Source organism: Ruegeria sp. YTSA075, assembly GCF_059610245.1.
Window position 1 is genome coordinate 446,661 of sequence record NZ_JBXWNG010000003.1, and the last position, 57,375, is coordinate 504,035.

Here is a 57,375-nt window from a genome sequence, read left to right on the forward strand (position 1 = left end):
AGGTGTCAGAGTGGACCAGGTTGGTGAAACGCTGGTTCGAACCGCAGAGATACGGCATGTTGATCAGGTCAACGGTCGACGCAAAAGGCGCGAAATTCGATAGTGAATGCTGCGCAGCCTGAATGGTGCCACCCTGCACCTTCTGCACAAGTGAGCCACCCGCGCCCAGCTGACCGCCCGGCGCCAGTTTGACATAAACCTTACCGTTTGTGGCATTCTGGATGTTTTCTTTCAGGTCCAGCTGCATGATCGGATAGCTGCGCGACGCGCCCAGCACATAGGCGGTTGCAACGGTCATCACATGATCGGCCGCCTTTTCACGCTCGCTCTCTTCCTTAGCGGTTTGTGCTGCTGCCTCGGATGACCAAAGCACGCCACCAGCGCCCGCGACTAGGGCGGCTGTGAACGCGCCACTAGCGCTCAGCTTCAAGAAATTGCGGCGCTCCGCGGACGCCAGTTCGTTTTTGTCGTTGTGCATTAAGTGCCCTCCCAAGCAGAAAATTCAGCCGCCGTTTTCAGTATCGCGGTCAGCCTCTTTTTTCAGAATTGCGACAACGAACAGGATCGACGCCGCGAACAGGACCAACATTTCTCCGACATCTCCGAAAACTGCAGCATTTGCGAAGGCCCCCAACGCAACGTTCGCAAAATAGATGGCGAACACGAGGATTGAGGCTGCAAGATACATTTCCGGGACTCCCTATAGAATCGGCCCATCTTCATTTGTAAGCGCTTACATCGCAAATGCAAGCGCTTACATTGATGCTTCCCCCTACCCCGCGAACAGGATAGAGTTCAAAGAAATCGAAGCTTGAGTTTGAAAATGCCAAAAAACCGATCAGCACCCACCTTGGATGACGTCGCCAAAAAGGCAGGCGTTTCCACGGCCACGGTATCTCGGTGTTTGAATGACCCAAAGCGCGTGGTTGAGGCGACGCGCACCCGGGTGATGACTGCGGTTTCGGAACTGGGCTATACCCCAAATTTCGCAGCACGGGTGATGGCCGCAAAACGATCTTTCACCATCGGCGCGATCATCCCAACGATGGAAAACGCAATATTCGCCAGAGGGTTACAGGCTTTTCAGGAAGAAATTCACAACCAGGGCTATACCCTTCTGGTGTCCAGTTCGGCCTATCAGCCCGAGGCTGAAGAAGAGCAAATTCGCACCCTCGTCGCGCGCGGGGCAGATGGGCTCTTGTTGATCGGCCATGATCGTGATCCGCGCATATTCGACTATCTGGATCGGCAGAAAATTCCGGTCGTTGTCGCCTGGTCTTTTGCCCCGAACCAAAGCGCCCCATCGGTTGGATTCGACAACCGTGAGGCAATGCAAACCCTCGCAGAACAGGTGATAAAACTTGGTCACACGCGCTTAGCGGCGATATCTGCGTTTACGCAAGGCAATGACCGCGCGCGGTTCCGGATCGATGGGATAAGGGACGCAATGCAGGCAAAGGGCCTGCCCGAGGCGTCGTTGTCCGTGATCGAAACCACCTATGAAATCGAAAATGGTGCTGCTGCTTTCGAACAGCTGATGTCCCTGCCCCAACGCCCGACCGCCGTTCTTTGCGGGAATGACGTTCTGGCCGTCGGTGCAGTACGTCAGGCAGAAAAGATGGGCATCTCTATACCGGGTGAAGTCTCGATCACCGGGTTCGACGACATCGAATTGGCGCGGATCATAAGCCCATCTTTGACCACCGTGCATGTCCCCCATCGTGAAATGGGTCGCAAAGCGGCAATCGAACTGATTGATATGATCGAAACAGGCTCAACTGGCCAGTCGCTGCGGTTGGAAACCAATGTGATCAACCGCGATTCATTGGGCCCGGCTGTCTGACTATTTGCCCATGATCGACTTGCGGCGTTCTTGCATACGCTCATTGGCCTCAACCGTGCCGTCATGGAACGATCCGAACCATTTATCCCAAGGTATCTCAAGCGAGCCGTAGTTACATTCGAAATACCGATGGTGCATTTGGTGGTGGAACGTGCCCAAGGCCAGCCTGTTTTTGTCTTTGATCACCAACCCCTGAAAGCCCGTATGCGTCGTCACCGCTGTCAGCGTGTAGTATTGCAGGTGGAAGATGATGTGCAGCGGATGCGCGCCAACCACAAAGTGAATCAGCACCGAGCCCAGATAGATCGCATGTTCCGCCGGATGCATAGACAGCCCGGACCATGGCCCCACATTGACGTTCCTGTGGTGGACCGCATGTATGTGTTTGTACAGAAACGGGATGTGGATCAGCCTGTGAATCCAATAGAAATAGAAGCTTTCCCAAAGCGGGATCAGCAGGAAGATCGCCACAAACCAGATCGGATTTGCCCCCCATGTCACCAGCGGGACATAGCCATTTGCCAGCGACCAATACATCAACACTTCGTAGGCAGACCAGAAAAACACTCCTGACCCTAACGTCCAGAACATGTTGTCGCGCACCTGCCCGCCCAGGGTAAATTGCTTACCCTTCAGCATCAAAGGCCGGGGATCATACTTTAGTTGGTCTCCCTGCGCCGAATATTTGTAGAACCACAGATGCAGCAACCCCGCGATGCAAAAGATCAGAACCAGATTTCGAACATAGATCTGCGCGATCCATCCAACCTGTAGCTGTGCCGCCTCGTCCAAGCTGGGGCTGAGCCACAGGTAGCAGGCGCAGGAGATTGCAAGGATGATGAGTTTTTCAGAAATCAGAAGCCAGGATTCCCAAACCCAGCGCAACATTGAAAGCGGTCTGAGCGGCCACCTGAAAAAGGGGGAAACCTGTATTGGAACCTCTGGAATGTGGTTCCAGCCTTTTAACTTCGATTCAGACATCCACACGATCCCACTGCTTATGCGTGTCAGTCTGGCACGATCCACGCATTGGACAAAGGGATTGTTCTGATCTGCGCCCGTGCTTGCTATGCGGATTCAAGCGGCAAAACGCGAAAGTCCTGTTCGATCCAGCGATATCTGGTGCAGATCGGGTCGCAATAGTTCTGCTTGATCAGCTTGCTCAGCACACGGTGGATCAGCATCGAAGTTGAGGACGGATAGACCTCGGTCGTGAACAAAGACACGGTGCGTGCAAAGTTTCTGCCGGGAAAGGGCTGCACGTTGATATTGTCGTGAAACCGGCGCGCGCGTCGAAAGCTGGCGGCGGTGGTCACGGCCCATCCACTGCCTTCGGCAACCAGACCGGCAATAGACTGGTTGCACTCAAGCTCGAACCGGTTGGGCAGATTGATTTTGCTGCGCGTCAGCTGAATTTCGATCTGCTTTCCGATCGTGTAGTCGCGGGAATACCGCAGGAACGGCAGATCAGCATCCGGTTTCAGAACGTCTTCGACAGTGCCGGAATAGGTCTTGGGCAAGATGACCAGGAACGGATCGCGCAGCAGCGGGTATTCGATCAGCCCCTCTGTGCGGCCCGGGGGGCGTGTGGCAACACCAGCGTCCAGCTTATGTTCCTGCAACTTAACAATGATTTCATGGCTCGGACGGGTGAAATGCCGAAAGTTACACCGGGGAAGCGTCTGCGCCAGATAGCGGAACAGTTCCGGCGCGACTTGGTTGTCAAAATCATCAACCAACGCCAATCGCAGTGATGTGGCGTGCAGCCAGTTCCCAGACCGGATTTCTGCCTCGCCCCGTTTCAGCACGGTCAACCCCTCGCGCACATATCGCGCGAACACTTCGCCTGCAGGGGTAAGACCCATCGGGCGGCGCCCGTGATCAACCAGATCGATCCCCAGCGCGGTTTCCAGACTGCGCAGATGGTTCGAAACGGTACTGATCGACAGACCCGTTTCAGACGCCGTTTGCTGGATGGATCCGGACTTGGCGATCAACTGGAACACCTCCAGCCAGCGCAAACTTAGCGATTTCGACATCCGCGTGTCTCCTCCCGCTTCACTGTTTCGGAAAAACCGAAACAGAGAATCGCAGAGACAGCAATGCGGAAATTAGATTTGGGGCCGAGAAGGCGGCTTAAATAGCCAAATTGCGCGATTTAGCGCCTAGCTCCGCATTCGCTCAAACTGTGAATCATAGGGTGATGGCGCGATGATTATTGCTTCAACCCGCGTTCCACACATGTCGATCTCATGTTTGGTGCCGATGTCGGCGCAGTCAGGCTCGACAAAGGCATAGGCCAGGTTCAACCTTGTCCGATGCCCCCATTCGCCCGACGTCACCGTCCCGACCACACGCCCCTCATGCATCACGGAGGCCCCGCCATGTGCTGGCGCTTGGTTGGTTTGCACGGCAAGCGTCACAAGGCATTTGGACGGCCCCTTATCGCACCGTTCCACCAAGGCCTCTCGCCCGATAAAATCACCTTTCAGGGGTTTCACAAAACGGGCCAAACCCGTCTCATAAGGATCGAATTCGGTGATCAGATCGGCTTTCCAATGCAGAAAGCCTTTCTCCATTCGCATCGACTCAACCGCGCGCGCGCCGAACAAGCGCATATCAAACGCGGCCCCTGCCTGGCGCAAGGCTAAGTATGCGGCATAGAGCGATGAATTGGGTATATGGATTTCATAGGCAAGCTCGCCCGAAAAGCTCAAGTTCATCACTGTCGCGGGTGCAATGCCGACAAAACACTCACGCACGCTGAGCCAAGGAAACGCGTCTGCCGACCAATCGCCACGGGCACAACCGGATAAAACCGCGCGGGCGTTGGGGCCTGCCAAAACAAGGATCGTCTGATCATTGGTCAGGCTTTTGAGCTGCACATCCTCGTCCGCGCGCAAATGCTGGTTGAGCCAATCCATGTCATGATATTCGCTGGCCGCTGCCGAGCCGTACCAGACCCGCGCAGGGCCGCGATCACTGGCGGACAGGTTCGCAACCGTCGCCTCAGCTTTGATCATGCCCTGATGGTTCAGAAGATACCCCAGCCCCACCCTGCTTTCGCGTTTCATCACAGCGCCGCAGAACATGCGGTCCAGAAAGGCATGGCGATCTGCGCCGGTGATCTCGATCCGGTTGAACCCGTTGACTTCGGCCAATCCAACATTTGTATGAACGTTCTGGACCTCGGATGCGACGATGTCGAAGCTTTCGTCAAAGTCGAAACCAGGGGTCGGTTCGAACTCTGGATGGGGTTTGATGTAGTCGACGCGTTCCCACCCGTTCACCACAGTGAATTCCGCCCCTTCCGCCGCTAAAACCGGGGTTAAGGGCGTGGTTTTGGCCGGGCGTCCAGCCGGGCGATGTTCGTGCGGAAAGTGAAACCGGAATTCGTTCTGATAATCCTCGATCGCTTTCAGGGCCGTAAGCTCGACATTGGCATGACCGGTGAAGCGCCGCGGGTCGAGACACCAGGTGTCATAGCAGGCCTCGCCATGCACGATCTGTTGAGCCAACAGCCAGCCGTGCCCGCCACCCTCACCCAGACCGGCGCGCAGACCGATAATGCAAAATGCATTGCGCTTGCCGGGTATCGGCCCAACCAAAGGCGCACCGTCTATCGTGTAGGTGATCGGGCCGTTAACGACAGTATGAATCCCAACCTCCATCAGGGCGGGCATCCGGGCGAAGGCCCCTTCCAGTACGTCCGTTACGCGGTCCAGATCATCTGGGCACAAGGCGTTGACGAAATTTGGATCAATCCCGTCCATTCCCCAGGTTTTGCAATCTTGTTCGTAAAACCCAACCAGCAAGCCGTTCTTTTCCTGACGGCAATAGTAGTCGCTGATCGGGCATCTGAGCAGCGGCATCCGGTGGCCTGCATCGCGAATGGCCGCGATCTCTTCTGTCAGAAAGTACTGATGCTCCATCGATGCGACGGGGTGATGCACCCCCATCATCGCGCCGACTTCATTCACGCGATAGCCGCAGGCATTCACGACGATGTCGCAGTCGATATCGCCATGTTCCGTCTGAACGGTCCAGGTGTCATCACTGTGCTGGACCAGCCCTGTCACCGGTGTATTGCGATAGATCTCAGCCCCTGCCTTGCGGGCACGCCGCGCCAGAGCCTGACACAGTTGCGCCGGATCAATATCACCATCCAGCGGATCCCACAGCCCTCCGACCAGATTGACGGTCGAAATCAAAGGATGCCTGCGGGCGCATTCCTCAGCGTCGATCACCTCGAAATGCACATCCATACCTCGTGCCATCGACGTGAAATGGCGATAGCCCTGCATCTGCGCTTCGGTATTGGCCAGCCGAATGCCCCCATCGGCGTGGTGGTAGTTGATCGGATAATCCGGATCGTCGGCCAATTCCTTGTACAAACGGATCGAATGGGATTTCAGCCCGACCATCGTCTGGTTCATGCCGAAATTCGTCACCTGCGCGGCAGAATGCCAGGTGGTGCCCGATGTCAGCTCATCCCGTTCGACCAGAACCACATCGCTCCAGCCTTCCTGCGTCAGGTGGTACAGGGTGGAACATCCGGCGATCCCCCCTCCGATCACTACGACTTTTGTGCGTGATTTCATCGCGCGCTCCCTCCTGCGTCTTTCAGATGGTGGCGACAAACCCGACCTGTCAGCAACGCAGGTTTTTCTGGTTTGAGAAAATCGAAACTATGGTTTTAGATTTCAAAAGGCTGATTTCTGGTTTTGCGGGAAACAATATGTGAGTTTTACGGTGGGTCCAGATAGGACAAAGGAACGCCCCCGCATGGCATCGGATGGGAACAGAAGAAGCGGCCGCAAGGCGCGCCATGCGCAACGGGCAGCCAAGCCCGAGGTTGATCCCTGCGCTCCCGGTCAGGTTGGGGGGTATTACAAACCACTGACCGAGGGCGAGATTTTCCGGATTTATGACACCGCGCTTTGCCTGTTGGAAACACTCGGAATGGGCGAAGTTCCGGATCGGCTGCGCAGGGATCTATTGGCGGCGGGCGCATTGGAGGCTGAACAAGACCGCGTTTTATTCCCGCGCAGCATGGTTGAAAACGCAATCGGCACAGCCGCCAAAACCTTCACCCTGCATGGGCGGGACGAGGCCCGCTCTATCGAAGTCGGTGGTGATCGGGTGTTTTTTGGAACCGGAGGCGCTGCGGTTCAGACACTGGACCTTGAGAGCGGTGTTTATCGCCCGTCAACTCTTGCCGACCTGCATGATTTCACCCGGCTACAGGACACACTGGCCAATGTCAGTTGGTTCACCCGATGCTGCGTGGCTACGGATGTACCCGATGTTTTGGATCTGGACGTCAACACGGCGTATGCGCTGGTCAAAAACACCACGAAACCCGTCGCGACCTCGTTCACTCTGGCCGAGCATGTGGCCCCGATTGTCTCGCTATTGGATATCGCAGCAGGAGGCCCCGGTGCGTTTTCCAAACGACCGTTCCTGAAGGCACATATCAGCCCCGTGATCTCTCCGCTGCGATATGGTGAAGATGCGGTAGACGTTGTCTATGAATGCGTCCGTCACAACATCCCGATGTCCTGCATCACTGCCGCACAGGCCGGGGCAACTGCACCCGCTACGCTGGCCGGGTTTCTGGCACAATCACTGGCGGAAACCCTGGCCAGTTTGGTGATGGTCAACACAATCCAGCCCGGCTTTCCCATGGTGTTTTCAAACTGGCCCTTCATCGTCGACCTACGCACAGGGGCCTTTGCGGGCGGCAGCGGCGAGACCGCCATTCTAAACGCCGCCTCGGCCCAGATCATCAATTGGCTGGCCCTGCCCTCGGGCGTTGCAGCCTCGATGACCGATGCGAAGGCGATTGACGCGCAATATGGGGTTGAGAAGGGCATGACCTCATTGGCGGCGGCTTTGGCGGGCGGCAATCTGATCTATGAAAGCTCAGGCATGACCGCATCGCTGCTGGGCGCGAGTTTTGAAGCCTTTGTGCTGGACAACGAAATGCACTCTCACACCTATCGCGCGCTGCGGGGGATCGAGGTCACCGAAGAAAACCTTGGCTTCGAGGCGATCTGCCAGTCGGTTCTGGGCGACGGTCATTTTCTTGGCAGTTCTCATACATATGAGGCGATGGAGCGGGACTATTTCTACCCTGCCCTTGCAGACCGAACCGAGCCGCGCACATGGCAAGAGGACGGTGCAAAGGACGCCTGGACCAACGCCCGCGAACAGGCGATCGAAACCCTTCAAACGCACCGCCCGGCCTATCTGACGCCCGAGCAGGATGCAGAGATTCGCAAGCGGTTTCGCATTCTCTACTAACCCCAAACAATCGATTGGCGGCACGCCGCCAGCCGGTTAGGGTCGCAGGAAGATTAGGATCAAGGGGTCACCATGGCAGACGCGTTTTTTCAACCGGTATCAGCGATGGAGCTTGCGCGATTTGCAGGTGTCCCAACCTTCATGCGCCTGCCGAACCTGACACCCGAACACGAGCGATTCAAAGACGTCGATCTGGCACTGGTTGGCATCCCCTGGGATGGCGGCACGACAAATCGACCCGGCGCGCGGCATGGTCCCCGGCAATTGCGCGACTATTCCACCATGATCCGCGCCATGAACCCGGTCACCGGCGTCAGCCCGTTTTCCTTGGTGAACTGCGCCGATCTGGGCGATGTTGCGCCCAACCCGGTGGACATTGACGACACGCTGGATCGCGTGACCAGCTTCTACAGTCGTCTGGTGGCAGATGGCATCACCCCGCTTACCGCTGGTGGGGATCACCTGACCACCCTGCCCGTCCTGCGCGCCTTGGCATCGTCCGGCCCGCTGGGTCTGATCCAGTTCGACAGTCACACCGACCTGTTCGATACCTATTTCGGCGGTCACAAATTCACCCACGGCACCCCTTTCCGCCGCGCGGTCGAGGAGGGTCTGGTCGATCCTAAACGCTTTGTGCAGATCGGCATTCGCGGCACCGCCTACAACACCGAGGATATCGAATGGGGCGAGGCGCAGGGTATTCGCATCATTCGCATCGAAGAGCTGTTCGACCGTGGCATCGACGATGTCATGGCCGAGGTTCGACAGATTGTCGGCACTGCACCAACCTACTGCACCTATGACATCGACTTTGTCGATCCGACTTATGCGCCTGGCACCGGCACGCCGGAAATCGGCGGCCCCAACAGCTTTCAGGCGCAACAGGTTATTCGCCAGATTTCCGGCGTGAACCTTATGGGCGCGGATTTGGTCGAGGTCGCCCCCCCGTTCGATCCGAACGGAGGCACCGCGTGGTTGGGGATTTCGCTGATGTTCGAATTGCTCTGTGTACTGGCACAGGCCGTGGACGCGCGCCGCTAACTGACGTTTTCGGCAATCATCGAAATCATCTCGAACATCACCGCCGCCGCTGTCAGCGCGGTGATGTTGTTCGGGCTATCTTTGGTGGGCATCATGCAGACCACGTCGCCGCCGATGATATTCAGACCGCGCGCAGCGTGCAGTATGCCCACGGCTTCATCAATATCAAAACCCTTCTCGCCGGGTTCCAGATTGGACACAGCGGGCGCAACAGTCGGGTCGAGGCAATCCAGATCGAATGTGATATAGACCGGGCGGTCACCCAAAACCTCGCGCGTTTGCGACACCACATCGGCGAGGCCGCGTTGGCGAAATTCGCGCATTGTGACGATGTTGTAGCCATAGTCATAAGACGGCTGAAGCCAGTCCAGACTGCGCGGATGTCCCCGCAGGCCGATTTGCATAGATCGGCTTGGGTCAACCTGCCCTTGGTCGGCCAGATACGCGCCCCAATGCGCCGCTGATTTCTTGGCGCCGAGGAAGTGATCCACTTTGGTGAACACATCCGTGTGGGCATCGAGATGCAGAAAGCTAACCGGCTCGCCGCCTGCCAGATTGCCACAGCCCAGCGCCTGAACAATGCCACCGGTGATCGAGTGATCGCCGCCAATGGAAACCGGGCGCGCACCTGCGGCGTCAATATCTTTGTAGAACCTGGTGATCTGCTCGATACAGGCTTCGTTGTCATTGGCGCGGGGAAAGGGCACATCGCCTACGTCTGCGATCTTCGCACTGGTCCACGGGTCGATCTGAAACAGAGAATGAACTCTGCGCTGTACGGCCGAGACATGGCGCAACGCGCGTGGACCCAGATGCTGATCCCGCTCGGTTGTGCCATTGCCTGTCGAATGAGGTACGCCAGCCAGGGCGATGTCCTGACCTTCGGGGCCAATATTGGGGCAGCGAAACAGCGTCGGCACGCCCCACCAATACAGATTGTCCATCATGGATTGTTCGTAACGATCCACCATTTCGCTCTCCCTCACAGAAAAACGCCCCCGGCGGGAACCGGGGGGCGCGCATGTTCAGATTTTCTCGTCTTCTCGCCGGAAGGCGCCCTGTACGATCCGATCAATAACCATGGCGCAGAACAGGATGGCAAAGCCGCCCAGCAGACCCGGACCCTTGGCCGCGTATTGCAGCGCTTCAAGGATTTCCTTGCCCAGACCGCCACCGCCGATGAGCGAGATGATCACCACCATCGACAGACACATCAGAATGGTCTGGTTCACACCGGTCATGATCGAAGGCAAGGCCAGTGGAATCTCCACATCCTTCAACAGCTGCCATTTCGACGCACCAAAGGCGACCGCAGCCTCTTTGATACTGTCAGGCACCCCGCGCATCCCCAGCGCTGTCAGGCGGATCACGGGGGGCATGCCAAAGATGATCGTGGCCAGAATACCGGGTGGGTTACCCGTACCGAAGAACGCGATAATCGGGATCAAGTAGACGAAAGCAGGCAATGTCTGCATCAGGTCCAACACCGGCTCGGCTGCGCGATAGGCGCGCTGAGACTTGCCGAACCAAATGCCAAGCGGAATGCCGAACACGACGCACAGGATCACCGCTGCACCCACCAGAGCAACCGTCTCCATCGCCACATCCCAATATCCCAGCAGTGCGATATACGCCAAGGACGCAGCCGTGAAGATCGCGACCCGAGGGCCAGCCGCGCGCCACGCGGTCACGCAGATGACCAGCATGACCACCGGCCAGGGTGATCCGATCAGCGCAATGGTCAGCGCATCCAGAACCGAGCGGACCCCCGCAACGATCCCATCAAACACATCGCCCCCAGCGGCGGCGGCGGCATCTATCCGCGCCTCCATCCAACTGGCAAGCGCTGAGAACAAGGTGCCTCCGCCCTCACCCAAGAAGACTGCAGAGACTTCCTTCTCGGGGAAAGCATCCAGCAAAGGCAGCGATGCATTTACCGTGAACTTGTAGACGATCAGCGGACCGATAGCCGCGATCAGGATCGCCCCCATCACGATATTTCGGGTCGAGCGCCCGCTTTCAACATTGCCCGGATTGATCCGCCAGTTGGAATACTGCTTTTCGTAAATACGATCAGCATAGAACCCCTGCACCACCTTGAAAACAAGCAGCATCAGAAGCCCGGTCAACAGGATACCCGTCGCCTCAGACTGCGCGGCGAGCGCGCGTTCAAGGCTGGTATCTGCGGCCTTCTGGATGTTTTCAGCCAGTTTTGTGAACCGGTCGATATCTGCTTGCGCGGTCGCTTCAGCGGCCCGGCCCAACAACTCGTTCGCGCGTTCCTGTTGGCGCGCGGCCCGATCAGCAAAATCCGCGCCGGGATTTCCCCAGGCACCGCGTCCGATCTGAACCCAGGCGATGATTTCAAGGATCAGAAAGGTCCAGAACATACCCCAGATGGCCCGCGAGGCCGACCAGAATGGCCCTAGAACGGCAGCCCAAAGGTTGAACGTGTTCGGGACAGGGCTGGTTGCGTCATGGATCTTGTGAAACGCATTGACATAGTAGTCGCCATTCGGTCCTGCGAATTCGTGGATCGATTGATCCAGCGCCTCGCGATCGACTTCGATATCCGAGGCGGCGGTGACTTTCATTTCCATGGCTGCATCAGTCATTTTTGCCCCCCTGAATTCCGCGCAGCAGGCGCGGTTTGGTTACAACACCCACGTCTGCACCTGCGTCTGTGATGACCACCGGCATCTCTGTGTTGACGGCCAGATCAATCAGTTGATCGAGATCTGCGCCTTCATCCGCGCGGGGGGCACCATCCAGCGACCCCGAATAGCTGGCGACCGGCTCCATGATTGAATGCGCCTTGACCAGTTTCAGTTTCGAGATGCCTTGCACAAACTCGCGCACATAATCGTCTGCCGGGTTCATCACGATATCTTCCGGGGTGCCGATCTGAACGATCACACCATCTTTCATGATGGCGATCCTGTGTCCAATGCGAATGGCCTCGTCCAGGTCATGCGTGATGAACAGCGTTGTCTTCTTCAACTGCGCCACAAGCGCCTTGAACTGATCTTGCAACTGCAACCGGATCAGCGGATCGAGGGCCGAGAAAGGTTCGTCCATCAGCAGAATTTCAGGGTCCGAGGCAAGCGCCCTTGCAATCCCCACACGCTGCTGCATCCCGCCTGACAGTTCTTTGGGCAGGCGGTCTTCGTACCCGGTCAAGTCCACAAGACCCAGTGCGTGATCCGATACCGCCCAGCGCTTGGACTTGGACACTTTGCGGATTTCCAGCGGATAGGCAACGTTGTCGCGCACTGACCGGTGTGGCATCAGCGCCATATGCTGGAACACCATCCCGATCTGTTGCGCCCGGATGCGGCGCAATTCGTTCTCGGAAATGGCGGAAACATCCTTACCCAGAATTTCGATCTTGCCCGCGGTGGGCTCGATCAGGCGATTCACATGCCGGACCAGAGTGGATTTGCCTGAACCAGACAGACCCATGATACAAAATATCTCACCTCGCGAGACTTCGAAACTGGCATCCTGTACACCAACAACACAGCCATATTGTTCCAGAACCTGAGCCTTGGTCAGCCCTTCTTTCAGAACGGCATCCATGGCCTCGGCAGCGCGATTGCCGAAAATTTTCCAGACATTTTCAAGTTTTACGACAGATTCGTCCATTTGCCCCCCATGAAGGCGTCGTTGCGCCAGGCAGATAGGAAACGGGCCGCTGCGATTTTTCGCAACGGCCCGGATATGTGTGGCTTAGTTGGTCAACCAGCCGATCACGGTGTCCTCGTTATCTGACACCCATTGGCGCGCGAAATCTGCGGCTTCGACATTGTCCACGGCCAGCGCCTTGCCCATCGCGCTCAGGTCATCGCCCTGCATCTGGTAGTTAGCAAACAGAGCCGCAACTTCGGGATAGGCCTCTTCCAACTCCTTAGCATAGTGCAGGTGCAGGGTCGCACCATTCCAAGCCGAGGACGCCTCAGACTTAGCCAGCCAATCGGGATCATCCGTGGGCTGCACGATGGTCCAGGTTGCCGGATCATGGGGCGGCTCTTCCAGAACGGTCAACTCTTGCGTCACAAAGATATAGTGCGGGCTGTAGCAGAAGCCGATCCAAGGATCGCCCGCCTTGGTGGCGTTGGCGAGGTTTGCGTAGGCAATCGTTTCTTCATACTCAGTCAGGTCGAAGATTTGATCATAGCCATATGACTTAGCACGAATCTTCTCAACCACGGTTGAAGCCCAGCCAGGCGCGCCAATCCATACTTCCGGGGTTCCGTTCCCATCGGTGTCAAAAATGGCCATCTTGTCCGGATCGCTTAGATCATCAATTGATTTGATCTCATACTGTTCGGCAATGTAGGTCGGTACGCACATACCTTGTTCAGCCTGAACCGGGTTCTGGTTCATTACGACCGTGCCGTTGTCCTTTACGTACGTGTCGTGCAGGTTTTGCTGGTTTGGCATCCAAACCTCAGGGTGGACATGCATGGACCCACTGTCCATCGCCTCAAACACGATCGGGTTCGTTCCGTTCTGAAGCTCGACATCCAGCCCCAGGTTTTCTTCGATCACAACCTCAAGGATATGCGCCGTTGCGTTGACCGAGGCCCAGTTCGGAACGCCGATCACAATGTCGGCCGCAAATGCGGGCAAAGCGACCACTGCAGATGCGCCACCCAGTAGCATCGAAATTTTGTTCATCAGGTCTCTCCATGTTGGACATGTAGCGCGCAGTCTTTCGGGGCGTCCCGGCGCGCGCGCTTATTCTGTTGACAACATGTGCGTTCTCAGATTGTTAGCGTTTGATTGTGAGCAAAACACATGTTCCAAAAGTCAAACATGCGAAGCTATCGCGCTTCAAGGTCGACATAGCCCGAATCGGCAAGTTTTTACTTTATCCAAACAGACCTACGATTTTTTCGAAATACGCGCGCAGCTTCGCCTTGCGAACGGGCAAGCGGCGTTTGCGGTGCCAACAATAACCGCCTAGCAGCACCCGCACTTACATGCAGCGACATAGCTGTCGCAATGGTTCGGCAAGACGGCAACAGCAACCAGAACAGGGCGAGAGATACAGCCATCCGCACTGACCCTGGCATATGCCACTTCGCATCGATCAACATCCAGATGTCTTTCCTTGGTCTTGTCGCCACGCCCTGCTGCCGCGGATCCAGAGGCACCGTTTTTATGGAAGGCTGCGCAATCGACATTGACCACCAACTGCACCACCCTTTCTTCGCAGGGGCCAAGCTCGAACTTTGTGTCGGACAGGGCGGCTGTCCACCCCAGATCGTGCCCACTGGCGGTGGTGAAACTGCTCAGCGATAGCGTCACCTCGCGCGTGCGGCGTGTATCATTAGCGAAAGTCAGAGAAATCACCCGGCGTTCCGAACAGCGGGCTTCAATCAGCACATCACCTTCACAGATGCAGCAATCGCAACAACTGTCATAAGACTTGGTATCGCAATCGCAGCCGCAGCCTTTCCCCATAGGAACGCCCGAATACCGGCCATCCGGCGCCCAATAGTATCCCTGCGTGTAGGCCTGAAGCTGAACATATCCTTCCCGCAAATTGCCTAAGTAGTCGTCCAAATCCATCATGCGCATACCCTGCGTCTTATAACAGTACCCGTAAAAGACTTCGGCCTTTTTTCCATACTCGCCGGAATGTCCTGTGATCGTCCTTTGCATGGTCTTGCCTCCTTATTCCGGGCGCCGCGTTCAAACCGCCAAGATGTGTACTGTCACGGTTTCAGACGAAACCCGGATCATCGCCGTGGCATCGACGCCTTTTGGAATGGTGCCCGGAATCGTGAATTCCCAAAGTTGCGATACCGTCTCTCCCGCGCCAACGGTCACAGCATCGTTCTTGACCTTCAGCGGAGTGAAGCTTTCCAACTCCGCATCATAGCTCAGCGACATGGCACGCATCACGTCATCCAAGGTCCGGTCCGTATCGCGCAGTTTCTTGAGCATCTCGCGCTGTGCACGGCAGTGCAGCAGGTCCAGATCCAGTTGGATCGCACCGATTGCGGGGACGTCTATCGGAATGTTGCCGTGATTTCGGAACACCATCAGTTTTTTGATCTTGGCCCCCGGTTTACCGACCAGAAACACGTCATCCGGTGTGATTTCGAAATCTACAACCTCGGTAACGATCACCTCGACCGGATGGTCTGTGCCATCAACCGGCAGGGACATCTTGTAGACGCCCGGCGGAGTTGATGGGTTTAGTGTTGCTATGACCGGAACAGATTTACTCGCCCCCGCACGAAGTTTGACCCGCGGCAAATCTGCTGAGAGCACTGGCTGGGCCTTGGCACCCCGCGTCTTGGGTTCAACCTCCGTCAGCGTCAAGTCCCGAAGGGCTTTGCGTTCAGTACCTGTGTTCGACAACGCCAAGGTACCGTACAGCGCACTGGGTGCGCCTACCAGAACAAGCGGCTTTAGAAGTGAGACATCTGGGGTCTTTTTCTTTGCAGCCGTCGCCATGTCGCGCCCCTATTTGATGTGGATTTTCACGCCGCCCGAAGATGGGCCCGGTTTTGCCGCAGGTGCGCCACCCGAAGGGGCCGTGCTTTGCGCCGGCAGCTGAACCGAGGGGCGGAAGGGCAGTTCTTCGTAGACCTGCTTGCTTTCGCCGCTATAGGTCACGCCGTAATATTCGACGCCCATATAGGTTACGCCGATATGGTGATGATACGGCTGCCGGATGATCCCGGTTGGAAGCTTGCCGTAATTGACGGTCGTACACAGATCCAGCGCCACGGGTTTCAGATCAACCGATAGAGGTTTGATCTCAAGCGTCAGATCAGTGGTGTTTTCGCTGACTATGGGTTCCGAAATCTTCAGATCCTGAACGCTTTCCGTCTTGAACGGATCGCCGCCTTCCAGCTTGGTCTCGGTCCGGATCGGGCGTTGCCCGCCATTCAGCGTGACGCCGATATCATCCAAGCCATTGATTGTGACATCCGCGTCGGTGTCAGAGTCGATGTTAATGGGCCCGTTATTGACGTTTACGGTGCTTCTGCCACCGCCACCTTTGCCGCCGCCTGGCATAGTCACCTCCAAATCCAATCCGGTGCTGGCTGCACCTGAGTAAGCGTTTGGCACGAAAACTGTGCAAAAAGTATCGCTAGGGTAGCATATTTTGCCCCTCGGTTCACGCCAGAACCTGGGCTGGCCCAGCAAGGCAGGGTCAAAGCGGCAGTTTCATGCTATGATTGGGCCAGATCAGTGGTTGGGTGCGCGCCGCGCATATGGGTATCACCAGAGGTGACAGACGCTGTGAGTGTAGAAATCGCATTGACTCCGCAGAACCCTACCCATGCCGGGCTTTCGGGTCGGTTGATCTGTTTTCCGCATGCAGGTGGCGCTGGTGAGCGCTTTCACGACTGGATGAGCGGATTTGCGCCGGTTCTGGATGTGCGGGCCGTCACGCTTCCAGGACGCGGGCAGCTTATGGATCAATCGCCGGTGCAGAACTGGCCTGATCTGATCGAGTCGATTATGACGCGTCTTCAGCCTTTGACCGACCGGCCCATTGCCATCTTCGGCCATAGTTTCGGCGCCCTTCTGGCCTATGAAGTCGCCCGCGCGTTGACGGACAACAAGCAGCCCCCCAATCTGTTGATCGTCGCAGGCCCTGCCCCGCAGATGGCACAACGCGACCGCAAGATATCTGGTCTGCCTCGACCCGCGTTTCTGGCCGAGATTGAAGCCATCAATGGCACGCCGCCCGAAGTACTAGCCAATACCGATCTGATGGATCGCATGCTGCCCGCATTGCGCGCCGATTTTGCGCTGCTCGAAACCTATGAGGCTGACCACGTCAGCAAGCATCCTCCGCTGCCCTGCCCGATCTTCGCTGTCGGCTCGGACAATGACCCTCAGGTGCCCTTCGGCAGCATTCTGGGCTGGCGGAACCGCACCCGCAGCCGGTTTGAATGCCGCCTGTTTGCGGGCGATCATTTCTTTCCTTTTTCCAACCCGGATTTCTCAGACACCCTATTCGACTATGTTGATGACACCCTGAATGAACACGCAAAGGACCTCCATCGCGCCGGATGACGCGTCGATTGCCATCATCGGCATGCAGGGCCGCTTTCCCGGCGCGGCCAGTGTTGATGAGTTGTGGCAAAACCTGCTGGCCGGTCACGAAGCCGTCACGACGCTGACGCCCGAACAGATGGAGGGCGCACAGGTCCCGAAAGAGCTGCACGAGCTGCCGAACTACGTCAACAAGGCCACCCTGTTGGACGACGTCGACAAGTTTGATGCCGAATTCTTTGGGTTCAGCCCACGCGACGCGGAACTGACCGACCCGCAGCACCGCCTGTTTCTGGAATGCGCCTGGCATGCGCTTGAGGATGCAGGCTATGTGCCCGACCGCTACAAAGGCGATATCGGCGTCTTCGGCGGCTGTGAACTGTCGGGCTATCTGTACCTGATCAACCGTAACCTTGACAGTCTGGGCTTTCTGGACGGCATGCAGTTGATGATCACCAATGACAAGGACTACATGGCCACGCAGGTGGCCTATAAGCTGAACCTGACGGGCCCGGCGATCACGGTTCAAACGTCCTGCTCGACCTCGCTGGTTGCGACTTGTCTGGCCTGCCAGAGCCTGCTGGAGGAAAGCTGCGACATCGCCCTGGCCGGTGGAGTTACAGTCAAGGTTCCGCAGCGGCGCGGCTATTTGTTTGCAGCCGGTGGCATCCTGTCCCCAGACGGTCAGTGCCGTCCCTTTGATGCGGCGGCGCAGGGAACCATCGTGGGCAGCGGCGTTGGGTTGGTCGTGCTCAAACGGCTAGATAAGGCCCTGCGCGACGGAGACCGCATACGCGCCGTGATCCGGGGGTTTGGCCACAACAACGACGGGTCCAACAAGGTCAGCTATGCCGCGCCCAGTGCTGAAGGTCAGGCCCGCGCGATCGAAGCCGCCTTCGAGATGGCAGGCATCCCTCCCCGCTCGGTCGGCTATGTTGAGGCACATGGAACTGCCACCATGTTGGGAGACCCGATCGAGGTCGCGGCGCTATCGCGCGTATTCCGCAAATCCACCGAGGATACGCAGTTCTGCGCCATTGGTTCGGTCAAAGCCAATGTCGGACATCTGAGTTGCGCCGCAGGCGTAACCGGGTTGATCAAGGCGGCGTTGGTGACCGAGACCGGCACGATCCCCCCGAACCCGCATTTTAACGTCCCGGCCCCCGGTATCGATTTCCCTGCAAGTCCTTTTTTCGTCAACCGCAACATGACTGAGGTGGTGGCAAGAGACGGACCGCGCCGCGCCGGTGTCAGCTCGTTTGGAGTTGGCGGAACCAACGCCCATATCTTGCTAGAAGAACCTCCGAAACAGGCCCCATCCGGGCCGGGACGTAGACAGCAGCTGATCGTCATGTCCGCCCGCAACGAGGCAGCGCTGGACCGGTTGGCGCTGTCGCATGCACGCCACATCATGTCTGCGGGACCGTCTGAACTAGCCGATATCGCCTACACGACACAGACAAGCCGCACCCGGTTTGCGCATCGGCGTTACGTGCGCGTAGACGCTGAAAACCCCGCAGGCAGTGCATTGGCCTTGTTGGCGAATAACAGCGACAAGGTGCGCACCATCGAATCGAGTGGTGAGGATCGGCCCGTCATTTTCATGTTCTCGGGCCAAGGCGCGCAATACCCGGATATGGGCAAGGGTCTATATCTGTCAGAACCTGTGTTCCGCAAAGCCTTCGACCGTTGCTGCCGCGCCTTTCGGGATGACAGCGGGCTGGACATCAAACCTATCGTGTTTCCAAAGAAGGCTGACCGGGAACACGCGGCCGAACAGCTGAAGCAGACCCAATTCACACAGCCCGCATTGTTTGCTGTCGAATACGCCTTAGCGCAACTTTGGATATCTTGGGGTGTAAGACCCAGGGCCATGATCGGGCACAGCATCGGCGAATACGTTGCGGCGACATTGTCCGGGGTGATGACATTGAAGGACGCGGCAACGCTGGTGGCGCGGCGCGGGGCGCTGATGGCGTCATGCAAGCCGGGCGCGATGCTCGCCGTTCCGAAAGAGGAAACCTATCTGCGCCCGCTACTGCCAGATGACATAGCTATCGCCGCCGTGAACGCCCCCGGAATGACAGTTGTTGCCGGACCAGGCCCCGCGATCAAACGGCTGGCAAAGCGGCTGGAAAACCAGAAGGTCAAAGCCACGCTTCTGCGCACCTCGCACGCCTTCCATTCGGCGATGATGGATCCGATTTTAGACGACTTCATCACTGCGTTCGAAGGCATTCAATTGCGCGCACCGCAGATCGACACCTATTCGAACCTCACCGGCACCGTCCTAACCAAAACCTCGGCGACTGATCCGGCCTATTGGGCGATGCATCTGCGCAGCGCGGTGCGGTTTGCCGACTGCGTCAAAGCCGGGCTGAGCCAGCCTGATGCGATTTTCCTTGAGGTAGGTCCAGGCAGGTCTCTGACCAACCTTGCCGGGTTGCAACTGAGTGGGAGCGGTTCGGTCGCCCTGCCCTCAATGGACAGCAAGCCCGGCCCGCAGGTTGAGGCTAATTTGGTGACCGATACGCTGGGTCAGCTTTGGGCGCATGGGGCCGAGATCGATTGGCACCGATACTACGCCGAAGAGACCCGATGCAAAGTCCCGGTGCCCCTCTACCCGTTTGAGCGGGATAGCTATTGGGTTGGCGGCGCGGAGGACCCCAGCGTGGACGCCGCGGCAACACGCAAGGCGATGGTCGATTGGGGATATGTGCCAAAGTGGGAAGACGCTCCGATTACGGACATCGAAGACCTGTCCAAAGTTGTGCGCGTGCTGGTTTTCAGCGACAAAAGCCCGGCGGCCCGAACCTTGCAGAAAACGCTTAGCGACAAGGGCATCGCCGTAACCACCGTCACATCCTCATCACGATTCATGCGACGCAAGGATGGCGCATTCTCGGTCGATCCAACCACTTCAGAACATTTCACCCGGCTTGCCAGTGCGATCCGAGACGATAACAACCCTATTTCGCACATCGTTTACCTGTGGCCTCTCGCGCTTGAGGACGCCGAGGCCAACGTGGTTGCGATGCAGAATGCGGCCATGGCTGTCACCAAAGCCAGTGGGCTTGCCAAGCTTCGGATGATTTCGGTGACTGCACAGGCGCAGCCCGGACGGTCCGACAAGACGATGGGGGTGGAAAGCTCGGCCACCCTTGCGCTGGCGAAGGTGTTGGGACAGGAGGTTCCCTCGCTGCGCGTCACCTCGGTCGACATCGCGGAAAGCGATCGAAGTAAGCCATCTGCGGACCGCCTTGCAGACTGGCTTTTGAACGAGATGCAGGCGCAACAGTTTGTTCCTTCGGTTGCATATATCAACGGGAAACGGCATCGCCTCAGCTATCAGGCGCAACCACTGGAGCCGGTCGAAACCTCGGGTCTTTTCAAGCCCGGCGGCGTCTATGTCATCACCGGCGGTTTAGGCAATATCGGACTGGCGATGGCTGATATGTTGGCGGAGCGCTACAGGGCCAAGCTGGTGCTTCTGTCCCGCTCGGGCGCGCCTGCGAAATCCGAATGGGAAGCGCTGGCCGCCGATCCCAATGAGTTCGATAAAACGGCAATGCTGGCGCGCAGGTTGCTGGATTTGGATCGAAAGACAGATCTGTTGATTCTGAAGACAGACGTCTGTGACGCAAACGCCCTGCAGGTGGCCTTGTCGCAGGCCACCAACGCCTTCGGCCCCATAGACGGCGTCTTTCACATGGCAGGAAATGTCGGCAGCGGGTTTGGCAAACTCAGTGATCTGGCGACCAAAGACCTGAGCAGCCAGATCGCACCAAAGATCAACGGTGCCCGCGCGCTTGCGCATGTCTTGCAGGACCACGCCCCGGATTTTATCCTGCTGGGCTCATCCCTGTCGGCTGTTCTGGGTGGGTTGAACCTTGGCTACTACGCGGTGGCAAATCAAATGCTGGACACATTTGCCGCGTCGCAGCCGACACCAACGCGCTGGATCAGCGTCAACTGGGATCAATGGGCCTTTGCCGATCAAACGCATGGGGAAGATGCAATCTCTCCCGCAGATGGGATTGAAGCGCTGAACCGACTATCTGCGTTGCATACCGATCAGATCGCCATATCGACCACACCGCTGAACACACGGCTTGCAGAATGGGTCGAGTTCACCGCCACTCCCAAAACTGCGGAGGCCACGGCAACAGGTCACAGTCGCCCCAACCTCAGCAACCCGTTCGAAGCGCCGAAAACGGACATGGAAATCATCCTTGCGGGGATTTGGGAAGACCTGCTGGGCCTATCCCCGGTCGGCATCCATGACAAGTTTTTCGAGTTGGGCGGACATTCCCTGCTCGCCATTGAGATGACCATGCGGATCGAAGAGAGGTTTGGCTACAACCCCGAGGTTGGCCAGATCTTCGACACGCCGACCATTGCGGGGCTTGCCCCGATTATCGAAGCCAATATGGGGACATCCACCAAAAATCCGACCGCTGAGGAGGTTGTACCACCGCCGCTGCCAGAGCCCGATCTGAACCTGGAAGGCGCAAAGAAAAGCTTTCAGGACATGTATGACGATGTCACCAAGCAGCTTGACAGTTCAGGCTTCGGAACCTTCGCGCATTTTCTGAACTATGGCTACACGCCGAACGGAGCGCCCGAGGCGTCCGATGTTCCCCTGAACGATAAGATGATGAACCGGAACTCAGTCAAACTGGCGCTTGAGGTCATCGGGGCCCACCCGATCGATGGGTCGTCGGTTCTGGATGTGGGCTGCGGGCGCGGCGGCACCGCCCGCACATTGGTTGAGTTCTTCGATCCCGCCGTTGTCACCGGGTTGGACCTGTCCGGCGCCGCAATCGAGTTTTGCCGCAAAACGCATACAGATTCGCGTTTGAATTTTGTACAGGGTGATGCCGAAAACCTGCCATTCGATGATGGACAGTTCGACGCGGTAACCAATATCGAAAGTTCGCACACCTATCCCGCGATCCAGCGTTTCTACGCCTCAGTCATGCGGGTCCTCAAACCCGGCGGGGCGTTTCTGTACACCGACCTTCTGCCTTTGGGAAAACTCAACCAATGTCTCGAACTGTTGAAGGACCTCGGTTTTAACCTCGAAGACGAGCGCGACATCACGCAGAACGTGCTGCTGTCCTGCGATGAAATCGCGGCCTCGCGCCTAGGCGCGTTCGGAGGTGATCAGGAGATGAGTAATTTCCTGGCAGCCCCTGGATCAGCGGTCTACGAGTCCATGAAATCCGGTGAATGGAGCTATCGGATATGGCGTTTGAAACGCCCGATCAACTGATATCAATTTCCAGCGTTATTAATTGATTACGCGCCTGTCCTAATCCAATGATGACCAGCGCCGACGAATAGCAATGCCCGGCGCGGTACAGATCAGCGTCGACAGGCACCATCACCTTCACCAATTGCTTTTGACCCGGTGCCAAATTGATCAGGTCCGGGATCACATCGATCATGGCCCCTTCGATTGCAACGCCATCTTCATCCAGAACCGGCGTTGTTGACACGCGCGGACTGACGCTAACCGCCGTGCTGTTCTCGACCTCAAAACTGGCTGAAAGCGTACTGCCCGCAGGCCCGGACAATGTGATTGCCGCCGCCTGCGGGGCCGTCGCGCCTTCGGCTGCGTAACGGCTCATGCCCCGACTGTTGAGAAACTGAAACAACTCATCCGTATAGCGCTTCGACAGCACTTGCGCCGAAGCCGCATAACGGATTGCAAGCTGCAAACCTTCCTGAGCGATCTCGGCTCCGCGCGTCTCTGTAAACTCTTTGTAAAGCTCGGCCATTTCTGGAACATAGCCCTGTTCCGTCAGGTGCTGATACTGGGTCCCGGCATCCGTGTATTGTTGCGTGAAAGCGGTGTAGATGGACTGCAACTGGCGATAGCTTTCTTCCATCGCGGCCTGCAATTCGGCCTGTTTGCTAAGGCCATGGGGCGTATCTTGCCCGCTGGTAGAGCTGGCCCTGTTCTCATATACCTCCTGGACTGGTTCAACGGGTTCTGGCTGCGGCTCTGGCGCCGCTGGTTTCGCCTTCGGGCGCGCGCGTTTTGCGGGTTGTTTGCGGGTTGCCTTAGCCATCTCAGCCCCTTTTGTGCTGCGGTTTCGCTTCGGTCATTTTTATCGCCAGTCTACACCAAACTCTTGAGTTTCGCCAATTTCTCTTCGCTTTGGCGGTGAATTGCGGCCTGATACCAGGTGCCCAGCAAGGCGATGTATCCGGCCAGATTAGTCGAGGTCACAGTCCTCGCCGCATCCATAGGTCCGCGCAATCCCCTTTCGACGGCAAGTCTGCGGTACAGATCAATCACTCGCAGGATCATGGTGGGGGGGGCATAGGCCAGCGACAAGTGCTCGGGCTCCCACACAGTGTTGAAATACAAGACCGCATCCAGGTCGTCGGCAAAGGCCATCAGGTCTGCCAATTCCTGCCAGTTCACTGTCATGATGCAGGCCGATATGCCAAACGGGCGCTGATGGTGCCGCGAATACTCGGCCAGCCAACGCGTGTTCTTAATCACTTCATCAAAATCCGCGTTGCGGCGGATCGAGCAATAGGTTTCACGCCAGACAGAGTCGAGCGAGATGCCAATATGCACATTTCCCCGCTCGAGAACCGACAAGGCCTGATCCGGTAGCAGGCTTGCATTGGTCTGAATCGTAATCTCACACTCTGGGTTCAGGGCGATCAGCCTCTCCCAGATTTGATAATAAAGCCGCATTACAAAGGGCTCGCCACCATAGAAGGTTGTACCTTCAAGATGCGGGATAAAATCCTCTAACTCCTCAACAAATTCGCTCCCATAAGCCTGCGGCATCGCCGGGCGCAGCTCGCGGTAGCGCCGGATGCGCGAAGACAGTTCCCCGTTGCACATGATGCATTCCAGATTGCATGCATTGTGGAGTTCGAACGAAAACGAGGTCGGGTGATCGGGATCAACGCTCCAGCGATCAAAATGCTGTGCGACAACAGCGCCGTAGTTCCCGGTTTCAATCTGCGACCCGCACCCATTGCACCCGCCACCCAGATCACCCTGCGCCACGCGCTGGCACAAGGTTTGCCTTGGACGCCCCTGCCAGATTTCGCGGATGGACTGATCCGGATATCGGCCCAGCGGCTCACGATTGTAACAACAGCTTGAAACCTTGCCTTCGGTCCCGAAATACAGGCTGGTCGACGGGCTGTAGCATAACAATGGCCGGGGTCCGGCGCGGCGCTGTTGGTTGTAGTGATAGTTCTGAACTGGGTTGATCATGGCCCCACCAAAACATCTCTTGCGCTTGATCTTATCACATCCCGCGCTTCTATTGGCTAAAAACCGCCATCCATCGCGGTTTGGCCGGGCAACACGGATGCGGGCACTACGCGGCCAACATCCACCCACACCGTGAAACCAGCCTCATTCCATGCTATGCTCTGTTTTTTAGACAATTTTCACGCAAGGGGGGCGCCCTCGTGTCCGAACGTCGCGTAGAACTGCATTACTTTTCGATCGTCGCGCTGCCGATTTGCGTGTTTCTGATCCATGAGTTGATCCAGACACACATGCTGCCAAAAGACCTGAACCTGTCTGTTGGCATTCTTATCGCGGATCAGGATTGGTTGGAAACAGTTGGCCGGTATCGGTTTCTTGCGGCGTCATGGTTCTTTGCCGCTCTGGCTGTTCTTCCGGTCGCCGTCTTGGTACGCAACCTGAGGCGACCGACGGAACGCGCTACCAGGCTGGCCGCAATTCTGACCGTTGTTACGGTGTTCTGCCTTGCGATGATCCCGGTCATTCAGCAGCACATGACGAACACGCCCCCGCAGATTTATGGGCAAGTCGGAAAAGAGCTATTTGAAATGGCTCTGTCCAAAGGCACGTTGCCGGGCTGCGACGGACCCAATGATCTCTGGGCCCTGGGCACCTGTGGGGATATCCCCGTCTTCTCACTCTTCCGGCGCGTGATGGATATTGTCACCGCACTGGCCGGTCTGGCAGTAGGCGCGCTGATTGCCGGGATGATCTTGTGCCTGTCATCTGGTGGCGGCGACGATCTCGAAGATACGGCCGCCAGCCTGGCCCGTAGCATCCGCCAGATGAAACAACAGCTGTATTTGTCCAGCCTGATCCTGACCTTCGGGATGTTCTTTGCTTCAAGCTGGATGTACTGGCCCTTACCTGTCATTGCAGAGGCCGAAAAGGCCGCATTCAGCTCTTTGGTCACGGCATCGGCTTTGTTCACCGGAACCTATTTCTGTCTGCTGATGCTCAGCTTCTATCTGCCGGTGGCACTGATCCTCGATGGTCGGGTGACACAACTGGCCATTGCGGCCCGGCAGGCAGACGACGCAGAGGATGACTTCGATGTCGATGACTGGCGATCCACACATGGTCTGTCAGATGGGCCCGGCGATTTCATGCGTGCGGGCATCGCGCTCGCCGCACCAATCCTTGCGGCTTTTGCGGGAGGAATCTCCCCCCTCAGCCTATGAGTTTCTAGAGCGCATAGAGCGGTTGACCCCAAAACCTACTGGCTGCAGGTTTCGAAAGCCACGCTCGGCACCATCACCAATCAGGATATCCGCAAACTATGAAATTGCTTCGCTACGGCCCAAAGGGCGCAGAAAAACCGGGAATGCTGGATGACGGCGGTGCCATTCGGGACCTGTCTTTCATAGTCGGTGATGTAACGGGTGAGATTCTGGGCGATGCCTCGCTCGACCGGCTGCGCGCGCTGGACATATCAACTCTGCCGGTTGTTACTGGCAATCCGCGTATTGGGGCCTGCGTCGGCCAGGTTGGCAAATTCATCTGCATCGGCCTGAACTATGCCGATCACGCGGCGGAAAGCGGGATGGATCTGCCCGCGGAACCGGTGATCTTTTTCAAAGCGACTTCGGCCATCTCAGGGCCCAATGACCCGGTCGAGATCCCGCACGGTTCGACCAAAACCGATTGGGAAGTCGAACTGGGTGTAGTGATCGGCAAAGAAGCCAAATATGTCTCGGAAGCAGACGCGTTGGACTATGTCGCCGGATATTGCGTGGTCAACGACGTATCTGAACGTGACTTTCAGCTGCACCGCTCGGGCCAATGGACCAAGGGTAAATCAGCCGACACCTTTGGCCCCATCGGCCCATGGCTGGTAACCCGGGATGAGGTTACAGACTCGCAAAACCTATCGATCTATCTTGAGGTGAACGGCCACAGGTATCAGGATGGTTCAACCCGAACGATGCATTTTGGCGTGGCGGCGGTGGTGTCTCACCTGTCTCAGTTCATGTCGCTGCAACCGGGGAATGTGATTTCAACCGGCACGCCTCCCGGTGTTGGTATGGGACAAAATCCACCCGTCTACCTGAAACCCGGAGACATCCTTGAACTTGGTGTCGAAGGCTTAGGCGTTCAGCGCCAAATGATTGTCGCGGGTTAGCTCATACGGGCACATCGCGTTCACAGCCCCGGAGACTTAGGGCGTTAACTTTTCGTTTGCCAAAAGTCATCTAAAACATGACTTATTAATACCACATTCAATAAGAAGAGTTGCTGGTTAATGAAGTGAAGTTCAAAGGTTAAATCGTTATGGATGGCGCGACGCTCGGGGATACGTCCCTGGTTCAGTTCTCAGGTACCTTGAAATGGTTTGCCGCAGAAAATGGATATGGGTTTGCCACTTGCGACGAGACTGGCAAAGACGCGCTTCTTCATCAGAACACACTCAACGAATTTGGCCAGACCTCCATCGCGCCCGGGTGCGAAATCAAAGCGCTGGCGCGGCGCACGACCAAAGGTATGCAGATCGTCGAAATCCTTGGACTGCATGCTGAAACTGTGCCTGATATCCTGCCCGAGGGGACCTGCGAACGCGAAGGTGGAACCTACCTGCCTGCGCGGGTCAAATGGTTCTGCAGGAAAAAGCAATACGGTTTTGTTAATGTGTTTGATGATCCTCAGGACTGTTTTTTGCACCTGAATACCCTTGCCAAGACGGGTCTGGGAATGGTGAATGTCGGCGAAGCGCTTGGCGTCGAACTGGATGACGGCCCAAACGGTCGAGTCGTCGTATCCGTCAGGTCCTGGAGCTAAGCAATCCGCCGAAACAACCGGTTATGGTACCCGGATACATCAGGGGCAGCGAGATGAGTGGCGGTGCTGTCAGACGAATTCGAACCAGTCTCAGTTTGCCGCGGAAACCGCGAACCTATCCGGAACAAAGTTGACGCCACTCGCTAAGAGCGGCGGTGCGCGTCAGCTTGAAAGTGTCTCGGCTGGCGAGCGATCTTTCCTGGTTGAAATGGTTGTAGACTGAGGAATTGATGGAGGCGAACTTCTGCAAGCTTCGCATGCGCCTGAAACGCTGCATCGCGCGTTCGCGTCGTCGAAACGGCTGGTGTGAATTCTCGGCACGGTTGTTGAGCCACCTGCCCGTCTGTTGTTTTTCGAACGCGCCTATTTCTCTGAGCGCTGTCTTGTAGGAAGCGAAGCGATCTGTGACGATCTCTTCGGCGCAACCGTGCCGCTTCATCAATTTCTTGAGTAATTTCAGTGCTGCAGCTTTGTTTCGGCGTTTGGTGACAACGGCTTTCAGCACCTCGCATTCGTGATCAACAGCGCGCCAAAGATAATGCCGTTTGCCATTCACTTTCACAAAGACCTCGTCCACGTGCCACTTCCATTTTGAAAAGGTTCGGAGTTGCTGCACACGCTTCCGTCTGATCTCAGCGGCGAACATCGGGCCGAACCTATTCCACCAATAGCGGACTGTCTCATGGCTTACATCGATCCCACGTTCATGCAGGAGATCTTCGACATTCCGAAGCGAGAGTGGAAATCGGATGTTCAACATCACCGCAAGGCGGATGATTTCGGGGCTGGTTTTGAAGTATTTGAAGGAGGCAGGTTTGGTCATTCCTAAATGCTATGCAACCGCCCTGCCCCGCTCAAGCAAAGTTCTTCTGACAAGACCCGCGCGCCTTTATCGAATTTCTTGTTCAAGAGTTTCGTGGCCGCTCGGTTAGAGCTCAAAGCTAACATTGACCCAGAGCGTCGCTATCCCTCCATTTTCGAACCGATCCATGGGTCAGCGTTTGACATCACCGGTAAAGGAATCGCGAACCCAGTAGCCACATTCTGGACCGCATCGCGAATGCTCGACCATCTGGGTGAGCCCAGCGCAGCATGCCGCCCGATGCGCGCCGTCGAAAAAGTCTGTGCAGATGGCATTTTGACACCAGATGTAGGAGGGAACGCAACGACCCCACAAGTGACAGACGCGGTCTGTGATGCAATCCGAGGTGAAAACACTTAGCCCTCTGGGCGTCAGGGCGAGCGTGGAGACAACTGCTTGTCGCCGTATCGACAGTCCTCTATTGCGTGGTGTCTAACCGTAAATCTCTTCAAAGAAACGAGCTAGAGAGTCCCAATCTGCTAGAGGTAGGACATTGGCGACATATTGGTCGGGACGCACGATTATAGTGCACCCATCAACGCGATTGATCGCGCGCATTTCGTAGATGTCACCCTGCCCTTTGTGATCGACACAAAAAACTTTCTCGTGATCCTGCAACCCAAGTTTGCCTTTTTTAGGCTTAAGCTGCGATGGCATTTCCTCGTAGGTAAGTTGGTCAAAGGTTTCCTGAAATACCACGCGCAGGTCGATTAGGGCATCGGCGCATTCTTCCGGTCGGATGTTTTTCGTGACAGGCGAATTCTCGTTCTGCTCCATCCATTCGGCAAGTTGGTAGATGGGCTCGTGATCGCGGCCAGCGAACGCATAGATCCGCCACCGGCCATCCGCCAATGCAACGTGACCCAGTTGCATTTGTTTGGCATCCGACACCCGCACCACTGGAGCAGAATGGAACCTTTTTCCAATCACCTGACCCGCTGCAAGAGCTTGATGGGTCGGTGCTCCGATAAGCTTGGATTGGTCATATATCACAGCCAGACCACCCGTGAACTCAAGGTTCTCTTTGAAGGCCCGAACAAAACGAGGCTCATCACCGTCGTCGAGCTCACTTTGACCAGGTGGTGCTGACATGATGCGGGCCCATGCGTGGTCGGTTTCAACCAATCGCTTTGCTTCGACCCAACGTTCGGCGGAATAGGAATGCAGCAAGCTGGGAGAACAACGCCCCTGCAACACATGCGCCAGCTTCCAGCCAAGATTGAAAGCATCTTGCATTGACACATTCATCCCCTGACCTGCTTTGGGGCTATGAGTGTGGCACGCGTCCCCAGCGGTAAAGACACGTGGGGTTCGCGTTACAGCTTCGCTCTCGGGGACATCATCAAACCGGTCGGTTATACGATGGCCAATCTCATATATGGACCACCAGACGACTTCTTTCACATCGACTGTGTAAGGGTTCATTATCCGATTGGCCGCCGCGATCATGTCTGCTTCATCAAATCCTCGTTCGGCCACCCGCTCATCTTCTCGCAACTTTTCCAACTCGACATACATGCGGAAAAGATAACCACCTTCGCGCGGTAGGATGAGTATGTTTCCCTCACTCGCTGAAGTGATCAAACATTTCTGACGCACATCCGGAAAGTCCGTATTCGCCAGTATATCCATAACACCCCAGGCTTGATGCGCCGCGTCACCGTTTAGTTTCCCACCTATGGCACGGCGCACGTTGGATCGCGCTCCATCACAGCCGACAACGTATTTTGCGCGCACCTTGCGGGTTTGCCCCCAATCTACACCCGTATCTTCAAGCGTGACGGTAACCGGGTAGTCATCGATGCTCGTATCGATTTGCACGTCTTTTACAGACCAGCTGTAGTCTGGTGCCAATCGGGAAGGCGAATTTGCCATCACATTCAAAAACAACTGATGCAAGCGCGCTTGATTTATCAAGATATGGGGCATTTCCGACGAGTCATCCGCCACGTCCTGAACACGCCCAATGCGCATGATGTTTTCTGGCCTCTCAGGATCAGGCATCCAGAAGCTGGTTTGATTGACCCAGTAACTTTCTCGCTTGATTGTCTCGGCAATTCCAAAGGCCTGAAACATTTCCATGGTGCGGACATTGATGCCGTCGGCTTTACCTTTGTTGATATTACACGGATCACGTTCCACGATCATGGTTTCGATTTCGGGAAACTGCGACAGCTGCGCCGATAGGCACAATCCTGCAGGTCCGGTTCCAGCGATAAGAACATCAACCTTTTCGGGTAGCGGAGCGTGCTCTGACCGGTCTCGCCGCCTGAGCGACGCATTTTTTATGTCTGGGTCACCACCACGAAAGCCGTCCAGGTAAAATTGCATCGTCATCCCCCTTACTGTGCACATCGAACGAAAGTCCAAAGTAGTATGTATACTTATTAAATAAAAAATGCAAAACAATATGCATACATATCTTATTGCATCCTGCATATTTCTGCAGGAGACTGCCGAAACCAGAAGACCCAACCTTTGAGGCCTCTATGAAAGCGACTCGCATGGCCGGACACCTGATCCGGCGTTTGCACCAGAAGTCCACACAGGTTTTTGCGTCCAAACTTCAACAAGAAGGGTTGGATCTAACGCCTGTCCAGTTTTCAGCAATGGACGCCATTCGCTCAGTACCCGGATTAGATCAGGCTCAGATCGCGACTCTCATTGCTTATGATCGCGCCACCATCGGAGGCGTTATCGATCGGCTTGAGAAGAAGGGATTGGTAGTACGCACAGTAAGCACCGTAGACCGACGTGCACGCGAAGTGCGACTGACAGAAGCAGGCCATGAGCTTTTTCAAAAGGCGCTTCCAGTCGTAAGCAATCTTCAAAATGACATTTTGGACGGGCTGGATGACGTAAGCCGTGGTGTACTTCTAAAGTTGATTGAAACCGCCCTGCGAGAAGATAAGGCCTAGATCGCCAAATTGATGCTGATGCTGCACTTAGCGAACCAGCTTTAAATCCCGATCACCCCTTGGAAAACCGCGGTATAGTTTCCAAAATTGGAAACCATAACCTATAAATCATCAATTTACCTTTTGGGAATGTACAGGCAAACTGCTTTCTGGAGGAGTTCATATTGCGGGCATAGCTTGCTGTCTGCGAGGGTTGGTGGAGATCTAAGCAGATTTAGTACCGGCTCACCCGGCGCCTAAAAGCCATACAAAAAGCAATGCACTGTTATTGATTCGCGCAAGAATCAGACACACTGCATCCCAGCCAATGCCAACTGCAAGAAACGAAAAAATGAAAAAATGAAAATATAGACGCATATTATTATGCGATATAACCATTATAGAGGCCAATTGCTGTCGATGACACAACGGCTTTGAGGTCATCAAGGGAGGAGACCATGAAGAACACTCGCAGAAGCATTCTCAAGACTGCGGTAGCTGCAATTGCCTTTAGCGCCATGACCACGAGTGCATTCGCGGCAGACGTTACTTTGCGCATGCATCAATTCCTGCCCGCGCAGGCAAATGTTCCCAAAAACATTCTCGATGTCTGGGCGGATAAGATCGAAGCCGAATCCGACGGGCGCATCGAAATCCAGCGCTTCCCGGCCATGCAGCTCGGCGGGAAACCCCCTGAACTGATTGATCAGGCCATCGACGGAGTGGCGGACATCGTCTGGACTGTTGCGGGATACACGCCGGGTCGATTCCCGCGCACCGAGGTATTTGAGCTGCCTTTTACCATGACAAATGCCGAAGCCATGTCCCGTGCGTATTGGGAATTAGCGGAAGAGACGATGATGGATGAAGACTTCAAGCAATTGAAGGTTCTTGGTCTCTGGGTACATGGACCAGGTTTGATCCACTCAAAGAAGCCAATTGAAAGTGTAGGAGACTTAAATGGTGTCAAACTTCGCGCACCGACGCGCGTGACCAATGGTATGTTTGGCTCGCTGGGAGCGACGCCGGTCGGCATGCCCGTCCCAGCGGTTCCTGAAGCACTGTCCAAAGGGGTAATCGACGCCACAGTCATCCCTTGGGAGGTCACCGGTGCCCTAAAAGTGAATGAGCTGGTCGACAACCACACCACCTTTGGCGATGACTCGCTTTACACAACGACCTTCATCTTCGCGATGAACAAGGACCGCTGGGATGCTCTGCCTGACGACCTGAAAGCAATCATTGATGCAAACTCTGGCCTTGAGTTCTCGGCATTTGCTGGCAAACAAATGCAAATGGACGACGAAGGCCCACGACAGCAGGCCGTGGATCGCGGCAATAATATAATAACGTTGTCGCCAGAACAGGTTGCCGAGTGGAAAGCTGCCGCGCAGCCCACCACTGATGCCTGGATTGCCGAAATGGACGAAAAAGGAATGGACGGTACTGGCCTCCGTTCCCGAGCGCTTGAACTGATCGAGCAACACTCGAACTAAGCGACTTCCTCCCCAGAGCGATCTAAAGCTCTGGGGATACTTATCCGGAGATCAACATGCAGAGATTGGTGGAACGCTTTGCGCGCTTCATGGCCATCACAGGTGGACTGGTCCTAACCCTGTTAGTCGTGTTGACATGCGTCAGCGTCATCGGACGCGGGCTGAATACGCTTGGTCATTCAGAGTTTTTGAAATCCATCTCTGACTCTGCTGCCAGTGCACTAATTGCGACAGGTGTTGGTCCACTAAACGGGGACTTTGAGCTAGTGGAGGCCGGTGTCGCCTTTTCGATCTTTGCTTTTTTGCCGATATGCCAGCTCTACAGCAGCCACGCGACGGTCGATGTATTCACAAACGCACTTCCAATCAAAGCAAACAAGGCCCTAGTTACCTTCTGGGAATTGGTCCTCACAGCCGTGATCGTTCTTATAACATGGCGTTTGTACGTCGGAATGGAAAGCAAGATGGCCTACGGTGAAACCACCTTCCTTTTGCAATTCCCGGTGTGGTGGGCCTATGGGCTGAGCTTCCTCGCTGCTGTCGTCGCCTCAATGGTTGCCATCTACTGCGCCATCGCGCGAGTCGTTGAATTGGTTACCGGGCGTCACATACTGCCTTATGCCGGGGAGGCAGTGCATTGAGCATGCTTGAGTTGGGCTACCTGTCCTTTCCAATCCTTCTGACTATGATTTTTCTGCGCGCGCCGATTGGCCTTGCGATGTTTCTATGCGGTATCGGCGGACTTTTTTTTGCTATGGGCGGAACCAATATGTTCATGGCCAAGCTAAAGACCGAAACCTATTCGACGTTCTCCAGTTACTCGCTGACCATCATCCCGATGTTTTTGTTGATGGGCCAATTTGCCACCCTTTCCGGCATGTCGTCGGCCCTATTCAAAGCGGCCGAAAGCTGGCTTGGGCATCGCAAGGGTGGCGTTGCGATGGCCGCAGTCGGTGCATGCGCCGGATTTGGTGCAATTTGCGGATCATCGCTGGCGACAGCAGCAACCATGAGCCGGGTCGCCTTACCAGAGCTTCGTCAGTATGGTTATTCTGGTGGTTTCTCGACTGCGACGCTGGCGGCCGGTGGTACCCTGGGGATTCTCATCCCGCCATCAGTGATCCTTGTAATCTACGCAATACTGACCGAACAAAACATCGCAAAGCTGTTCCTTGCAGCCTTTGTACCAGGCATTCTGGCCGCGATCGGTTATATAATCACAATCTCAATTTACGTCCGGCTGTACCCTGACGCTGCTGGAACGCGTGAGGCCATCCCATATGCAGAGCGCATGCGCGCGCTTTTGGATGTATGGCCTGTACTTTTGGTGTTCGGCCTTGTGGTGGGGGGAATCTATCTGGGTTGGTTTACACCCACAGAAGGCGCTGCAGTAGGGGCTGCGGGTACAGGGTTGATCGCTCTGGTCTCGGGCAATTTGAACTGGAAAGTCTTTGTGGAAAGCATCATTGCTACGGCAACCAGCACCGCAATGATCTTTTTCATTGTGTTAGGCGCGGGCCTTTACAACAGCTTCCTTGCGTTGACTCAGGTGCCTCAGGAGCTTTCCAATTGGGTAGTTGGCCTGGGTCTGAGCCCGTGGATGGTACTAACCTTGATCCTAGCGTTCTACCTGGTCTTTGGCTGCCTAATGGATAGCCTTTCAATGATTCTGCTGACGATCCCGATCTTCTTTCCGGTCATCAGCGTTCTAGATTTTGGAATGAGTCCCGAACATGTCGCCATTTGGTTTGGGATATTGGTTCTAATTGTTGTGGAGGTCGGACTAATCACGCCTCCAGTTGGGATGAACCTCTTTATCATCAACGCAATGGATCGCAGCACCCCAATGGTTGAAACCTACAAGGCTGTAATGTGGTTCGTCACTTCTGACATTGTCCGGGTCATCATTTTGGTGCTTTTCCCCGCCATCACGCTCTTTCTAATTCCATAAACGAAACAACTTAGTAAACGGTGCGCCGTCTATCCAAAAAAATAGATATGAGACAAAACAATGATTGATCATACAAAAATGGAGGTTCCCTTATGCACTTAAGCGGAAATGTTGCTCTGGTCACCGGGGGTGGTAGCGGTCTGGGAGCAGCCACCGCGCGTCGCTTTGCTTCCCAGGGCGCAAAGGTTGCCATCCTGGATTTCAACATCGAAGCGGCTCGCCAGGTCGCGCAGGAGATTGATGGTGTTGCCGTACAAACGGATGTTGCCGATGAAGCTGCAGTTGCCGCTTCATTTGACACAGTCACTGGGACCCTAGGCTCTGCGCCTCGCATCGCAGTCAGTTGTGCCGGTGTTGGCATGGCCGCACGCATAGTTGGGCGTAAAGGGAAACTCTCATTCGATGTCTTTGAGAAAACCCTGCGCGTGAACCTGTTCGGCACCTATAACGTCATGAGCTATGCGGCCAAACGCATGCTCGATTTGGAACCGCCATCCGACGGCGAACGTGGCGTGATCATCAATACGGCCTCGGTTGCATGGCAAGATGGTCAATTGGGCCAAGCAGCCTATGCAGCGTCGAAAGGCGCGATTGCCTCGATGTGTCTGCCCGCTGCACGCGAGTTTGCCCAAAACGGCATTCGCGTCATGGCGATAGCACCAGGATTATTCCACACGCCGATGATGGAGGGTCTGCCCGAGGATATTGCAGCAAAAATCACTGCGAACATTCCCTTTCCAGCCCGTCTTGGTGAACCCGATGAATTCGCGTTGCTGGCCGAACAAATCGTTGAAAATCCTTTCTTGAACGGAACCACAATACGTCTGGATGGTGCAGTGCGTCTGCCGCCTCGTTAAGGAGCCCCCTATGTCTGAACCCATTCTCGATATCCAGGTCGAAGGCCCGATCGCGACTTTGACCATGAATCGTCCGGGCAAACGCAATGCAATGTGCGAAGAGCTTTTGGAGGCGCTACAAGCCTTCTACTTCGATCCACCCGCAGATGTTCGCGTTGTTATCCTGACTGGCGTGGAGGGCCACTATTGTTCGGGTCTGGATTTGTCCGAGCATGTCCACCGCTCCGCCGAAGACAACCTGCATCATTCGCGCCACTGGCATACAGTCATGGAGAAGATCCAGTTTGGGGGGCTGATCACAGTCTCGGCAATGTTCGGCGCTGTCATCGGTGGCGGCTTGGAGATGGCCGCGTCTACGCATGTTAGAATTGCAGAAGCATCCACCATTTTTCAGCTTCCCGAGGGTCGGCGTGGTATCTTTGTTGGCGGTGGCGCCACGGCGCGCGTTGGTCGCCTGTTAGGACCGGATCGCATGACCGAGATGATGCTCACCGGTCGCAAATACGGTGCGGACGAAGGGCTTTCATTGGGCCTTGCGCATTACTCAGTCGCAGATGGAACGGCGATGGAGTTGGCGCGAACACTGGCCGGTAAGATTTCCCGCAACGCCCCCTTGTCAAACTATCTGATGGTTCAATCGATCTCCCGGATCAACGACATGTCTCAGGCCGATGGGCTGTACACAGAATCTCTTGCCGCTGCCCTCTCACAAACCACTCCCGACGCACAGGAGGGCTTAAACGCTTTCCTTGAAAAGCGCGCCCCAAACTTCAGGTAGGACGATGAAAAAAACTGTATCTTCCACAACTGAAGCCGCTGAAGTCATAGACGTCGACGATAGCACGTTGCGTGGCTTTATCGGCTACCACATGAAACGTGCCTTCAACGTTGTCCAAAACGATCTAACCCGAACGCTAAAGCCCTTTGATCTGCGTATGTTGACCTACACCGCGCTGGTTATGATCGTCGACAACCCTGGCCTGCGCCAGTCTCAGCTGGCTGATGCGATGGACATCGAACGCCCAAACCTTGTGGTCATCATCGACGAGCTGGAACGCCGCGAGTTGATCGTGCGCGACCGCGTGCCGACCGACCGCCGCGCCTACGCTCTCAAGGCGACGCTGGCCGGTCGGCAGCTTTACAACAAGGCAGTTGCCGCAGTTTCTGCACATGAAAAACAGCTGCTGCGCGGAATCGATCAAGACACACTCGACACTGTTTTGACCGCGATGAAAGCGATCGAGAAATCCAGATAGGAGACAGGAAATTGAAACGCACCTCAGAGTTTCTGGCCCACTCGGTTGCTCGCGAAGACCGGCCCGACGGCACCATCCTGCTGCGTTCCAACTATGCATTGGGCCCGGTTGTTGAGAAGACCGGCGTCTGGCTGCAGGACTGGGCAAAGAAGGTACCGGACCGCACCTTCATCGCAGAACGCAGCGGCGCAGGCTGGCGCGAGGAAAGCTATGCGAGCACCTTGCAAAAAGTTCGCGCAATCGCCAGCGCATTGCTGGCGCGCGGCATGGGTCCTGACACCCCGATTATCATCATGTCGGGCAACGGTGTTGACCACGGGCTGCTGTCATTGGCAGCACAATATGTGGGCATACCTACAGCGCCGGTGGCCGAACAATATTCACTGATCCACGGAGCACATGGTCGACTGCGACACGCGATCGAACTGGTGGGCCCAAAGATGGCGTATGTCATCGATGCGGATCAATATGGCGAAGCATTGGCTCTGGATGCGCTCGACGGTATCGAGATTATCGCCTCGCGCACGGGACAAAAACCCAATGTGACTCCGTTCGAGGAGCTGCTGAAGGGTGATGCAAGCGTTGATCTGGAAGCCGCCTACGCCAAAGTTGGCCCTGAAAGTGTAGCCAAGATTCTGATGACCAGTGGATCAACCTCGGCACCCAAAGGCGTCATGACCACCCAACGTATGATGTGCGTCAACCAGACTATGTTGGCAGACGCCCTACCCTTTTTGCGCACCCGGCCGCCGCGCGTTGTCGATTGGCTGCCATGGAACCATGTGTTTGGCGGATCACACAACTTCAACATGATGCTCGCCAATGGGGGCAGCTTTTATATCGACGATGGCAAACCGGTCAAAGGCCTGTTCGACCGCACGCTTGAAAACCTGTCGATGGTAACAGGTACACTCAGCTTTAACGTCCCTGTCGGGTATTCCATGTTGCTGGGCGCGCTGCAGAACGATACCGATCTCCGCAAACGCTTTTTCCAGGACCTCGATCTTGTATTCTACGCTGGCGCGTCTCTTCCACAGGAAATCTGGACGGGCTTCGAGAGCATGGCCATGGAGGTCAAGGGTGAAATTCCCCTGATGACATCGTCCTGGGGGCTAACCGAAACGGCCCCCGCCACTATGATGCAAAGCGAACCGATCGATCGGTCGGGCATTGTTGGCGTGCCCATGAACGGTGTGACGCTCAAACTTATCCCCGATGAAGACATGCGTTGTGAAATGCGGGTCAAAGGCCCGAACCTGATGCCGGGGTATTTTAAAGCACCTGACAAGACCAAAGACGCTTTTGACGAAGAAGGTTTCTTTATCACTGGCGACGCAATGCAGTTCATCGACAAGAATGACGTCAACAAAGGCATGAAGTTTGACGGCCGCATTTCAGAAGACTTCAAACTGTTGACCGGTACATGGGTCCGTGCAGCCCAGTTGCGTATGGATATGCTGACCTGCCTTGCGCCGCTGGCGACCGATCTGGTGATAACTGGAGCCGACCGGGATCAGATCGGCGTGATGATTTTCCCAGACGTGGCTGAGCTGAAACGCGAAGGGTTTGATGTGAAAGACCAGGATGGCGCCTATGTCTGCAAATTGCTGCAAGGGGAAATCCATCGCCGTCTTGCTGAACGGGCGCGGGAAATCTCGGGCAGTTCGACGCTGATCTCGCGCGCGATCGTTCTTAGTGAGCCCGCTTCGATGCCCGAAGGCGAGATGACGGCCAAGGGAAACCTCAATTTCCGAAAGGTGCTTACAAGACGCAAAGACCTGTTGGAACGGCTGTACGACAATGCCGATCCAGTGACTGTTTCGATCTAAGAAAGGAACACGGATATGGTTGATATCTCCAAAGTCCGCGCAATCGATATTCATACGCATGCCGAAGAACCTTGCGGGTGCCACAGCGACGATGGCTATGATGACCTGCAAGCGGCCATGGCGAAATACTTCAACGCCAAGATCGTGCAACCGACCATTGATGAAACGGCAGCTCATTTTCGCGCGCAGAACGTCGCAGCGGTGATCTTTCCGGTCGATGCCGAACGCGAAACCGGCTATCGCCGCTTTTCGAATGACGAAGTGCTTGAGCAGGTAAGCCGCAACAGCGATATCCTGATCCCCTTTGCATCAATTGATCCCTGGAAAGGCAAAATGGCAGTGCGCGAAGCCCGCCGTTTGATCGAAGACCACGGCGTCAAGGGGTTCAAATTTCATCCGACGATGCAGGGCTTTTATCCCAATGACCGTATGGCATATCCGTTTTATGATTTGTTGGCAGAGCATGGTTGCATTGGCCTGTTCCACACTGGACAGACCGGTGTCGGCAGCGGCATGCCTGGAGGCAATGGGATGCGCCTGAAATTCTCGCACCCCATGTTTCTTGACGATGTTGCCGTCGACTTCCCGGACATGAAGATCATTATGGCGCACCCGTCCTTCCCTTGGCAGGAAGAGGCGCTTTCAGTCGCGCAGCACAAGCCCAACGTTTATGTCGACCTGTCGGGCTGGTCGCCAAAATACTTCCCCCCGATCCTCGTGCGGTATTGCAATTCGATCCTCAGGAAAAAGGTGCTGTTCGGCTCGGACTGGCCAATGATCACGCCGGAACGCTGGTTGGCTGATTTCGAAGCAATCGATATCAAGAACCACCTGCGCGAGGACATTATCAAGAACAATGCCGCACGCCTGCTAGGGCTGATGGACTAATGCAGATCCCCGTCCCTACTCTCGAATATAGCTTTACCCTTCGGGTCGAGCTGTCCTCACCCCTTTCGCTTGGGCAGGGACGGGCTGGTCAACGCCGCATCATCCCAATTGTTGGGGGTGCGGCGCTGGGACCTGACATTACAGGTGACGTTCTAAACCTCGGCGCTGACTGGCAAACGATATTCGAAGACGGCGCAACCCATTTGGACACGCGATATGCCCTGCGCACCAGAGACGGCGCTGTAATCGAAATCGTCAACATCGGCACGCGGCACGGACCAGCCGAAGTCATGGACCGCCTTGCCAAGGGTGAAGATGTGGACCCTGCGCAGTATTACATGCGTACCGCTGCTCGTCTGGAAACCGGCGACGAACGATACCGCTGGGTGAACAATACCCTGTTCATCTGCGCTGGAATCCGCCTGTCTCATGCCGTGGAAATCGCCTATCACCGGGTTTGCTAACCCGCCCTAAGCCACCGAAATCAAGAAGATGGGAACAGCAGCACCGGTCCCATCCTAGAACGAATGATACCTGACGTTCTTCCGTATTGGAGACACTGAATGAAACCGTACCAGGCCCCTCTTGAAGACATTATGTTTTCGCTCAACCACATTGCCGAGGCAGGCGCCTTGGCTAACTGGGATAGCGAATTTGCCTCCGAGATCGGGGGGCATTTCGCAGCTTTCGCCGAAGGCGAAATTGCGCCCTTGGACGAACCCGGTGATATGCAGGGATGCGCGCTGCGCAACGGTCGCGTCTCGATGCCCGATGGATTTGGTGCCGCCTACGCCGCTTATGCAGAACAGGGTTGGCCGTCGTTGACTGTGCCCGAATCCTATGGCGGTCAGGGCATGGACGCGCTGATGCTCGCGATCACGTCCGAGATCTTTTCCGGCGCCAATCACAGCATGCAGATGGTGACGGGTCTTGTCCCCGGCGCGGCGCGAACGCTGCTGCGCTTTGGCACCGAAGATCAGAAAAACCGCCACCTGCCGCCGCTTGCCTCCGGGGAAACGCTGGCGACGATGTGTCTGACCGAACCTGGTGCGGGATCTGATCTTTCACGCGTAAGATGCAAAGCGGAACAGAGTAACGAATGCTGGTCCATCACGGGCGAGAAGATCTTTATTTCGGGCGGGGATCAGAACATCAGCAAGCGGATTCTACATCTGGTTCTTGCACGCACCTCTAATGATGGTGTCAAAGGCTTATCGCTGTTTCTTTGCCCCTGCACCCTGCCCGATGGCAGCCGAAATGCGGTCAGCGTGACCCGGATTGAAGAGAAAATGGGGCTTCACGCCTCTCCCACCTGTCAGTTGGCGTTCGACGAGGCGCAGGCTGAGTTGATCGGGCAAGAAGGTCAGGGCCTGACGGCAATGTTCACGATGATGAACCATGCCCGCGCAGATGTTGCCCTGCAGGGGGTTGCCCATGCCGCGCGCGCCTATGACATAGCCAGCAACTATGCAGCCGAACGCATTCAGGGGCGGGGTTCAGACGGGGCTGAGGTCACATTGGAGCAACATGCAGACGTGCGCCGCATGCTGGACGAAATTGACTGGCTGGCAATCAGCGGTCGGGCAATGGCGCATCTTGCCTTCGTCACGCTGGAAGATGGCAGCAATCCTGACCTGGTCGAGTTTTTGACGCCCGTTACCAAGGTCTATTGCACCGAGGCAGGTACGCGCGCTGCAGAACTGGGAATGCAGGTTTTAGGGGGTTATGGCTATCTGCGCGAGTATCGGATCGAACAGACCTATCGCGATGCACGGGTCACGACAATCTATGAGGGGGCCAACGGAATACATGCGCGCATGCTGGCGACACGACTCGCCCAAGGACCGGCAGGTGATGCCTTTGAAGCATTTGTTGAGAAAGAGAGCGCTAGATGGCAATCTTCCAAAATCACTTTAACTTATGAAATCTGGCGACAGGGCCGCGCAGAGCTGTCTAGAAGTGATCCATCCGGACTTGCCCATTCATTCATGCAGGCGACCACCGAAACCTTACTGGCCTGTCTGCGTGCCCGTTTGTGTATCGCTGCAGAGCACCATCCTGAACCGGAACGGATCGCGCGGATCTGCGGTTGACGTTTGGCACCGATAAACAGCGGAACTAAACGCTTTCACCAGACGACTCCTCAGAAAAGGCTAACGCAGCATGACTGATCGACGCGTACTCATCGCTGGCGGCGGAATTGGAGGACTCTCTCTTGCGCTGACCCTGCATCAGATCGGGGTGGAATGTGTGGTGTTTGAAAGCGTACGCACATTGAAACCGTTGGGCGTCGGAATCAATCTACAACCCAACGCGGTGCGTGAGCTTTTTGACCTTGGGATTGCACCAGAAGATCTTGATCGGTTTGGAGTCCCCGCACAAGAATGGGCGCTATTGGGTCTTAAAGGACAAGAGATCTACGCCGAACCCCGTGGAACCTATGCGGGGTACCATTGGCCCCAATACGCCGTTCATCGTGGCGAGTTCCACATGGCCCTGTATCGCTGTTTTGTTGAACGCGCTGGGGCCGCGTATGTTCGTCTGGGCGCACGGGCCACAGGATACGAGATCAACCCGGATGGAAGCGTCACGGCCATACTGAAGACCGATGCCGGAGAAATCCGGGAAACCGGAACCGTTTTGATCGGTGCAGACGGTATCCATTCAGCAATTCGGGCTCAGATGCACCCCGAACAACCTCCGGTCCATTGGGGCGGGGCCATCATGTGGCGCGGGACGACCTTGGCGCAACCCATACGAACGGGCTCATCCTTTGTTGGGCTTGGCACGCATAAGCACCGGATGGTGATATACCCGATCTCGCATCCTGATCCCAAAACCGGGATGGCCCTGATCAACTGGATTGCCGAAGTCACATATGATGATCCTACTGACCACGAGACCACCGGATGGTTCAGACAGGTAGGCACCGAGGATTTCGCCCATCACTTTGACAGATGGAGATATGACTGGCTCGACGTGCCCGAACTGATACGCAATGCAGATGCCACATACGAAAACCCGATGATCGATCGCGATCCTATCCCAAGCTGGGTGGACGGTCCGGTTGCCTTGATGGGTGATGCAGCACACGCGATGTATCCGACCGGCTCGAACGGGGCCAGCCAAGCCATCATTGATGCGCGAACGCTTGGCGCAAAATTCTTGGAGCATGGCCTGAACCTGGACGCGCTTGCAGACTATAACAAAACACTGTGCGAACCTGTTTCCCAATTGATCCTACGCAATCGTGGGGCCGGGCCTTTTGGGCTGTTGAACATAGTCAATGACCGCTGTGGGGGAGACTTCGATAGCATCGACGACGTTATCCCAGCGGACGAACGTGCTACATTCATGGCCAAATACAAGGCCGCTGCTGGTTTTGCGCGGGATGCATTGAATGATGCGCCTCCGACCATTGCAGAGGGCGCCCAGGTTCCCTGCTAACTCGATTTCAACCCTAACCGATCCAGCACGTTGTTTACTGCAAGGCTGAACACCTGAGCCTGCGGAGACAGAATGTCATCCGGCCGATGCATCAACCCCACAGGGCCGCGCGTAATGGATGTTTCGAAAGGCAAAGCAACCATGTGGCCATCCGCGATTTCGTTAGCTACGACCCCTGCCGAGATAACCCAAACCGCATCCGTCCTGCGTGTGTAAACACGCCCAAAGGCCCCCGAAACGGTCTCCAGACGCTGCTCAATCTCGCCGACACCATGGGCAATAAGGAACCGATCTACCAGAGATCGTATAGCAGAACCTTCTGGGGGATAGATAACTTGCCACTCGCCAATACGTTTTACATCGGGATTGGACAACAACGGGTGCCCGGCGCGGACGACAAATTCTACCCTCTCTTCATAGAGCTGCGTAAACGAAATTCCCTGCATCGTGTCAGCCTGACCCAAGCGGCCAATCACAAGATCCAAATCTCCCAGCCGCAATCTTTCAACCAGATATCCATGTGGGCCGTCCATAATTCGCAGACTTGTCTGCGGCGCCAGTTCTGCAAATTCTGTCGCTACATCCGGCATCAGGCGCGCGGCGACCGAAGGCAACGCACCGACTGACAATCGTGTTTTCCCCTGCGCCCCAACCTGTTCAACGCCCGTAAAACCCTGCTGAATCGCTGCAAGTGACATTTCGGCGAAATGAAGAAAGACCTCTCCCTGCCTTGTTAGGGACACACCTGATCGGTTCCGCACCAGCAGGGTGGCACCCATAATCTCTTCCAGCTCTTTCAGCGTCTTTGAAATGGCTGGCTGGGTCAGAAACAGTTTCTCGGCCGCAACTTTGAGGCTTTGTTCCCGACAAATCTGAACAAAACACTGAATGTGGCGAAACTTGATGCGCCTGTCGATCACTTACTTTCCTCTTTCGACAACCAAACCGAACGTATCTTCATTTTACATTGCAATCCTTGGCAATCAAGATGTGTCTCAGCAGGGAAAGAGGAGGAGCTCATGCGCACTCAGGTCGCCATCATCGGAGGGGGTCCGTCTGGCCTTTTGCTCAGCCAGTTGCTGCACCGCAAAGGGATCGAATCTGTGGTGCTTGAACGGAAGACCAAGGACTATGTCCTAGGTCGCATTCGCGCAGGTATTCTTGAAACAGGCTTTGTAGACCTGATGCGCGAGGCGGGTGTATCCGATCGGATGGAAAAGGAAAGTTTCATTCATGATGGAACGGTCATCACATACGAAGACACGCAGTTTGGTATCAACTTTAGTGAACTGACCGGGAAACATGTCGTCGTGTACGGCCAGACCGAGGTAACTCGCGACCTGTATGACGCACGCGAGGCGATGGATGGCAAAATTGTCTTCAATTCTGAAAACGTCGGTATCCATAATGCCGATGGTGAAGCGCCTTATGTGACCTATTCAGTTGAGGGCACAGAACACCGGCTTGATTGCGATTTTATCGCGGGGTGTGACGGGTTCCACGGAGTCAGCCGCCAGACCATCCCCCTAACCGTCCGCAAGGAGTACGAAAAACTATATCCTTTTGGCTGGCTCGGCGTTTTGTCGGAAACCCCTCCTGTGCATGAAGAATTGATCTATTCTGGTTCTGATCGCGGCTTCGCACTGTGCTCGATGCGTAACGAGAACCTCAGCCGATACTACATTCAGTGCTCGCTTTCGGATTCGCCCGATGATTGGACGGACACTGCGTTTTGGGAGGAACTAAAGCGTCGCATACCGGATGAATTCGCTGATCAACTCGTGACCGGAGACTCGATCGAAAAATCCATCGCGCCCCTTCGGTCTTTCGTTACTGAACCGATGCGCTGGGGACGTTTGTTTTTGTGCGGCGATGCCGCTCATATCGTACCTCCAACAGGCGCCAAAGGGTTGAACACGGCCGCTAGCGATATTCACTACCTCTACAACGGATTGCGTCAATTCTACGAAGATGGCGAGAGCGATGGCATTGACAGATACTCGGAAAAAGCCCTTGCCCGCATCTGGAAAGCCGAACGGTTCAGTTGGTCCACGACAAATCTGTTGCATCGTTTCCCAAAGCAGAACGCGTTTGACCTGAAAATGCAGCAGGCAGATGTCAATTTCTTGCGTGATAATCGCGAGGCCCAGTCAGTCTTTGCCCAGAACTATGTTGGACTGCCATACTGATGTTAATGGCTGACCTCAATACTGTGCGCTTGCACTGGAAAGAGGATGGGGATCCAGATGGTTTTCCCATTGTCTTTGCAAACTCGTTGGGTACAGATTTGCGTCTTTGGGACAAGATCGTGTCGCGTCTTCCGAATGGTCTGCGGATCATACGATTTGACAAGCGCGGACATGGCTTGTCTAGTTGCCCACCAGCCCCATACAGCATGGCGGATCTGACGGATGACACAGCTGCATTGCTGGACTATCTGGAAGTCTCGACCTGTGTGTTTGTCGGGCTGTCTATCGGTGGTATGATAGGCCAATCCCTTGCAGCGCAAAGACCTCAGAGGATCAAGGCACTGGTTCTATCGAACACAGCCACCAAAATGGGCGAAGCCCAAATGTGGCAGGATCGTATCAGCGCCATCCGCATGAGCGGGACCGAAAGCCTTGCCGATGCCATTCTCAACCGCTGGTTTGCATCGGATTTCCTTGCAACTGCGGAAGCAGAGGCTTGGCGCAATATGCTGATTGGAACGCCGGTTGAAGGGTATATCGGCTGCTGCGCCGCGATCGCCGAAACGGATTTGTCGGAGTCAACATCGACACTGCGGGTGCCGGTGCTGGGAATTGGTGGCAGAGAAGATGGGGCCAGCCCTTCTGAGCTTGTCCGCGCAATGACGCAGCTTGTGCCAGATTCCCGTTTTGTCGAAATCGAAAACGCTGGTCATCTGCCTTGCGTGGAACAACCCGGGGCCTTTGCCGGTCACCTGACCACATTCCTGAAGGAGACATGCCTATGAGCGACCGTTTCGAAAAAGGTATGGCCGTACGCCGCAGTATCCTTGGAGATACGCATGTTGATCACGTCGAAAACGGCAAGACCGAATTTGACCAGCCCTTCCAAGCTTTGATCACCGAAGGCGCATGGGGCACCGTTTGGGCTTCGGACGGTATCAGTGATCGCGAACGGTCGATGCTGACGCTCGCCTTGCTGGCAGCACTAGGGAATTTTGAGGAAATACCTATGCATATCCGCGCGACGGCCCGGACCGGGACAAGCAAGCAGGATGTTCTGGAAGCGTTTCAGCATGTCGCGATCTATGCTGGAGTTCCGCGCGCCAATCATGCCCTGAAGCTTGCCAAACAGACTTACCAAGAGATGGAAAACGAATAACACTGGGAAACGCGCTGAACATCCCAGCCCAAGGAGGCGAACCGCCGATGAACAAGCCTGGCGAATTCTACCAAAGAGACCGAGAATGGCACCCGCCCGCTTACACCAAGGATTATAAAACCAGCGTCGCGCGCTCACCGCAATATTCGCTGATTTCCTTGCAGAATTCGGTCAGTGAAATCACCGGTCCGGTCTTTGGTCACAATGACGTCGATCCGTTGGATGCCGACCTGATCTACAACTACGCCCAACCCGGTGCAAGCGCGATTGGTGAACGGATAATCCTTCATGGCCGGGTTCTGGATGAGAACGGACGCCCTGTTCCGAATACGCTAGTCGAGATGTGGCAGGCAAATGCGGGTGGCCGCTATCGACACAAAAAAGATACTTATCTGGCGCCGATCGACCCAAATTTCGGGGGATGTGGCCGCACGATTACGGACCAAGATGGCTACTACTATTTCCGAACGGTGAAACCCGGGGCATATCCCTGGCGCAACTGGGTGAACAGCTGGCGCCCCGCGCATATCCATATGTCGATCTTCGGCAGCGGTTTCGCGCAACGCCTGATCACACAGTGTTACTTTGAAGGTGATCCACTGATCCCGAAATGCCCGATCGTGAACACCATTCACGACCCGAATGCGATCGAGCAATTGGTTGCCGTGCTGGATATGAACTCAACCATCCCGCTTGATACCATTGCCTACAAGTTCGACATCATCCTTCGTGGACGCCGATCAACCCTGTTTGAAAACCGTCTGGAGGGGAACTGATGCCTCAGGAACTGAATTATCTGAAAGAGACCCCGTCTCAAACCGCGGGCCCTTACGTCCATATTGGACTGGCACCGGGCGCTGCTGGGTTTGACATCTACAAGCAAGAACTAGGGTGGGACATCGCCGGCCCCAATGCCAAAGGGGAACGCATCCGCATCGAAGGTGTCGTGATCGATGGCACCGGCTCCCCGATCAAAGACGTTTTGCTGGAAGCTTGGCAAGCCAATGCCGACGGGGTTTACGCCCACCCGGAAGACGAAGGAGACGTCGAAGACGGCTTTCGAGGATGGGGGCGTGTCATAACCGATTTTGAAACTGGTGAATGGGCCTTTGACACGGTCAAACCGGGCCGGACACGCGCTCGCAACGTTGGACAGCAGGCACCCCATATCAACCTGTGGGTGGTTGCACGCGGGATCAATGTCGGTCTGAATACTCGCATCTATTTTGAAGATGAGGCTGAGGCCAATGCTGAAGATCCTGTACTCAACGTAATCGAATGGGAACGTCGCCGTGCCACCCTGTTGGCCAAACGTAGTGAACGTGATGGCCAGATCATCTATCGATTTGACATCAAGCTGCAAGGTGAAGACGAAACCGTTTTCTTCGACGTCTGACTGATTTATCCGCCAGCCATGGGTTGGCGGGCACCCAAAGTGAAAGCCCATCATGACCAAGCCCTGCATCATCTGCTGCGCCATCACCGGCTCTCTGCCACGTAAGGAAAACAACCCGGCTGTTCCAATCACCGTGGAAGAGCAGATCGAAAGCACGTACGAAGCTTTTGAGGCGGGGGCAACTATTGCCCATGCACATGTGCGTAACGACGATCAGACACCCACGTCGGACACGGAAAAATTTGCGCGTCTCAAAGAAGGGCTAGAAAAGCATTGCCCCGGCATGATCATCCAGTTTTCGACAGGTGGCCGCTCAGGTGCCGAAAAAGAACGCGGCGGAATGCTGCCCCTGCGTCCAGATATGGCGTCCTTGTCGGTTGGCTCGGTCAACTTTCCGACACGTATTTATCCCAACAGTCCTGATCTGGTCGCCTGGCTATCATCAGAGATGCACAAATACGAGGTCACCCCGGAAATCGAAGCCTTTGATCTAAGCCACATCCTGCAGGCCATTCATATGAACAAAACCGGCGCTTTGCCCGGCAAACTCTACGTTCAGTTTGTCATGGGTGTAAAAAACGCGATGCCGGTCGACAAAGAAGTCTTTGATTTTTATGTCAAGATCATGACCGACCGTGCGCCCGACGCTGAATGGTGTGCCGCAGGAATTGGGGCAAATCAGATCGTCGTGAATGAATGGTCCATCGCGGCAGGTGGGCATACACGTACGGGTCTTGAAGACAATGTTCGCCTTGATCGCGATACACTTGCCCCGTCGAATGCTGCACTAGTTAAACGTGCCGCAGAACTCTGTGACAAGTACAAACGCTCCGTCGCAACATGGCAACAGGCCCGTGAAATGCTGGGGTTGAAAACGCCCCAGATCGTGTAATCATTCGATCGTCAAAAATAACTAGAAAGACCGCCCACTATGCCTGATGTTTTTTCCCATCCTTGGCTTGGCGGTCTGTTTGGCGACGCCGAAGTGGAAACGCTGCTGTCTGCCGAAACAGTGCTGAAATATATGCTTGCCGTCGAGGCCGCCTACGCGCGCGCGCTTGGGCATGTTGGACAAGCCGAGCCTCAGGCGGTGGACGCAGTCCTTGCGTCACTTGCGGCGTTTTCGCCCGATTTGCCCAAATTGGCCGCAGGCACACAAAAAGATGGCGTGGTTCTACCCTCTTTGGTGAAACAAATACGTGAAACGCTTTCCGAAGAATACCATTCAGCCTTGCACAATGGCATGACATCGCAGGACGTAGTCGACACGGCGTTTGTTCTGGGCCTCAAGCCGATTTGTGATTTAATGCAGTCGAGGCTCAGGCAGACGATCCAAGCTATTGATCAACTCATCACAGACCATGGCGACAACGCCCTTATGGGTCGCACGCGGATGCAAGCCGCACTTCCCATTTCCGTCAAGGACAGGTTGGGCAGTTGGAGGCGTCCGCTGTCGCAGAACTTGTCTCGTTTGGGTCAACTTAAGTCCTCCCTGCTTAGCCTTCAGCTTGGCGGGCCGGTCGGTGATCGCAAGGCATTTGGCTTAGATGGAGACAGAATTGCGGCTTACATGGCGAATGAACTTAGCCTAACAAATCCCGCAAACTGCTGGCACACGGACCGAAGCACAATTGCTGAGTTTGCGAATTGGTTGTCCCTGACAACAGGGTCCTTGGGCAAGATCGGAAAAGACTTTGCCTTGATGTCGCAGCAAGGCATCTCGGAAATCAAGCTCGTCGGGGGTGGAGGTTCATCCGCCATGCCCCACAAACAGAACCCCGTGCAGGCCGAACTGCTTGAAACACTCGCTCGCTTCAACGCCACACAATTGTCTGGTATCCACCAAGCACTAGTGCACGAGCAAGAGCGGTCTGGAGCAGCTTGGATGCTGGAATGGATGATCTTGCCGCAAATGATCTTAGCCACTGGAAAAGCGCTGAGCGTTGTTCAAACGACACTAACCGGTGTTGATTCATTGGGTCACTGCTAAAGCGCTCACAAACTGCACAGTATCGAGAACCCCAACGCTGGCTCCCGCCAACGCCAGCGACCTGACTGGGTTGCCGTCCCGAGCGTACGCGGACCGGGCTTCGGGACGAAAGGATAATCGACTACTATCAAACAACATTGGTTTTAGGCTCAATGCGGTCATTCACTGCACCCGGCATCAGCAACTACTAGGGTCAGGACTCAAAGCCAGTAGATAACGAGCGTAGCGAGGGCGACGGCTGATAGGAAGACCTTCGGGCAGCTGTCGTATCGGGTCGCTACGCGCCGCCAATCCTTAAGCCTTCCGAACATGACCTCGATGCGGTTGCGCCTCTTGTAGCGACGCTTGTCGTACTTCACTGGTTTCTTCCGCTGTTTCCGGCCAGGGATGCCGGCGCGTATCCCTCTGTCTTTCAACGCTTCTCTGAAACAGTCGGCGTCACAACTACGATCACCGAGAAGCCGATCGACTTCCGGCAGGCTGCTCAACAATGCCCGCGCGCCGATATAGTCGCTGACCTGACCGGCGGTGACCAACAAGTTGAGCGGTCGGCCCTGGCTGTCGCAAATGGCGTGCAGCTTGGTGTTCATGCCGCCATTGGTTAGACTAATCAGGCGTCCACGCTCCCCTTTTTCACGCCTATGCTGACCGCTGTTCGGTGAGCTTTTAGATACGTAGCGTCGATCATCATAGTCTGCTCCTCGCCTTGCTCGGCAGCCAGACCCTCCATCATTCGGGCGAAGACGCCCTTGTCGCTCCATCGTTTCCAGCGGTTGTAGGGCGTCTTGTGTGGGCCGTATTCACTCGGCGCTTCGCGCCACCTTCAGCCATTGCGATTGATATAGATTATTCCACTCAACACACGCCGGTCATCGAAGCGGGGTTTGCCGTGAGGCTTTGGGAAGAAGGGCTAAAGGCGCGCCATCTGCGCCAAAGACAGAAGGCAGATTCTGGTCGAACATCAGTGAATAGGGCTGAGCGGCGCAATATTTGTCAGAAATCTAGACATAGTGCAGAGTTCAACGTATCTTGGTGGAACTCGCACTAAATATTATCGCCCCTAATTGCGTCGCAGACAGCGTCCGTCACTTCTTGTGTATTGGATCGGCCGCCGACATCAGGTGTCATGACACCGTCCAAACACACTTTCTCCACGGCCCGCATGAGCCTTTGCGCTGCATCCGTTTCACCAAGATGTTCGAGCATCTGTGCTCCTGTCCAGAATGTTGCCACAGGATTGGCAATGCCTTTACCAGTGATGTCGAATGCAGATCCATGGATCGGTTCAAACATGGAAGGGTACCGCCGCTCCGGATCGATGTTGGCCGTTGGGGCAACCCCTAAAGACCCGGCCAGTGCACCTGCAAGATCGGACAATATGTCGGCATGCAAGTTCGTAGCGACAATTGTGTCCAAGCCTTGAGGTGATTTCACCATCCGCACGGTCATCGCGTCCACAAGCATCTTGTCCCAAGTTACATCAGGAAAGTCTTTTGATACTTCCTCAGCGATCTCGTCCCACATGACCATACCATGGCGCTGAGCATTAGATTTGGTCACCACTGTGAGCAGCTTTCGGGGGCGTGACTGGGCCAGTTTGAACGCATAACGCATAATGCGGGTGACACCGACTCGTGTGAAAACTGCGACCTCTGTTCCAACCTCTTCCGGAAGGCCTCGATGCGCGCGCCCCCCCATCCCGGCATACTCGCCTTCGGAGTTTTCGCGCACGATCACCCAATCTAGATCCCCTGGCCCGACATTCGCCAAAGGGGCCTGGATGCCAGGTAAAATGCGGGTTGGGCGTACGTTTGCGTATTGATCAAAGCCTTGGCAAATCGGCAACCGCAAACCCCAGAGCGTCAAGTGATCGGGAACATCAGGCGCGCCAACTGCACCGAAAAAGATCGCGTCAAAGGCTTTGAGCGTCTCCGTCCCATCTTCGGGCATCAACGCGCCGTCGCGCTTGTAGCGTTCCGAACCCCAATCAAAATGGGCAAACTCAAGCTGGAAGTTGCCATCCCGCTTGGAAAGCGCTTCAAGGGCTTGGACACCCGCCGCAATGACTTCCGGTCCAATCCCATCAGCGGGAATAGCGGCGATTCTGTACGTCTTCATATCACTCCCCTTTAGACGCTTCGTCATTCGGAACGCTGTGAGAAGCGTTGAAGTTGAGTGTATCTTTGTTTGTTGGACCACAAGCAATCGTAGCTGTATCATATAAAAAATTGATATAATGAGACCCAGATGGAACTGCGCCAACTTCGATGTTTGATTGCCGTGGCCGAGACACAGCATTTCGGCCGAGCCGCCCAGAAACTTGGCATGCTCCCAGCCTCGTTCGGCAGGCATATCAAACTTTTGGAAGAGGGGCTCGGTGGACAACTTCTTGTCAGAACAACGCGACATGTAGCGTTGACGGATGCAGGGCGCGAGTTCGTCGCTCAGGCCCGCGACTTGGTGGAGCAAGCTGATCAGATGGAGCGCACTTTTCGTGAAGGCACTCACGGAAAATCGAGAATTCTCCGGATCGGCGCAATTGACAGTGCCGCTGCTGGGCTGATGCCGCAACTGCTCCCGAAAGTCCATGAAACTTATCCCGAGATCGACGTTGAGCTCTTAGAGCAAAAAACAATTCGTCTTTTGCCGAGACTGCTATCGGGCCGCTTGGACATAGCGATCGTGCGTCCCCCGGACGCGCCGGACAGTCGGCTCGATTTTTTGCCTCTTTTTTCGGAAACAACGGTTGTCGCCATGCCAGAGGATCATCGCCTCGCAAAACGCAAAGCTGTGAGCGTGACGGACCTTGCCGATGAGCCATTGATTGTTCCGGATCGCGGCTCGCGGCCGCATAGCCACGATTTGACGATAAAGTTGTTGCTCGAGGCAGGATACACAGCCCGGATCGCCCAAATCGCCGAAGAAAAACAAACGATCGTCAGCCTAGTCAGCACAGGCGTCGGACTCGCAGTTGTTCCCAAGTGGGCCTCGCGCCTGGCGGTTGGGGGCGTCAGTTTTGTTACTTTGAACGGGTCGACGGATATTGCAAAACAGAGCCTTGCGTTGTCAGCAGTTTGGCTCAAAGAAACGCGACATGAATCTCGTGACGCCTTCTTGCGAGTTCTTCAAGAGAATTTGCTGGAGCTTTCACGGACCGCTTGAGGCGCATTATATCAATAATTTGTATAACCTCCGATGCATCCTAGGTGCTGGTGTCAAGCAAAACAGACGTATTAAAACTTCTGCACAATTCGAAACGTGCGGCTTGAGCACCGTTGCAGCTGCATGAGTTCAGATCTCGGGAGGAAATACATGAATATTAGACATACGACGGCCGCTGCAGTTGTAGCGACGATCACGTTGGCGGCTGCAGGCAACGTTTCGGCGCAGGACCGCACAGGTTGGCCGGAAAGCTTCACCATCGGGACCGGCTCCCAGGGTGGCACATATTTCGGATACGGCTCCGGTTGGGGCGGCATCGTTTCTGAGGCGACCGGCGTTGCTGGCGGTGCGGAAGTCACCGGTGGACCCATGCAAAACATGTCGCTTGTTCATGCGGGCGATCTGGCATTCGGCATGACCACTATGGGGCCCGCCGCCGAGTCCATTGCTGGAAACAACCCAATCGCGCCGGGTCTTCAAATGACCAACGCGTGCGCCATGTTCCCGATGTACCAGACGCCGTTCTCGATCACCGCACTGTCGTCTTCAGGCATCGAAAGCGTCGCTGACATTCCAGCCGGAGCGAAAATCGGCTTTGGTCCGGCAGGATCGACATCAGACACCTACTTCCCGCGTATGATGGAAGAGCTGGGTGTGGATTTTGAACGCCGCAATGGTGGTTGGTCTGATTTGGGTGGACAGTTGCAGGACGGTCTGCTTGACGTGATCGCCTTTGCCGCTGGCGTTCCTGTCCCTGCCGTGTCGCAGCTCGAAGTGCAAACCGATGTAAACATCATCGAGTTCACCGAAGAGGAGCAGGCAAATATCACCGCTGCTTTCCCGGTGGCACAGTTCGATATCGCAGCCGACACTTACACAACTCTCGATGCACCGGCGCGTTCCGTATCGATGTGGAACTTCGCAATCGCAAATTGCGATCTCCCCGAAAGCTTCGTTTTCGAGGTCGTGAATGCAGTCATGTCCGACAACGAACGGATGGTCGCCACGCACAAGGCGGCACGTTCGACGCTGCCTGAGTTCTGGGACCGCAACAGTGTGATGAAATGGCATCCCGGTGCCGCAAAGTGGTTCATGGAAAACGCGGGCGCTGACATCCCGGCGGATATGGTCCACGGCGGTTAGGTACTTTTGCTACTGAGGCAAGTCTAAACAAACGAATCCGCGCTCTTTTCAGGGCGCGGTTACTTTGCGGGCATACGGACACGCGGAGAACAGAACGATGACGCAGAAAGACGCGGCAAAAGATGACGACCACCTGATTGCAGATGGGGTGGACGAAGAGCCCATCGAAGGAAACCGTCGTCTGTTTGAAGGCCGTAGTCTTTTCATCGTCGCTGCGGTGGCCACGATTTATGCCGCGCTGCACATGATCGCCTTGAACGGCGTTTCGTTGTCGAACCTCATTGCTTTGCCTACGACAATTCAAGCAGAGCGCGCCGATGCAGCCGCCGATGCGGCGTTTTCCGATTTACGTGCAACGCTTGGCGCGGCCGGAGAGGCGTTCGAAGGGAATTCGGTGCGCCGCCTCAAGGCGCTCGCAGATGAGACTATGTCAACGGCTGAAAACGCGGACGACATAGCCATCAGCATCACCGCACTAGATACAGCACGGGACCAAGCCGCCGCTCTAACGCGTAAGGCGCGAGCAGTGCGCACAACGTGGTCCGAGAGACTATGGTTCTTGCCGCAATTCCCACTGGAGACATGGAATTTCCGCATCCTCCACATAGGCGGAGCCCTGGCGCTTGGGTTCTTGCTGTTCGCCTCTGGGCAATTTGGTGCAGGCTTTGTTGCACGTGGATCGGGCTTGCAAATGGTCTCTGCCGCCCTGCTCATCCCGGTTGCTTGGTCAGCATATACTGTTATTGGCTTCGCCAATTTCCTGAGCTCAGGCGACGCGGCCGAAGTTGGAGGACGCGTGATTTGGATGTCTCTGCCTGAAGGCAGCGAACGCCTTGGTGCGTTTCCCAGTTATGAAGGCATCTTCGAAGCTGAGATTTGGCAATTCGGTGTGCCACTTCTCGTGGCAACCTTTGCAGCGATTGTTATTGGTTGGATCGATCGAGTGGAGCGCGATCGTTTCGCTCTGTCCGACATTGTTTTGGCTCTTTGCGGTCTGATCGTTGCCGCCTATCTGGTCGTGGTCTACTCCACTGCCGCTCGCAATTCGGTGGGCACGGCAGAAGTACCAATTGGTGTGGCCTTTGCCGCCACTGCGGGCGCTGCGCTTGTCATGGAATTGACCCGCCGCGTGACTGGTCTTGCGCTTGTGATCATTACGGGCGTTTTCCTGATCTACACCTTCACTGCCCACCTGTTGCCCGGCATCCTCGCAGTGGAAAACGCCTATAGCTGGCAGCGGTTCTTCGGCCATGTCTATTCCGATGCCGGTATTCTTGGGCCAACGACAGCGGTTTCCTCGACCTACATCATCCTTTTCATTATCTTTGCTGCGTTCCTGCAGGCCTCCAAAGTGGGCGACTACTTCGTCAACTTTGCCTTTGCCGCGGCGGGGCGCGCGCGGGGCGGTCCCGCGAAAGTTGCCATTTTTGCCTCTGGTCTCATGGGCATGATCAACGGCACTTCGGCAGGCAACGTGGTGGCGACCGGGTCGCTCACGATCCCGCTAATGAAGAAGGTCGGCTACCATAAGAAGACCGCTGGCGCAGTCGAAGCGGCAGCCTCAACAGGGGGGCAGATCATGCCACCGATCATGGGTGCGGGTGCGTTCATCATGGCTGAGATCACGGGTATCCCGTATCAGGAGATCGCGATCGCGGCGATCATCCCAGCGGTGCTCTATTTCGTCTCCGTCTACCTCATGGTTGATTTTGAGGCTGCGAAACTCGGTATGCGCGGCATGCGCGAGGATGAGCTGCCCAAATTTAACAAGATGGTCCGTCAGGTCTATCTATTCATCCCGATCATCATCCTTATCTATGCGCTCTTCCTTGGCTACTCAGTCATCCGCGCCGGGACGCTCGCCACCGTTGCGGCAGTGGTCGTCAGTTGGCTGACCCCATACCGTATGGGGTTGCGCTCGATACTTAAGGCGTTCGAACTCGCGGGCGTCATGTCGATCCAAATCATCGCGGTCTGCGCTTGCGCAGGAATAATTGTCGGCGTCATCAGCCTCACAGGGGTCGGCGCGCGTTTCTCTGCGGTCCTCCTTGATCTTGCCGCTGCGTCCCAGCTTCTGGCTTTGTTCTTTGCGATGTGCATTGCAATCCTGCTCGGTATGGGTATGCCCACGACCGCGGCCTATGCCGTCGCAGCAAGCGTGGTTGCACCTGGCCTTGTGCAACTTGGTATCCCCCAGCTCACGGCGCACTTCTTCGTGTTCTACTTCGCGGTTCTCTCCGCGATCACCCCTCCCGTTGCACTGGCCAGTTATGCGGCCGCAGGGATATCTGGTGCCAACCCAATAGAAACCTCGGTAGCCTCGTTCAAGATCGGCATCGCCGCTTTCATTGTGCCGTTCATGTTCTTCTACAACTCGGCGCTCCTGATGGATGGCACGACGCTCGAAATCCTACGCGCAGGTGTGACGGCCGTCATCGGTGTGTTCCTGCTGTCCAGCGGCGTGCAGGGGTGGTTCGTCGGGGCGCGCTCAGCCTGGTTCATCCGCGGCCTCCTGATCGTCGCCGCACTGTTCCTGATATCTGGGGGGCTTTTGACCGATCTGATTGGCGTCGGACTGGCTGTCGTGACGTGGTTTGTGCAGCGCCTCTTCCATCCAGACCCTGATGCGCCCATTCCGATGAGAGGCGCCGACTAACGCGTCAGCAGTTTCCCTCCGGTCCGCTCAATTGGCGGTGTCGAGCTGAGCGTTTCCTGGGTCCACGGCATGAGAGAGCGTTTCCTGTGCTTCAGACCTCGAATTGAACCATCGAACCCTGGCAAGCGCGCTTGGCATTGCTGCTGATAATCTGCACCCAGATTTCAAACACATCACCGCACCCTTCGATCTGCGACGGCGCGGCGTCGAGGTCAAGGTCATCGCCGGAGATATGGCACCCCAACCTGATCCCCACCTCCGGTCCATGCTGATCCGCGCCCATGGCTGGGCGCGCGATCTAAAAGCCGGAGTTCAACTGATGGAGATCGCACGCCGTGAGAGCGTCCCCGGCGCCTTCATCCGCACCCGCGCCCATCTCGCCTTTCTCTCCCCGAAGATTCAGGCTGCGATTCTCGACGGCACACAGCCGCCCGAACTCACACTCAAGCGTCTGGTCAGCGTGACCCACCCATTTGACTGGACCGAACAGGAACGCCTGTTCGGCTTTTGATAGCTCCAGATCCTGCGTCCCTGAAGCAGGTTTCGCCCACCCTGATCCGGCGGACCAATTCCCTGTTAGCGCGAGAAATTTCCCTGTTCCACCTTTTAGGGAATCTGCATTATAAGCCTCTGAAAAACATACAGTTCTGACATGTGAAACTCTAAGTTCTAAACCCATCTAAAGAAAATTCCCTGTAAATTGCCGGGTATCAGGAAAATCTGGCCCAAAGCGACCTCGCTATAATGCGACACTGAGACCCGCGCCTGAATTGTCCTATGAATGTACAGTCTGCTCCGTCTCTGATTGAAAGCACATGCGTCAACTCGCGGGAATTGCGGCACAATTCCGGGTCAGAAAGCACAACTGAAGTTAGACGGGTATGGGTGGCGGTGCTGTCAGACGAATTCGAAC

General features: G+C 55.8%; 50 protein-coding genes and 1 pseudogene (1 of these 51 cut by a window edge). 32 read left to right on the forward strand and 19 right to left on the reverse strand.

From position 1 onward, the window contains the following. On the reverse strand, positions 1-478 hold the start of the coding sequence (locus tag AC2FGE_RS08280) for a TRAP transporter substrate-binding protein (protein ID WP_496818725.1). 668 nt of this gene lie to the left of the window's left edge; 478 of the gene's 1,146 nt are visible here — the first part of the coding sequence; its start codon is at positions 476-478; its stop codon lies beyond the left edge, outside the window. A gap of 24 nt (positions 479-502) precedes the next feature. Next, positions 503-688 (reverse strand): hypothetical protein, encoded by a 186-nt coding sequence (locus tag AC2FGE_RS08285; protein ID WP_496818726.1) that lies wholly within the window; start codon positions 686-688, stop codon positions 503-505. A gap of 135 nt (positions 689-823) precedes the next feature. On the opposite strand from AC2FGE_RS08285, the gene AC2FGE_RS08290 reads away from it, so the two are divergent. Continuing rightward, complete coding sequence (locus tag AC2FGE_RS08290; RefSeq protein ID WP_496818727.1) at positions 824-1,843, forward strand: LacI family DNA-binding transcriptional regulator; 1,020 nt, start codon at positions 824-826, stop codon at positions 1,841-1,843. Here the strand turns inward: AC2FGE_RS08290 and AC2FGE_RS08295 are convergent, their stop codons facing one another. The 3 genes from AC2FGE_RS08295 to AC2FGE_RS08305 all read right to left on the reverse strand — a co-directional run bounded on the left by AC2FGE_RS08295 (position 1,844) and on the right by AC2FGE_RS08305 (position 6,444). Continuing rightward, a complete protein-coding gene (locus AC2FGE_RS08295) occupies positions 1,844-2,824 on the reverse strand; it encodes a sterol desaturase family protein (protein WP_496818728.1) in 981 nt (326 codons plus the stop codon). 86 nt (positions 2,825-2,910) lie between these two features. After that, complete coding sequence (locus AC2FGE_RS08300; RefSeq protein ID WP_353008041.1) at positions 2,911-3,882, reverse strand: LysR family transcriptional regulator; 972 nt, start codon at positions 3,880-3,882, stop codon at positions 2,911-2,913. Between the two features lie 126 nt (positions 3,883-4,008). Beyond that, positions 4,009-6,444, reverse strand: a complete 2,436-nt coding sequence (locus AC2FGE_RS08305) for a GcvT family protein (protein ID WP_496818729.1) — start codon at positions 6,442-6,444, stop codon at positions 4,009-4,011. 184 nt (positions 6,445-6,628) lie between these two features. Here AC2FGE_RS08305 and AC2FGE_RS08310 point away from each other — a divergent pair, with 184 nt between their 5' ends. Together AC2FGE_RS08310 and speB are read left to right on the forward strand one after the other, a co-directional pair. Further along, positions 6,629-8,149, forward strand: coding sequence for a trimethylamine methyltransferase family protein (locus AC2FGE_RS08310; RefSeq protein WP_496818730.1), 1,521 nt, complete (start codon positions 6,629-6,631; stop codon positions 8,147-8,149). A 72-nt stretch (positions 8,150-8,221) separates the two neighbouring features. Continuing rightward, on the forward strand, positions 8,222-9,190 hold the full coding sequence (speB, locus tag AC2FGE_RS08315) for an agmatinase (RefSeq protein ID WP_496818731.1): 969 nt from the start codon (positions 8,222-8,224) through the stop codon (positions 9,188-9,190). Here speB and AC2FGE_RS08320 read toward each other — a convergent pair. The 7 genes from AC2FGE_RS08320 to AC2FGE_RS08350 all read right to left on the reverse strand — a co-directional run bounded on the left by AC2FGE_RS08320 (position 9,187) and on the right by AC2FGE_RS08350 (position 16,228). Further along, complete coding sequence (locus tag AC2FGE_RS08320) at positions 9,187-10,161, reverse strand: arginase family protein (protein WP_496818732.1); 975 nt, start codon at positions 10,159-10,161, stop codon at positions 9,187-9,189. The genes speB and AC2FGE_RS08320 overlap by 4 nt on opposite strands. Before the next feature lie 54 nt (positions 10,162-10,215). Then, complete coding sequence (locus tag AC2FGE_RS08325) at positions 10,216-11,805, reverse strand: ABC transporter permease (RefSeq protein WP_496818733.1); 1,590 nt, start codon at positions 11,803-11,805, stop codon at positions 10,216-10,218. Next, a complete protein-coding gene (locus tag AC2FGE_RS08330; protein WP_353008051.1) occupies positions 11,798-12,835 on the reverse strand; it encodes a quaternary amine ABC transporter ATP-binding protein in 1,038 nt (345 codons plus the stop codon). Before AC2FGE_RS08330 ends, AC2FGE_RS08325 begins: the two co-directional genes overlap by 8 nt. An 84-nt stretch (positions 12,836-12,919) precedes the next feature. Next, positions 12,920-13,870: an ABC transporter substrate-binding protein gene (locus tag AC2FGE_RS08335; protein WP_480827618.1), complete on the reverse strand. Its 951-nt coding sequence runs from the start codon at positions 13,868-13,870 to the stop codon at positions 12,920-12,922. Positions 13,871-14,155: 285 nt separating this feature from the next. After that, the gene (locus AC2FGE_RS08340; protein ID WP_496818734.1) at positions 14,156-14,860 is read right to left on the reverse strand and encodes a hypothetical protein; all 705 of its coding nucleotides are present in this window, start codon (positions 14,858-14,860) and stop codon (positions 14,156-14,158) included. 30 nt (positions 14,861-14,890) lie between these two features. Further along, a complete protein-coding gene (locus tag AC2FGE_RS08345; RefSeq protein ID WP_496818735.1) occupies positions 14,891-15,661 on the reverse strand; it encodes a hypothetical protein in 771 nt (256 codons plus the stop codon). Between the two features lie 9 nt (positions 15,662-15,670). Next, on the reverse strand, positions 15,671-16,228 hold the full coding sequence (locus AC2FGE_RS08350) for a hypothetical protein (protein WP_496818736.1): 558 nt from the start codon (positions 16,226-16,228) through the stop codon (positions 15,671-15,673). Between the two features lie 228 nt (positions 16,229-16,456). Here AC2FGE_RS08350 and AC2FGE_RS08355 point away from each other — a divergent pair, with 228 nt between their 5' ends. Then, positions 16,457-17,239, forward strand: a complete 783-nt coding sequence (locus AC2FGE_RS08355) for a thioesterase II family protein (RefSeq protein WP_496818737.1) — start codon at positions 16,457-16,459, stop codon at positions 17,237-17,239. Continuing rightward, complete coding sequence (locus tag AC2FGE_RS08360; RefSeq protein WP_496818738.1) at positions 17,205-22,493, forward strand: beta-ketoacyl synthase N-terminal-like domain-containing protein; 5,289 nt, start codon at positions 17,205-17,207, stop codon at positions 22,491-22,493. The genes AC2FGE_RS08355 and AC2FGE_RS08360 overlap by 35 nt, the downstream gene beginning before the upstream one ends. Here the strand turns inward: AC2FGE_RS08360 and AC2FGE_RS08365 are convergent. Then, positions 22,486-23,295 carry a hypothetical protein gene (locus tag AC2FGE_RS08365; RefSeq protein ID WP_496818739.1) on the reverse strand — a complete coding sequence of 270 codons (810 nt, stop codon included), beginning with the start codon at positions 23,293-23,295 and terminating at the stop codon, positions 22,486-22,488. The genes AC2FGE_RS08360 and AC2FGE_RS08365 overlap by 8 nt on opposite strands. A 50-nt stretch (positions 23,296-23,345) precedes the next feature. Next, on the reverse strand, positions 23,346-24,470 hold the full coding sequence (locus AC2FGE_RS08370; protein WP_496818740.1) for a radical SAM protein: 1,125 nt from the start codon (positions 24,468-24,470) through the stop codon (positions 23,346-23,348). A 200-nt stretch (positions 24,471-24,670) separates the two neighbouring features. On the opposite strand from AC2FGE_RS08370, the gene AC2FGE_RS08375 reads away from it, so the two are divergent. The 3 genes from AC2FGE_RS08375 (at position 24,671) to AC2FGE_RS08385 (ending at position 27,284) form a co-directional block, all read left to right on the forward strand. Next, a complete protein-coding gene (locus tag AC2FGE_RS08375; RefSeq protein WP_496818741.1) occupies positions 24,671-25,690 on the forward strand; it encodes a hypothetical protein in 1,020 nt (339 codons plus the stop codon). A gap of 98 nt (positions 25,691-25,788) precedes the next feature. Then, positions 25,789-26,631 carry a fumarylacetoacetate hydrolase family protein gene (locus AC2FGE_RS08380; RefSeq protein WP_496818742.1) on the forward strand — a complete coding sequence of 281 codons (843 nt, stop codon included), beginning with the start codon at positions 25,789-25,791 and terminating at the stop codon, positions 26,629-26,631. 149 nt (positions 26,632-26,780) lie between these two features. After that, positions 26,781-27,284, forward strand: a complete 504-nt coding sequence (locus tag AC2FGE_RS08385; protein ID WP_496818743.1) for a cold shock domain-containing protein — start codon at positions 26,781-26,783, stop codon at positions 27,282-27,284. A 115-nt stretch (positions 27,285-27,399) separates the two neighbouring features. Here the strand turns inward: AC2FGE_RS08385 and AC2FGE_RS08390 are convergent, their stop codons facing one another. Continuing rightward, on the reverse strand, positions 27,400-28,107 hold the full coding sequence (locus AC2FGE_RS08390; RefSeq protein ID WP_496818744.1) for an IS6 family transposase: 708 nt from the start codon (positions 28,105-28,107) through the stop codon (positions 27,400-27,402). Positions 28,108-28,113: 6 nt separating this feature from the next. Between AC2FGE_RS08390 and AC2FGE_RS08395 the strand changes: the two genes are divergently transcribed. Then, positions 28,114-28,506, forward strand: a complete 393-nt coding sequence (locus tag AC2FGE_RS08395) for an isocitrate/isopropylmalate family dehydrogenase (protein ID WP_496818745.1) — start codon at positions 28,114-28,116, stop codon at positions 28,504-28,506. 72 nt (positions 28,507-28,578) lie between these two features. Here AC2FGE_RS08395 and AC2FGE_RS08400 read toward each other — a convergent pair whose 3' ends face one another. Further along, positions 28,579-30,477, reverse strand: a complete 1,899-nt coding sequence (locus AC2FGE_RS08400) for an FAD-dependent monooxygenase (RefSeq protein WP_496818781.1) — start codon at positions 30,475-30,477, stop codon at positions 28,579-28,581. 158 nt (positions 30,478-30,635) lie between these two features. Between AC2FGE_RS08400 and AC2FGE_RS08405 the strand changes: the two genes are divergently transcribed. The 12 genes from AC2FGE_RS08405 (at position 30,636) to AC2FGE_RS08460 (ending at position 42,767) form a co-directional block, all read left to right on the forward strand. Next, on the forward strand, positions 30,636-31,064 hold the full coding sequence (locus tag AC2FGE_RS08405; RefSeq protein WP_496818746.1) for a MarR family winged helix-turn-helix transcriptional regulator: 429 nt from the start codon (positions 30,636-30,638) through the stop codon (positions 31,062-31,064). 437 nt (positions 31,065-31,501) lie between these two features. Beyond that, complete coding sequence (locus AC2FGE_RS08410; protein WP_496818747.1) at positions 31,502-32,539, forward strand: TRAP transporter substrate-binding protein; 1,038 nt, start codon at positions 31,502-31,504, stop codon at positions 32,537-32,539. A 56-nt stretch (positions 32,540-32,595) separates the two neighbouring features. Further along, positions 32,596-33,180 carry a TRAP transporter small permease gene (locus AC2FGE_RS08415; protein WP_496818748.1) on the forward strand — a complete coding sequence of 195 codons (585 nt, stop codon included), beginning with the start codon at positions 32,596-32,598 and terminating at the stop codon, positions 33,178-33,180. Further along, positions 33,177-34,490 (forward strand): TRAP transporter large permease, encoded by a 1,314-nt coding sequence (locus AC2FGE_RS08420; protein WP_496818749.1) that lies wholly within the window; start codon positions 33,177-33,179, stop codon positions 34,488-34,490. The genes AC2FGE_RS08415 and AC2FGE_RS08420 overlap by 4 nt, the downstream gene beginning before the upstream one ends. A 92-nt stretch (positions 34,491-34,582) precedes the next feature. Further along, on the forward strand, positions 34,583-35,347 hold the full coding sequence (locus AC2FGE_RS08425) for an SDR family NAD(P)-dependent oxidoreductase (RefSeq protein ID WP_496818751.1): 765 nt from the start codon (positions 34,583-34,585) through the stop codon (positions 35,345-35,347). Positions 35,348-35,357: 10 nt separating this feature from the next. Further along, positions 35,358-36,125 carry a crotonase/enoyl-CoA hydratase family protein gene (locus tag AC2FGE_RS08430; protein ID WP_475195700.1) on the forward strand — a complete coding sequence of 256 codons (768 nt, stop codon included), beginning with the start codon at positions 35,358-35,360 and terminating at the stop codon, positions 36,123-36,125. Between the two features lie 4 nt (positions 36,126-36,129). Further along, positions 36,130-36,603: a MarR family winged helix-turn-helix transcriptional regulator gene (locus AC2FGE_RS08435; protein ID WP_171669716.1), complete on the forward strand. Its 474-nt coding sequence runs from the start codon at positions 36,130-36,132 to the stop codon at positions 36,601-36,603. Between the two features lie 11 nt (positions 36,604-36,614). Continuing rightward, the gene (locus AC2FGE_RS08440) at positions 36,615-38,432 is read left to right on the forward strand and encodes a feruloyl-CoA synthase (protein ID WP_496818752.1); all 1,818 of its coding nucleotides are present in this window, start codon (positions 36,615-36,617) and stop codon (positions 38,430-38,432) included. A gap of 15 nt (positions 38,433-38,447) precedes the next feature. Then, positions 38,448-39,320 carry an amidohydrolase family protein gene (locus AC2FGE_RS08445; RefSeq protein WP_496818753.1) on the forward strand — a complete coding sequence of 291 codons (873 nt, stop codon included), beginning with the start codon at positions 38,448-38,450 and terminating at the stop codon, positions 39,318-39,320. Then, positions 39,320-39,784 (forward strand): DUF3237 domain-containing protein, encoded by a 465-nt coding sequence (locus AC2FGE_RS08450; protein WP_496818754.1) that lies wholly within the window; start codon positions 39,320-39,322, stop codon positions 39,782-39,784. The genes AC2FGE_RS08445 and AC2FGE_RS08450 overlap by 1 nt, the downstream gene beginning before the upstream one ends. A gap of 99 nt (positions 39,785-39,883) precedes the next feature. Next, positions 39,884-41,413, forward strand: coding sequence for an acyl-CoA dehydrogenase family protein (locus AC2FGE_RS08455; protein ID WP_496818755.1), 1,530 nt, complete (start codon positions 39,884-39,886; stop codon positions 41,411-41,413). A 70-nt stretch (positions 41,414-41,483) separates the two neighbouring features. Beyond that, on the forward strand, positions 41,484-42,767 hold the full coding sequence (locus AC2FGE_RS08460; RefSeq protein WP_496818756.1) for a flavin-dependent oxidoreductase: 1,284 nt from the start codon (positions 41,484-41,486) through the stop codon (positions 42,765-42,767). Here the strand turns inward: AC2FGE_RS08460 and pcaQ are convergent. After that, positions 42,764-43,687: a pca operon transcription factor PcaQ gene (gene pcaQ / locus AC2FGE_RS08465; RefSeq protein WP_171669722.1), complete on the reverse strand. Its 924-nt coding sequence runs from the start codon at positions 43,685-43,687 to the stop codon at positions 42,764-42,766. The genes AC2FGE_RS08460 and pcaQ overlap by 4 nt on opposite strands. 99 nt (positions 43,688-43,786) lie before the next feature. Here pcaQ and pobA point away from each other — a divergent pair, with 99 nt between their 5' ends. The 7 genes from pobA to AC2FGE_RS08500 are packed head-to-tail and all read left to right on the forward strand — an operon-like array spanning position 43,787 to position 49,501. Beyond that, the gene (pobA, locus tag AC2FGE_RS08470; protein WP_496818757.1) at positions 43,787-44,956 is read left to right on the forward strand and encodes a 4-hydroxybenzoate 3-monooxygenase; all 1,170 of its coding nucleotides are present in this window, start codon (positions 43,787-43,789) and stop codon (positions 44,954-44,956) included. Next, a complete protein-coding gene (pcaD, locus tag AC2FGE_RS08475; protein ID WP_496818758.1) occupies positions 44,956-45,741 on the forward strand; it encodes a 3-oxoadipate enol-lactonase in 786 nt (261 codons plus the stop codon). Before pobA ends, pcaD begins: the two co-directional genes overlap by 1 nt. Further along, positions 45,738-46,115, forward strand: coding sequence for a 4-carboxymuconolactone decarboxylase (gene pcaC, locus AC2FGE_RS08480; RefSeq protein ID WP_171669725.1), 378 nt, complete (start codon positions 45,738-45,740; stop codon positions 46,113-46,115). Before pcaD ends, pcaC begins: the two co-directional genes overlap by 4 nt. A 47-nt stretch (positions 46,116-46,162) precedes the next feature. After that, positions 46,163-46,891 (forward strand): protocatechuate 3,4-dioxygenase subunit beta, encoded by a 729-nt coding sequence (gene pcaH / locus AC2FGE_RS08485; protein ID WP_496818759.1) that lies wholly within the window; start codon positions 46,163-46,165, stop codon positions 46,889-46,891. Then, positions 46,891-47,511, forward strand: a complete 621-nt coding sequence (pcaG, locus tag AC2FGE_RS08490; RefSeq protein ID WP_496818760.1) for a protocatechuate 3,4-dioxygenase subunit alpha — start codon at positions 46,891-46,893, stop codon at positions 47,509-47,511. Before pcaH ends, pcaG begins: the two co-directional genes overlap by 1 nt. 52 nt (positions 47,512-47,563) lie before the next feature. Then, positions 47,564-48,403 (forward strand): 3-oxoadipate:acetyl-CoA acetyltransferase, encoded by an 840-nt coding sequence (locus AC2FGE_RS08495; RefSeq protein WP_496818761.1) that lies wholly within the window; start codon positions 47,564-47,566, stop codon positions 48,401-48,403. Between the two features lie 39 nt (positions 48,404-48,442). After that, on the forward strand, positions 48,443-49,501 hold the full coding sequence (locus AC2FGE_RS08500) for a 3-carboxy-cis,cis-muconate cycloisomerase (RefSeq protein ID WP_496818762.1): 1,059 nt from the start codon (positions 48,443-48,445) through the stop codon (positions 49,499-49,501). Positions 49,502-49,701: 200 nt separating this feature from the next. Here the strand turns inward: AC2FGE_RS08500 and AC2FGE_RS08505 are convergent. Continuing rightward, a pseudogene (locus AC2FGE_RS08505) lies at positions 49,702-50,426 on the reverse strand (IS5 family transposase). A gap of 119 nt (positions 50,427-50,545) precedes the next feature. After that, a complete protein-coding gene (locus AC2FGE_RS08510; RefSeq protein WP_171669730.1) occupies positions 50,546-51,619 on the reverse strand; it encodes a tartrate dehydrogenase in 1,074 nt (357 codons plus the stop codon). A gap of 129 nt (positions 51,620-51,748) precedes the next feature. On the opposite strand from AC2FGE_RS08510, the gene AC2FGE_RS08515 reads away from it, so the two are divergent. The 4 genes from AC2FGE_RS08515 to AC2FGE_RS08530 all read left to right on the forward strand — a co-directional run bounded on the left by AC2FGE_RS08515 (position 51,749) and on the right by AC2FGE_RS08530 (position 56,973). Next, complete coding sequence (locus tag AC2FGE_RS08515) at positions 51,749-52,663, forward strand: LysR family transcriptional regulator (protein WP_496818764.1); 915 nt, start codon at positions 51,749-51,751, stop codon at positions 52,661-52,663. A gap of 150 nt (positions 52,664-52,813) precedes the next feature. Next, positions 52,814-53,806, forward strand: a complete 993-nt coding sequence (locus AC2FGE_RS08520; RefSeq protein WP_496818765.1) for a TAXI family TRAP transporter solute-binding subunit — start codon at positions 52,814-52,816, stop codon at positions 53,804-53,806. Positions 53,807-53,903: 97 nt separating this feature from the next. After that, positions 53,904-56,462, forward strand: coding sequence for a TRAP transporter permease (locus AC2FGE_RS08525; protein WP_496818766.1), 2,559 nt, complete (start codon positions 53,904-53,906; stop codon positions 56,460-56,462). 103 nt (positions 56,463-56,565) lie between these two features. Further along, positions 56,566-56,973 carry a hypothetical protein gene (locus AC2FGE_RS08530; protein ID WP_496818767.1) on the forward strand — a complete coding sequence of 136 codons (408 nt, stop codon included), beginning with the start codon at positions 56,566-56,568 and terminating at the stop codon, positions 56,971-56,973. Positions 56,974-57,375 lie beyond the last annotated feature (402 nt).

Excerpts from the sequence above, each read along its gene's own strand:
- AC2FGE_RS08285 (WP_496818726.1), bottom strand. The coding sequence starts at position 688 with ATGTATCTTGCAGCCTCAATCCTCGTGTTCGCCATCTATTTTGCGAAC.
- AC2FGE_RS08290 (WP_496818727.1), top strand. The coding sequence starts at position 824 with ATGCCAAAAAACCGATCAGCACCCACCTTGGATGACGTCGCCAAAAAG.
- AC2FGE_RS08295 (WP_496818728.1), bottom strand. The coding sequence starts at position 2,824 with ATGTCTGAATCGAAGTTAAAAGGCTGGAACCACATTCCAGAGGTTCCA.
- AC2FGE_RS08300 (WP_353008041.1), bottom strand. The coding sequence starts at position 3,882 with ATGTCGAAATCGCTAAGTTTGCGCTGGCTGGAGGTGTTCCAGTTGATC.
- AC2FGE_RS08305 (WP_496818729.1), bottom strand. The coding sequence starts at position 6,444 with ATGAAATCACGCACAAAAGTCGTAGTGATCGGAGGGGGGATCGCCGGA.
- AC2FGE_RS08310 (WP_496818730.1), top strand. The coding sequence starts at position 6,629 with ATGGCATCGGATGGGAACAGAAGAAGCGGCCGCAAGGCGCGCCATGCG.
- speB (WP_496818731.1), top strand. The coding sequence starts at position 8,222 with ATGGCAGACGCGTTTTTTCAACCGGTATCAGCGATGGAGCTTGCGCGA.
- AC2FGE_RS08320 (WP_496818732.1), bottom strand. The coding sequence starts at position 10,161 with ATGGTGGATCGTTACGAACAATCCATGATGGACAATCTGTATTGGTGG.
- AC2FGE_RS08325 (WP_496818733.1), bottom strand. The coding sequence starts at position 11,805 with ATGACTGATGCAGCCATGGAAATGAAAGTCACCGCCGCCTCGGATATC.
- AC2FGE_RS08330 (WP_353008051.1), bottom strand. The coding sequence starts at position 12,835 with ATGGACGAATCTGTCGTAAAACTTGAAAATGTCTGGAAAATTTTCGGC.
- AC2FGE_RS08335 (WP_480827618.1), bottom strand. The coding sequence starts at position 13,870 with ATGAACAAAATTTCGATGCTACTGGGTGGCGCATCTGCAGTGGTCGCT.
- AC2FGE_RS08340 (WP_496818734.1), bottom strand. The coding sequence starts at position 14,860 with ATGCAAAGGACGATCACAGGACATTCCGGCGAGTATGGAAAAAAGGCC.
- AC2FGE_RS08345 (WP_496818735.1), bottom strand. The coding sequence starts at position 15,661 with ATGGCGACGGCTGCAAAGAAAAAGACCCCAGATGTCTCACTTCTAAAG.
- AC2FGE_RS08350 (WP_496818736.1), bottom strand. The coding sequence starts at position 16,228 with ATGCCAGGCGGCGGCAAAGGTGGCGGTGGCAGAAGCACCGTAAACGTC.
- AC2FGE_RS08360 (WP_496818738.1), top strand. The coding sequence starts at position 17,205 with ATGAACACGCAAAGGACCTCCATCGCGCCGGATGACGCGTCGATTGCC.
- AC2FGE_RS08365 (WP_496818739.1), bottom strand. The coding sequence starts at position 23,295 with ATGGCTAAGGCAACCCGCAAACAACCCGCAAAACGCGCGCGCCCGAAG.
- AC2FGE_RS08370 (WP_496818740.1), bottom strand. The coding sequence starts at position 24,470 with ATGATCAACCCAGTTCAGAACTATCACTACAACCAACAGCGCCGCGCC.
- AC2FGE_RS08380 (WP_496818742.1), top strand. The coding sequence starts at position 25,789 with ATGAAATTGCTTCGCTACGGCCCAAAGGGCGCAGAAAAACCGGGAATG.
- AC2FGE_RS08385 (WP_496818743.1), top strand. The coding sequence starts at position 26,781 with ATGGATGGCGCGACGCTCGGGGATACGTCCCTGGTTCAGTTCTCAGGT.
- AC2FGE_RS08390 (WP_496818744.1), bottom strand. The coding sequence starts at position 28,107 with ATGACCAAACCTGCCTCCTTCAAATACTTCAAAACCAGCCCCGAAATC.
- AC2FGE_RS08395 (WP_496818745.1), top strand. The coding sequence starts at position 28,114 with ATGCTATGCAACCGCCCTGCCCCGCTCAAGCAAAGTTCTTCTGACAAG.
- AC2FGE_RS08400 (WP_496818781.1), bottom strand. The coding sequence starts at position 30,477 with ATGCAATTTTACCTGGACGGCTTTCGTGGTGGTGACCCAGACATAAAA.
- AC2FGE_RS08405 (WP_496818746.1), top strand. The coding sequence starts at position 30,636 with ATGAAAGCGACTCGCATGGCCGGACACCTGATCCGGCGTTTGCACCAG.
- AC2FGE_RS08410 (WP_496818747.1), top strand. The coding sequence starts at position 31,502 with ATGAAGAACACTCGCAGAAGCATTCTCAAGACTGCGGTAGCTGCAATT.
- AC2FGE_RS08415 (WP_496818748.1), top strand. The coding sequence starts at position 32,596 with ATGCAGAGATTGGTGGAACGCTTTGCGCGCTTCATGGCCATCACAGGT.
- AC2FGE_RS08425 (WP_496818751.1), top strand. The coding sequence starts at position 34,583 with ATGCACTTAAGCGGAAATGTTGCTCTGGTCACCGGGGGTGGTAGCGGT.
- AC2FGE_RS08430 (WP_475195700.1), top strand. The coding sequence starts at position 35,358 with ATGTCTGAACCCATTCTCGATATCCAGGTCGAAGGCCCGATCGCGACT.
- AC2FGE_RS08435 (WP_171669716.1), top strand. The coding sequence starts at position 36,130 with ATGAAAAAAACTGTATCTTCCACAACTGAAGCCGCTGAAGTCATAGAC.
- AC2FGE_RS08445 (WP_496818753.1), top strand. The coding sequence starts at position 38,448 with ATGGTTGATATCTCCAAAGTCCGCGCAATCGATATTCATACGCATGCC.
- AC2FGE_RS08450 (WP_496818754.1), top strand. The coding sequence starts at position 39,320 with ATGCAGATCCCCGTCCCTACTCTCGAATATAGCTTTACCCTTCGGGTC.
- AC2FGE_RS08455 (WP_496818755.1), top strand. The coding sequence starts at position 39,884 with ATGAAACCGTACCAGGCCCCTCTTGAAGACATTATGTTTTCGCTCAAC.
- AC2FGE_RS08460 (WP_496818756.1), top strand. The coding sequence starts at position 41,484 with ATGACTGATCGACGCGTACTCATCGCTGGCGGCGGAATTGGAGGACTC.
- pobA (WP_496818757.1), top strand. The coding sequence starts at position 43,787 with ATGCGCACTCAGGTCGCCATCATCGGAGGGGGTCCGTCTGGCCTTTTG.
- pcaD (WP_496818758.1), top strand. The coding sequence starts at position 44,956 with ATGTTAATGGCTGACCTCAATACTGTGCGCTTGCACTGGAAAGAGGAT.
- pcaC (WP_171669725.1), top strand. The coding sequence starts at position 45,738 with ATGAGCGACCGTTTCGAAAAAGGTATGGCCGTACGCCGCAGTATCCTT.
- pcaH (WP_496818759.1), top strand. The coding sequence starts at position 46,163 with ATGAACAAGCCTGGCGAATTCTACCAAAGAGACCGAGAATGGCACCCG.
- pcaG (WP_496818760.1), top strand. The coding sequence starts at position 46,891 with ATGCCTCAGGAACTGAATTATCTGAAAGAGACCCCGTCTCAAACCGCG.
- AC2FGE_RS08495 (WP_496818761.1), top strand. The coding sequence starts at position 47,564 with ATGACCAAGCCCTGCATCATCTGCTGCGCCATCACCGGCTCTCTGCCA.
- AC2FGE_RS08500 (WP_496818762.1), top strand. The coding sequence starts at position 48,443 with ATGCCTGATGTTTTTTCCCATCCTTGGCTTGGCGGTCTGTTTGGCGAC.
- AC2FGE_RS08510 (WP_171669730.1), bottom strand. The coding sequence starts at position 51,619 with ATGAAGACGTACAGAATCGCCGCTATTCCCGCTGATGGGATTGGACCG.
- AC2FGE_RS08515 (WP_496818764.1), top strand. The coding sequence starts at position 51,749 with ATGGAACTGCGCCAACTTCGATGTTTGATTGCCGTGGCCGAGACACAG.
- AC2FGE_RS08520 (WP_496818765.1), top strand. The coding sequence starts at position 52,814 with ATGAATATTAGACATACGACGGCCGCTGCAGTTGTAGCGACGATCACG.
- AC2FGE_RS08525 (WP_496818766.1), top strand. The coding sequence starts at position 53,904 with ATGACGCAGAAAGACGCGGCAAAAGATGACGACCACCTGATTGCAGAT.